The 45832-nt window shown below is 59.0% G+C and carries 26 protein-coding genes (1 of these 26 only partly in view); 11 read left to right on the top strand and 15 right to left on the bottom strand.

Annotated elements, in window-relative coordinates:
* Positions 1–195: 195 nt before the first annotated feature.
* Together PREDE_RS07425 and PREDE_RS07420 are read left to right on the top strand one after the other, a co-directional pair.
* A complete protein-coding gene (locus PREDE_RS07425) occupies positions 196–2142 on the top strand; it encodes a DEAD/DEAH box helicase (protein WP_005845545.1) in 1947 nt (648 codons plus the stop codon).
* Between the two features lie 50 nt (positions 2143–2192).
* Positions 2193–3335, top strand: a complete 1143-nt coding sequence (locus PREDE_RS07420; protein ID WP_005845543.1) for a TlpA disulfide reductase family protein — start codon at positions 2193–2195, stop codon at positions 3333–3335.
* A 110-nt stretch (positions 3336–3445) separates the two neighbouring features.
* Here PREDE_RS07420 and PREDE_RS07415 read toward each other — a convergent pair whose 3' ends face one another.
* Positions 3446–4387, bottom strand: coding sequence for a carbohydrate kinase family protein (locus PREDE_RS07415; protein ID WP_005845541.1), 942 nt, complete (start codon positions 4385–4387; stop codon positions 3446–3448).
* A 181-nt stretch (positions 4388–4568) separates the two neighbouring features.
* Here PREDE_RS07415 and PREDE_RS07410 point away from each other — a divergent pair, with 181 nt between their 5' ends.
* Genes PREDE_RS07410 through PREDE_RS07400 form a run of 3 tightly spaced genes read left to right on the top strand, consistent with a single transcriptional unit; the run spans position 4569 to position 6811 of the window.
* The gene (locus PREDE_RS07410; protein ID WP_005845539.1) at positions 4569–4820 is read left to right on the top strand and encodes a hypothetical protein; all 252 of its coding nucleotides are present in this window, start codon (positions 4569–4571) and stop codon (positions 4818–4820) included.
* 10 nt (positions 4821–4830) lie between these two features.
* Positions 4831–6066, top strand: a complete 1236-nt coding sequence (locus PREDE_RS07405; RefSeq protein ID WP_005845538.1) for a M16 family metallopeptidase — start codon at positions 4831–4833, stop codon at positions 6064–6066.
* 19 nt (positions 6067–6085) lie between these two features.
* Positions 6086–6811 (top strand): nitroreductase family protein, encoded by a 726-nt coding sequence (locus PREDE_RS07400; protein ID WP_005845537.1) that lies wholly within the window; start codon positions 6086–6088, stop codon positions 6809–6811.
* A 110-nt stretch (positions 6812–6921) separates the two neighbouring features.
* Here the strand turns inward: PREDE_RS07400 and PREDE_RS07395 are convergent, their stop codons facing one another.
* The 4 genes from PREDE_RS07395 to dapB all read right to left on the bottom strand — a co-directional run bounded on the left by PREDE_RS07395 (position 6922) and on the right by dapB (position 10714).
* Positions 6922–7596 (bottom strand): WbqC family protein, encoded by a 675-nt coding sequence (locus PREDE_RS07395; RefSeq protein ID WP_005845536.1) that lies wholly within the window; start codon positions 7594–7596, stop codon positions 6922–6924.
* A gap of 308 nt (positions 7597–7904) precedes the next feature.
* Positions 7905–8387: a S26 family signal peptidase gene (locus PREDE_RS07390; protein WP_015298615.1), complete on the bottom strand. Its 483-nt coding sequence runs from the start codon at positions 8385–8387 to the stop codon at positions 7905–7907.
* A gap of 31 nt (positions 8388–8418) precedes the next feature.
* A complete protein-coding gene (locus PREDE_RS07385; protein ID WP_005845534.1) occupies positions 8419–9867 on the bottom strand; it encodes a S26 family signal peptidase in 1449 nt (482 codons plus the stop codon).
* Positions 9868–9958: 91 nt separating this feature from the next.
* Positions 9959–10714: a 4-hydroxy-tetrahydrodipicolinate reductase gene (gene dapB / locus PREDE_RS07380; protein WP_005845532.1), complete on the bottom strand. Its 756-nt coding sequence runs from the start codon at positions 10712–10714 to the stop codon at positions 9959–9961.
* 163 nt (positions 10715–10877) lie between these two features.
* Here dapB and PREDE_RS07375 point away from each other — a divergent pair, with 163 nt between their 5' ends.
* The 3 genes from PREDE_RS07375 (at position 10878) to PREDE_RS07365 (ending at position 14499) form a co-directional block, all read left to right on the top strand.
* Complete coding sequence (locus PREDE_RS07375; protein WP_005845531.1) at positions 10878–12044, top strand: PCMD domain-containing protein; 1167 nt, start codon at positions 10878–10880, stop codon at positions 12042–12044.
* Between the two features lie 64 nt (positions 12045–12108).
* Positions 12109–12861 (top strand): porin family protein, encoded by a 753-nt coding sequence (locus PREDE_RS07370; RefSeq protein WP_005845530.1) that lies wholly within the window; start codon positions 12109–12111, stop codon positions 12859–12861.
* 51 nt (positions 12862–12912) lie between these two features.
* Positions 12913–14499, top strand: coding sequence for a calycin-like domain-containing protein (locus tag PREDE_RS07365; RefSeq protein ID WP_005845529.1), 1587 nt, complete (start codon positions 12913–12915; stop codon positions 14497–14499).
* A gap of 672 nt (positions 14500–15171) precedes the next feature.
* Here the strand turns inward: PREDE_RS07365 and PREDE_RS07360 are convergent.
* The 10 genes from PREDE_RS07360 to PREDE_RS07315 all read right to left on the bottom strand — a co-directional run bounded on the left by PREDE_RS07360 (position 15172) and on the right by PREDE_RS07315 (position 43717).
* A complete protein-coding gene (locus tag PREDE_RS07360) occupies positions 15172–18855 on the bottom strand; it encodes a glycosyl hydrolase (RefSeq protein WP_005845528.1) in 3684 nt (1227 codons plus the stop codon).
* A gap of 19 nt (positions 18856–18874) precedes the next feature.
* Positions 18875–20638 carry a RagB/SusD family nutrient uptake outer membrane protein gene (locus tag PREDE_RS07355; RefSeq protein WP_005845527.1) on the bottom strand — a complete coding sequence of 588 codons (1764 nt, stop codon included), beginning with the start codon at positions 20636–20638 and terminating at the stop codon, positions 18875–18877.
* Between the two features lie 20 nt (positions 20639–20658).
* Complete coding sequence (locus PREDE_RS07350; RefSeq protein WP_005845526.1) at positions 20659–23949, bottom strand: SusC/RagA family TonB-linked outer membrane protein; 3291 nt, start codon at positions 23947–23949, stop codon at positions 20659–20661.
* 30 nt (positions 23950–23979) lie between these two features.
* Positions 23980–25647: a fasciclin domain-containing protein gene (locus PREDE_RS07345; protein WP_005845525.1), complete on the bottom strand. Its 1668-nt coding sequence runs from the start codon at positions 25645–25647 to the stop codon at positions 23980–23982.
* Between the two features lie 47 nt (positions 25648–25694).
* The gene (locus tag PREDE_RS07340; RefSeq protein WP_005845523.1) at positions 25695–27767 is read right to left on the bottom strand and encodes a fasciclin domain-containing protein; all 2073 of its coding nucleotides are present in this window, start codon (positions 27765–27767) and stop codon (positions 25695–25697) included.
* A gap of 30 nt (positions 27768–27797) precedes the next feature.
* Entirely contained in the window at positions 27798–29525 is a 1728-nt protein-coding gene (locus PREDE_RS07335; protein WP_005845522.1) for a RagB/SusD family nutrient uptake outer membrane protein, read from the bottom strand.
* Positions 29526–29543: 18 nt separating this feature from the next.
* Positions 29544–32903, bottom strand: a complete 3360-nt coding sequence (locus PREDE_RS07330) for a SusC/RagA family TonB-linked outer membrane protein (RefSeq protein ID WP_005845521.1) — start codon at positions 32901–32903, stop codon at positions 29544–29546.
* 33 nt (positions 32904–32936) lie between these two features.
* The gene (locus tag PREDE_RS07325; protein ID WP_015298613.1) at positions 32937–35651 is read right to left on the bottom strand and encodes a fasciclin domain-containing protein; all 2715 of its coding nucleotides are present in this window, start codon (positions 35649–35651) and stop codon (positions 32937–32939) included.
* A 140-nt stretch (positions 35652–35791) separates the two neighbouring features.
* Complete coding sequence (locus PREDE_RS07320) at positions 35792–40069, bottom strand: alpha-L-arabinofuranosidase C-terminal domain-containing protein (protein ID WP_005845519.1); 4278 nt, start codon at positions 40067–40069, stop codon at positions 35792–35794.
* A 96-nt stretch (positions 40070–40165) separates the two neighbouring features.
* Positions 40166–43717, bottom strand: a complete 3552-nt coding sequence (locus tag PREDE_RS07315) for a hypothetical protein (protein ID WP_005845518.1) — start codon at positions 43715–43717, stop codon at positions 40166–40168.
* Between the two features lie 300 nt (positions 43718–44017).
* Between PREDE_RS07315 and PREDE_RS07310 the strand changes: the two genes are divergently transcribed.
* The 3 genes in view from PREDE_RS07310 to PREDE_RS07300 are tightly spaced (at most 43 nt apart) and all read left to right on the top strand, a layout consistent with a single transcriptional unit that may run on beyond the window.
* A complete protein-coding gene (locus PREDE_RS07310) occupies positions 44018–44215 on the top strand; it encodes a hypothetical protein (RefSeq protein WP_154648452.1) in 198 nt (65 codons plus the stop codon).
* Between the two features lie 43 nt (positions 44216–44258).
* Complete coding sequence (locus PREDE_RS07305; RefSeq protein WP_015298611.1) at positions 44259–45614, top strand: DUF2851 family protein; 1356 nt, start codon at positions 44259–44261, stop codon at positions 45612–45614.
* Positions 45586–45832 carry the 5' portion of an acyl-CoA thioesterase gene (locus tag PREDE_RS07300; RefSeq protein WP_044126837.1) on the top strand. Its footprint extends 182 nt past the window's final position, so only the first 247 of its 429 coding nucleotides appear in the window; it begins with the start codon at positions 45586–45588; its stop codon lies beyond the right edge, outside the window. Before PREDE_RS07305 ends, PREDE_RS07300 begins: the two co-directional genes overlap by 29 nt.

Genomic DNA, 45832 nt, shown 5'->3' with positions numbered 1-45832 from the left:
GTTTAATATGTTGTTCTGTCTAAATCTCCCCGCACCAGCCATCCATTAATTACGTTGTTCTGTCTAAAAAACACGTTTGTTCTGCTTGGGAATCGATATTTTGTCGTACCTTTGCAGCCGAAAAGGAGACTCACACAGAACGGTAGGGCGTTTTGAAGCAGTCCCTACAGTGATATTTATAATACATTTTTATTTTTGAAGACATTTGAAGAATTAGGTGTCAGCGAAGAGATTCGCCGCGCCATTGAGGAGCTGGGCTTTGAACATCCAATGCCCGTGCAGGAAGAAGTTATCCCATTTTTACTTGGTCATGGCAACGATGTCATCGCTCTGGCACAGACCGGAACGGGCAAGACGGCCGCCTACGGCATTCCCGTGCTGCAGCGTACAGACCCCACCAGCAAGGAGACACAGGCCTTGATCCTGAGCCCCACGCGTGAGCTCTGTCTGCAGATTGCCGACGACTTGAACGCCTTTGCCAAGTATATCGACGGCATGCACGTGCTACCCGTCTACGGCGGAGCGTCCATCGAGACGCAGATTCGCTCACTGCGCCACGGCGTGCAGATTATCGTGGCCACCCCGGGCCGCCTCATCGACCTGATGAAGCGCGGCGTGGCCAAGCTCGACAAGGTGGCCAACGTGGTGCTCGACGAGGCCGACGAGATGCTCAACATGGGATTCACCGAGAGCATCAACGCCATCTTCGAGGGTGTTCCCGCCGACCGCAACACCCTGCTCTTCTCGGCCACGATGGGCCGCGAGATAGAGCGCATAGCCAAAAGCTACCTGCACGACTACAAGGAAATCGTGGTGGGCTCGCGCAATGAGGGCGCCGAGAACGTGAATCACATCTATTATATGGTGAACGCCCGCGACAAATACCTGGCGCTCAAACGTGTGGTGGACTTCTATCCGCACATCTACGGCATCGTGTTCTGCCGTACGAAGATAGAGACCCAAGAGATTGCCGACAAGCTGATTAAGGACGGATACAACGCCGACTCCCTGCACGGCGACCTGAGCCAGCAGCAGCGCGACCTCACGATGCAGAAGTTTCGCAACCACTTGATACAGATTCTCGTGGCCACCGACGTGGCCGCACGCGGCCTTGACGTGGACGATCTGACCCACGTCATCAACTACGGGCTGCCCGACGACATCGAGAACTACACCCACCGCTCGGGTCGCACGGGCCGCGCCGGCAAGAAAGGCACGTCGATTTCCATCATCCACTCGCGCGAAAAGTTCAAGGTGCGCAACATCGAGAAGGTGATTGGCAAGGAGTTTATCGACGGCACGCTGCCCGCTCCCGAGGAGATTTGCAAGAAGCAGCTCTATAAAGTGATGGACGACATCATGAAGACCGACGTGGACGAAGAGCTCATTGCACCCTACATGACGGAGATAGACCGGCAGTTTGAATACATCGACAAGGAAGACATCATCAAGAAAATGGTGAGCATCACCTTTGGACGGTTCCTCGACTACTATAAGAACGCACCCGAAATTCTCAAGCCTACCACCAAGCGCAACGCAGAACGTGGCGACAAGGGCACCGACCGCAAGGCCGGACGACCGAGGGGCAAGCGTGAGGCTGAGACCGGATTCCGCCGCCTGTTCATCAATCTGGGCAAGCAAGACGGGTTCTATCCCGGCGAAATCATGCAGTTCATGAACCACCATGTACACGGCCGGCAGGAGGTGGGACACATCGATCTGCTGTCGAAGTTCTGCTACATCGAGGTACCCGAAGCCGATGCCCCGAAAGTGATGCGTGCGCTGAACGGCACCATCTACAAGGGACGCGAGGTGCGTTGCAACGACGCCGACGAGGGCGGACGCGGCAACGACCGCACCACACGGGACGGACGGGCCACACGCGAGGGCCGCGAGAGCCGCAGCCCGCGCGAGGGCCGCAGCTACAAAAGCACCCGCGGCGGAGAGCGTGCCGAGCGCAAGGGCCGTGCCCGCAGCATGCGCGAGGAAGCCGGCAGCACAGCTTTCGCCGGTGAAGACGGCCGCCGCCACAGCCGCGACGACTGGAAGAGCCTGATGCAGAACGCCTCGATGAAGCTGCGGGGAGAGGAGCCCGACTTCTCCGAAGAGGGATGGGCGCGCCGACAACCGAAGAAGCAGTAACGGCTTCCCGGCCCGACACAACAGAAAAGTAACTTATCAACACTGAAAGTATGAAGAATATTCTATTGGGGCTGGCACTCGCGGCTTCGAGCCTTGTGCCCGGCACTGCAGCCGCAGCAGACGGCCTTGTACACATCAAAGGACAACTCAAGGGCTTGACCGACTCGCTCTTCGTCTTTATTCCGCAGGGCGAACACGACCATAAGCAGGATACCGTGCTGGTAAAGGACGGCAAGTTCGACTTCACGGTGAGCGTGGACAGGCCCTCCGTCATCACGGTATGCACACCGGAGTTCCTGCGCCAGGAAGGCGGCGGCAGCTTTCAGATGATTGCCGTGCCGGGCGAGACGGCCGAGCTGTCGGGCGACGTGACATCCAATTACTACCTCACGGGCTCCAAGTTCTACCGTGAGTTCAACGAGGCCGACCGCGCCATGGAGGCCGCCGGCAAGCCTTTCAGCGACTTCTACGCCAGTCTGAACAAGCGGATGGAAGCCGGCGAGAGCCAGGAAACGCTGATGAATGAGTTTCAGGAGAAAGCCCCGGACCTGCGCCAGCAGAAAGCCGACGGCATCATGGCCTTTATCAAACAGCACCCCGACTACGAGGCCAGCGCGGCCATCATTCCCGAACTGGGAGAGCTGGAGCAGATGAAAGCTGCCGTCCTGCTGCTCTCACCTGCCGTGCGCGAGGGCCGCATGAAGCACTTTTACCAAGGCATCATCGACCACATGGAGGCGCAGGAGAAAGCCGAAGCCGAGGCAGCCAAGAAGCAGGCAGCCGGCGTGGAAGCTCCCGACTTCACGCTGAACGACATCGAGGGCAAGCCGCTCACGCTGTCGAGTCTGCGGGGCAAGTATGTCATTCTGGACTTCTGGGGCTCGTGGTGCGGCTGGTGCATCAAGGGATTTCCCGAGATGAAGACCTATTATGAGAAGTACAAGGGCAAGTTTGAGATTCTGGGCATCGACTGCAACGACACCGAAGCCAAGTGGAAAGCCGCTGTAGAGAAGCACGTCCTGCCCTGGCTCCACGTGTACAACCCGCGTGACGGCAAGGTGCTGGCCGACTATGGCATCCAGGGCTTCCCCACGAAGATTATCCTGGACCCCGCCGGCAAGATTGTAAAGACCGTTGTGGGCGAAGACCCCGCCTTCTATACTTTCCTGGACGAGACGTTCGGAAACAAGTAAAAGGATAAAACTGACAAAGGGCAGGGCCGTAGGAACATTTCTGTTCCTACGGCCCTGCCCTTTTGTCTGCCCGCCCCCGATGCCCTGATGCGGGGCGGGGGCATGGCGCCTCACACGCCGAGCTCGGCCCGCTTGCGCGCGCCAAATTCGTGCGACACGTAGTTGAAGATGCTCTTGCAGCAGTCGGCCGAGTATTCCTGGGCGCAGCGAATGATGTTGTCCCACTGGTCGGCCGACAGCCCGCGCTCGATGTCGCTGCGCCGAATGCCGTATTTGAGCAGACCGTAGATCAGGCCCGCATTGAAGTTGTCGCCCGCGCCGATGGTGCTCTCCGCGGCAGTCTGCGGTGTGGGATAGCTGCGTTTGAAGCCGTTCTCGGCCCGCAACTCCACAGGATTACCGCCGTGGGTATAAATGAATTTCTTGCAGTAGAAGGAGATTTCAGCGTTGTAGACCTTGTCGGGGTCCTGTAATTTATAGAGCACCTCGAAGTCCTCGTGCGAGCCCCGCACGATGTCGGCATACTCAAGATTCTCCAAAAGGTTGGGCGTGATCCGCATCACCTCGTCGCGATGAGAGGGCCGATAGTTCACGTCATAATAGACAATGGCGCCGTGACTGCGTGCATAGTCGAGCAGTCCGACCATCTGCGGCCGAATGACCGGGTTGACGGCGTAGAACGATCCGAAGAGCACAATATCGTCGGGCTGCACGTCAGGGTAGATGAAATCGAGCTGGTCGTGGGGATGATCCTTGTAGAAAATGTACTCTGCATCGTTGTGTTCGTCGAGGAACGCCAGCGAAATGGGCGACTTGGAGTCGGGGAACACGTTCACGTTGTCGGCATTCACGCCATTCTCTTTCAGAAAGTCGATGATGTGCCGGCCCACGCGATCGCGGCCGGCCTCACTGATAAAGGTGCTGTTCACCCCCGAACGCCCCAGCGAGATGATGGCATTGAACGAGGAACCACCCGGATAAGCCCCGATGGGTTGCCCGTTTTTAAAGATAATGTCGAGCACGGTCTCTCCTATTCCGATAACTTTGCGCATGATGATAACTGTTAATCCGGCGACAAACTTGGCCTATAATCTTTGCAAAGATAGCAGAAATCGGGTAAAAGGCAAAGCGAAAGAACCGTTTTAATTTGGCCGTAACGCTTTTTTTCGGTACTTTTGCAAGCATCGAATCACCATCTACAGCATCACACTTACCTTTTAAAAAGAGAGACCTATGATTGATACCCGGTCCATGGCCAAGTTTGTGGCTTTTCTGTTCGGCCTGCTGGTCGTGCTGGTCATTTATGAAAGTCACGGCAGCAAGACTGTGTCAGGCGTCAACCACATCGAGGCCGCAGAAGAATTTTCTTACGAAGGTGAGCCCGTGATGGTGGACTATACCGATCCCGACGACCCGGACATGGAGAAGCCACAGACCACGGGAACGGACAATGGCCTGAACAAATTGCGGCTGAAGCGCCGCTGATTTTTCCCCGATGAACTATAACACGGCAGCACTTCCCAACGGCCTTCGCGTCATCCACCTGCCCTCCCCGTCGCCCGTCGTCTATTGCGGCTATCAAATTGCGGTGGGCACACGCAACGAGGCCCCGGGCGAAGAGGGGCTGGCCCACTTCTGCGAACACGTCACTTTCAAGGGCACCGAGCGACGCAAAGCCTGGAACATCATCAATGGTCTGGAGAGTGTCGGCGGCGACCTGAACGCATTCACCAACAAGGAATGCACCACTTTCTATGCCGCCATCCTGAAAGATCACGTGACGCGGGCCATCGATCTGCTGAGCGATATGGTGTTCCACTCCACCTATCCGCAAAGCGAAATAGACAAGGAAGTGGAGGTGATCTGCGACGAAATAGAGAGTTACAACGACTCGCCGGCTGAGCTCATCTACGACGAATTCGAGAATCTGGTCTTTCGAGGACACCCTCTGGGCCACAACATTCTGGGCACGGCCGACCACGTGCGTGGCTTCACCACCTCGGATGCCCTGCGCTTCACGCGGAAATACTACCGTCCCGACAATGCCGTCTTCTTTGTGTACGGCGACGTAACGTTCAAGAAAGTGATGAAGTGCCTCGAGTCCTACACGCCGGTTCCCGGCTCCTTTCTCTGCGATGCACCCGCTCCCTCCCCATCGCTCCCACGTGGAGAGCAAGAGAACAAACGGCTCTTCGTCTCCTCGCGCGGCACACATCAGGCCCACGTCATGCTGGGTGGGCGGGGCTACGACTTCCGCGACGAACGCAGGATGAGCCTCTATCTGCTCTGCAACATGCTGGGCGGACCGGGCATGAATGCCCGTCTCAACATGGTGTTGCGCGAGCATCGGGGACTCGTCTACACCGTGGAGACCACCATGACAAGCTACGGCGACACCGGCATCTGGTCCACTTACTTCGGGTGCGACGCCGGGGACGTGAAGCGATGCCTCCATCTGGTGCGCCGCGAACTCGACCGCTTGAGGCTGCGCCCCGTCACCGCCACGAGGCTGCGGGCCGCCCAAAAGCAACTGAAAGGGCAGATCGGCGTGGCGTGCGACAACCGGGAGAACTTTGCATTGGACTTCGGAAAGAGCTTTCTGTACTATGGATGGGAGCGCGACATCACGTCGCTCTACGCCAGCATAGACCGTATCACGGTCGAGAATCTGCACGCCGTGGCCCACGAAGTTTTCGATCCCGAGCGCATGACGACGCTCATTTACCAATAGACAACCAGAACTTCAGAACATGACATTAAGGGAAATTCTTGAACACAGACGGGCCGTCAGAAGATACGACCCCAACAAACCGCTCGATACCGAGCGTGTGGAAGACTGTCTCCGACAGGCCACGCTGGCCCCAACGAGCTCGAACATGCAGCTGTGGGAGTGCTACCACGTCACCCAGCTCGACACAATGGCCCTGCTCACCAAGGCTTGTCTGAACCAGGGCAGTGCCCGAACCGCCCAGCAGATGGTGGTGTTCGTGACGCGGCAAGACCGCTACCGGCAGCATGCCAAGGCCGTGTTGCAGGCGGGCATCGAGGAGATTCTGCAAAATAGCCCGAAAGACCGCCAGGCGCGGCGCATCCATTTGCAGAAACTCTACTACAACCGACTGATACCCTTGCAGTACAGCCGCTTCTTCGGCATCAAGGGATTGCTGAACAAAGCCTTGGTGCAGTGCATCGGTCTCTTCCGTCCCATCGTGCACCAAGTGAGTGAAAGTGAGGTGCGCACGGTGGTGCACAAGAGCTGTGCACTGGCCGTGCAGACCTTCATGCTGGCCATGAGCGAGCAAGGTTACGACACCTGTCCGCTGGAAGGATTCGACAGCCGACTGGTGAAGAAAGCGTTGCACCTGCCCCACGACTGTGGCATCAACATGGTTATTACCTGTGGCATCCGCTTGCCCGAGGGCGTGCGGGGCGAACGTTTCCGTCTGCCTTTCGATCAAATATACCACAGAATATAAAAAAATACAGGGTTTGGATGGCATGTGCATGGGCAAACGTCCCTGCATGTTCCGCAAACCGACATCACAAGCGGGCATTCCCGGCCAGAGAGGCTCGCCGGGAATGCCCGCTACAAGTACAGCACCGCCTCGTTGCCTTCGTTGAACAGCAGGTCGAGGATGGAGAGATTGGGCTGGAACCCATGCTTCCAGGCATAGACCTGGTAATAGGGACGGGGGTGGAAATCGGCGTCGGGCAAAGGGTGCTTGGGACGAATCGCATCGCGATAGTCTGTCCAATGATTCTCCTCGCCTATCTGCTGGCCGCCTTTACCGCCACCATTCCATCGCTCATCTCCTCTTCCTCCATACACCGTGGTCAGTTCAATGCGGGGCTGGATGTCCAGCAAGTCGCAGACGCAACGGGTGATTTCAAGATTGAAGTCGAAGAGGTAGGTCCACCGCTTCTCGAAGAAAGGACGAATATCATCGGCCAGGAACTCGAAGAACGGGCTTTCACCGTAGGCCGACAACAGGGCATTCCAATGCAGATGCCGCCAGTTGCCGTGGTCGCTGATGCGAATATCTTTCATCTCGCACTTGGGACCCTCATAGCTCTCTACGGGCACGGTGAGGGCTTGCAGTCCGTTTGTCGTGGCAATGACACAGCGGTTGCGGTAGGTTTGCTTGATAAAATGGTCGTGTTGCTCCAACAGACAGCCCCCCGCGCGGTTCAGTTTCTGGTACCACTGCACGGGACCGAAGTAGGTTGAGGAGAGGAAAGGAGTTATCAATTCAAAATTCATAATTCATAATTCAAAATTAACCATGCGGCGATGACACTGCCAACGATGGGCGTTCTGCCGGGCTAATGACAGAAAGGACGGAGGATAATGACGGGAGGACGGAGGCTAATGGCAGGGAGGACGGAGGCTAATGGCAGGGAGGACGGAGGCTATGACGGGGGAAGACAAAGAAGACGATAGAGGAAAAAGGATTCTACGATAGGGAAAGGAGGAAGCATTTATAGAAGAAAACCAAAGCAACGGCGGGGAAAGGTGGGGATGACGGAGTTGAACAAGCGGATTAAGGCCATCCATCTGCGCCGTCTTCCTTAAAATGGGAGATGGAACAGGCGACGGGCTTTGCCCACCACCTGATGCCGGTGTACCAGCAGCTGTCCGTGGCCCGTGTCGACAAGATAGAGCTTGCAGTCGGGACAACCACAACGGCGACAGCAGCGCAGGGGAATCCGATAGCGCACGCCACGCCACGTGATGGTGTCGCCGGGCAGGGCTTCCACCCTACCCACGAGCTCGCAACGGGTGCGCAACAACGGCCATCCATGGCTGCCGCCCGTCCGTCCGCCGCTTTCCGGCCCAACGGCCCGAGGCCCGTCCTGCGGACTGAACACCAGCAAGTCGCCCCGCACAAAACCGGCACGCACCCACTTGTTCACCAGCACACGGTCGCCCGGCACCAGTGTATGGCCTACAGCAACGGGCGCCGTATAGATGGTAAAGGCATAGGCGCGCACGATGAACACGATCACCAGCGCACCAAACAGCGTGAGGAGGGCCTTCAATGCCTGTTTCATGAAAGGAAAGGGGAGCAGACTCGCCCCCGGTTTACTTGATGTTGTCCACCCAACGGAACAGCCGATGCCAGCGCACGCCCGAGAAACCGCGGCGGTCGGGGTCGGAACTGTACCAGATAAAGATGGGCTTGCCCACGACGTGGTCCTCGGGCACGAAGCCCCAGTAGCGTGAGTCGGCCGAGTTGTGACGGTTGTCGCCCATCATCCAGTAGTAGTCCATCTTGAACGTGTAGCTCGTGGCCAGCCGACCGTTGATGTAGATTTGGTTGTTCTTCACCTCCAGCGCGTTGCCCTCGTACACCCGTATGGGCCGTTCGTAAACGGCAATGTTGTCCATCGTGAGCTTCAGCGTGGCTCCCTTTTTCGGTATCCACACAGGACCATAGTTGTCTCGCGTCCATCCCGTCACCATGTCCAGCGGGTAGAGGTCGCCCGTGGTGGCATCGGTATTCAGCCGGATGCTGGCCACCAAGTCCTTGCGCGCGCTGAGCGTCTTCACGGCAGCCTTGGTGAGTGGCATGTATCCGTTCTGGTTCAGACTGGTCAAATCCTCCATCGATATGCCGAGTTCTTTCAGCAAATCGTCGGGCAAGTCGCGCTTCAGCTTCACATAATACGTGTACTGCACGTTGTCGGGCTCCTTGTTGGGCTTGCCGTCCAGGTAGACAATACGGTTTTTAATCTGCAGCGTTTGGCCGGGCAGGCCCACGCAGCGTTTCACGTAGTTCTCGCGGCGGTCGGTGGGCCGATGGTCGATGGAGCCGTATTCATTGGGGTTGTTCAGCACATAGTTGCGCCCAATGCCATAGATCATCTTGAAAAAGTCGAGTTGTTGCTGCCGGTTCAGCGTGGCAGGATCCACGGGGTTGGGGAAGTTCTGCTGGTAAATCTGCTCGCCAAAGCTGTACACCATGCTGTAATAGTCGGCCGCCTGATAGCGTTCTTCGGTCACGATGGTGTCGCCGGCAGGATAGTTGAACACCACGATGTCGTTCAGTTTCACCTTGCCCAGCCCCTTCACGCGCCGGTAGTCCCAATGCGGCCACTCGATATAACTCTTGGTATTGAGGACGGGCAGGGTGTGTTGCGTCAAGGGCACGGTGAGCGGTGTCTGCGGGATGCGAGGGCCGTAGCTCAGCTTCGACACGAAGAGATAGTCGCCCGTAAGCAGACTCTTCTCCAGCGAACTGGAGGGAATGACATAGTTCTGGAAGAAGAACAGGTTGATGAAATACACGGCCACCAAGGCAAACACCAGCGCGTCCACCCAGCTCATGATAAACCTCACGGGGCCCTCGGCCGTCTTCCACCACTGCCATCTGATCTTTTTCGAGATATAGACATCGTAGATGAAAGGCACCACCACGAGTCCCAACCAGCTTTGCAGCCACCAGAGGAACAGCAGATAGAGCACGAGGACGGCCACAAACTTCGCCCACTGCTTCTTCATATTCAGGTTTACTTTTTCCTTGTCAATCATTTGTCTGTTGTTTGTCTATCGTTAATCTGTCATTTTTTGTCATTCGCCGACAGCCCTGCACCACGACGGCCGGGCGGCCGGGCCGCTCCCGTCAGAACCGGAACAGGTCGCTGGTGGTCAGCAGTCCGGTGTGGTCCTTGGTGTATTCGGCCGCCAGCACGGCACCGAGGGCAAAGCCTTTGCGCGAGTGTGCGCTGTGGGTAATCCGGATGAGGTCGGCTTCCGAGTCGTAGGTCACGCTGTGTATGCCCGGCACCTCGTCGTGGCGCACGCAGTTGATGCGCAGGTCGGCCTCGTCACAGTCGGGCGAACCGTCCACGCGCCCGTCGTCCCAGGTCGTCGTACCGAGCTTCCAGCCCTGCTTGCGGTCTATGTCGGCCACGATTTCCTCGGCCAGAGTGATGGCCGTCCCCGACGGTGCGTCGAGCTTGTGCACGTGATGGGTCTCCTCCATCTCCACCCCGTATTGGGGAAATCGGTTCATGATGCGGGCCAGATAGCGATTCACAGCCGAGAAAATGGCCACGCCTATCGAGAAGTTGCTGGCCCAGAAGAGGGTCTGCCGGCCGTCGCGCGTCAGAGCCTCCACGTCGTCCCGGTGCTCTTTCATCCAGCCCGTGGAGCCGCTCACCACCTTCACATGGTGCTTGAAAGCCCGCAGATAGTTGTCGTAGGCTGCCGTGGGATTGGTAAATTCGATGGCCACGTCGGCCGAAGCGAAGGCCGGACTGTCGAAATCCTGCAAATTATCGACGTCAATTTTACAGACAATCTCATGGCCGCGGCCCAGCGCCGTCTGTTCAATCATGCGGCCCATCTTGCCGTAGCCGATCAATGCTATCTTCATCTTTCTTCCGATTTAAAATGTTGTTGCAAAAGTAATTATTTTATGCGAGAGTCGCGGCCTTGCCGGCTTAAATAATCCAAAATCAGGCGATTTAGCCGCCACCGCCCGCCATTTCTGCCACAAAACCTTTGTCAGCCAAAATAAATGCCGTAATTTTGCACCAATGAAAGGATATAGATTGCATACAGGACTGCTTGCCGGATTATTGACATGTACCACGCTTGCCTCGTGTTTCAAGGAGGAGCCGCTCAATGCCGAGTGCGACATTGAGCAGGTGAGTCTGCATCTGGACCATCCGCTGGGCACGTTGTTCAGCCTGGCCGACACGCTGCAGCGCGTGGCCTCGGCCGACAGCCTCATCACTTTCAGCGTGCGCCACAGCCACGAGGCCGACCTTTCCATGCTGCAACCCCGCTTTATCCTCACGCCGGGAGCCACCATCACTCCCACCGGCGGCACGGTGGACGCCCGCCAGGGCGGCCGCCGGCACTATCGCGTCACCTCCGAAAACCAGCTCTGGCACCGCGACTACACCGTGGCTTTCGTGCCCGTAGTGCGCACAGTGAACGACACCGTGGCCTACGACTTCGAGCATTTCGAGCTGGAACCGCGCGAGGGCAAGTACTACATCTGGCACAACCCGCGCGAAGACGGCACGCTGGCCAGCGACTGGGCCAACGGCAATCCGGGCTTCCGCCTGAGCATGGGCTCGGCCCGTGCCGAGGAGTATCCCTCGGCGCCGCTCGCCCAGGGCCGCTCGGGCTACGGCCTGCAGCTCACCACGCGCAGCACGGGACCCTTTGGCGTACTGGCCGGAAAGCGGCTGGCGGCCGGCAATTTCTTCCTCGGCGCGTTCGACGTGACCAACGCCCTGAGCGATGCCCTGCGGGCCACGAGCTTCGGCGTGCCTTTTGACCGCGAGCCACTCGCCCTCACCGGATTCTACAAATATCAGCCCGGCCCCGTCTATCAGGACCGGAACGGCCAGCCCGTCGAGGGCCGCACAGACCAGGCCGCCATCTATGCCGTGCTCTACCGCAACCACGACGACCAGGGGCGCAGCCTCTCCCTGCACGGCGACGACGTAAAGACCAGCCCGCAGATTGTGGCTATTGCCGACATGGGCACCGTGCCGCCCACAGCCGAGTGGACGGCTTTCCGCCTCGACTTCGACTATCGGCAGACCATCGACTACGACCTGCTCACCAACCGCAGCTACAGCCTCGCCATCGTCTTCTCGTCGAGCAACGAGGGCGACCAGTTCGAGGGAGCCGTCGGCTCGCAGCTCTGCATCGACCAGGTGCGCGTCGTCTGCCGCAAGGCCGAGTAGCCGCCGCCGGCAGCCCCAACCCCGTTTCCCGACATCACACCCCACCATTTCCCCCGCATCCATCATGAAAACGATACTCCTCCTGGCCGTCGCCCTCGGGCTGGCCGTCCTCCCCGCCCAGGCCTCGGGCTTCACCGCCGACATGACCCTGCGCGCCCGCCTGGGCTACAGCCTCGGCGGCACGGCTCCCGTGGGGCTGCCTGCCTCCATCCGGGGCCTCAACAGCTACCGCTTGCAGCCCAATCTGAGCTTCGGCCTCGATGCCGTGAAGCCGCTCGCGCCACACTGGGGCGCGCTGCTGGGCCTGCGTTTCGAGAATAAGAGCATGGACGAGGACGCCCGCGTCAAGGACTATCACGAGGACATCGTGCGCGGCGGCGAGTCGCTGACCGGCCGCTTCACGGGCGACGTCACCACCCAGGTGCACCAGTGGATGGTCTCCGTGCCCCTGCAGGCCGTGTGGTCGCCCGCCTCGACGGTGGCCCTGCGCTTCGGCCCCTACGTCTCTGTCCTCGTCGACCGCTCGTTCACGGGCTATGCCCACAACGGCTATCTGCGCGTGGGCGACCCCACAGGAGCCAAGGTAACGCTGGGCGACGACCCGGCCACACGCGGCTCCTACGACTTTTCCGATGACATGCGGCACCTACAGTGGGGCCTCGACATCGGGGCCGACTGGAACCCGCGCGGCCGGCTCGGCCTCTATGCCGACCTGAGCTGGGGCCTCAGCGGCGTGCACCGCAGCAGCTTCAAGACCATCGAGCAGACGCTCTACCCCATTTTCGGCACTTTCGGACTCACCTACCGGCTCCGATAACCGTGCCCCACGACAACCCAACTTAGTATTCACATCAACAAAAAACAACGTATGAACAGACTCTTTACTTCCGTCGCATTCTCACTATGCGTACTCACGGCCTCGGCTACCGACTATACCGACAGCCTCGAAGTCAACGTGAACGGCAGCATCACCACGCAGCCCGCCACCATCTCGCTCAACCAACAGGCCGACGGCCGCTATGCCTTCGCCCTGAAAAACTTCGTCATGGCCATAGGCGGACAGCAGATGGGCATCGGCAACATTGAGGTGAACAACGTGCCGGGTACCACTCAAGACGGTGTCACCACGCTTCTGACCGACCAGACCATCGCCATCCAGCCGGGCGAGGGAGACTCTCCAAGCGGCATCTGGGTGGGCCCGACGCTGCTGGGCCAAGTGCCCGTGAAGCTGATGGCCGAGCAGCGCGGCGACAAGCTCTACGCCGTGATCAACATCGACATGCAGGCGTCGCTCCATCAAACCATCCAGGTAACTTTCGGCAACGGCGGCTACCAGCTGGCCAACCCCGGCTTCGAGCAGTTCCACAAAGCCACGCTTTACGCTCCGGCCGACCCCGACGAACCCGAGGCCGAGCACGAATCCGTGACCAGCGACGAGCCCAATGCCTGGCACTCGTTCATGAGCGCGTCGGGCAATCCCGCGCTGGTCTGGATGGCCGGATACAATCCCCACACATTCATCAGCCATGAAACGCGCCCCGGCTCCACCGGCCGCAACAGCGTGATGCTCACCTCTACAAACATGTTCATCGCCATAGCCAACGGCACCATCACCACGGGCCGCATGAATACAGGCTCTTTCACTCCCGCCGATCCCTCCAACCACGCCGCCCTCGACATGAGCGTGACCGACAAGGACGGCAACGGAGACCCCTTCTACACCGTGCTCAACGGCAAGCCCGACTCGCTCTCGGTGTGGGTGAAGTTCATCCAAGGCACGCCCAACGCCGAGCATCCCTATGCCACGGTGAGCGCAGCCGTGACCGACGGAACCTATTATCAGGACCCGCAGGACAAGGCCTACAGCAACGTACTGGGCCACGCCGTGAACAAAACCATCGCCACACGCGGCGGCGAATGGCAGCATCTCATGATTCCCTTTGAGTATCTGGACAACCCCTCCACGCCGCGGGCCCTGCTCGTCACCATCTCAACCAACGCCGACGCGGGCCAAGGCTCCACCGATACGCTCTATGTGGACGACATCAGCCTCGTCTACAATCAGGACGTGACACTCCGCAAGCTCACCGTGCGCGGCCAGGAAGTGGCCGTGGCCGACACGATGTCGCTGAAATCGATAGCCGCCGTCATCACCACGCCCGACGACATCGTGGCCTACGCCGACGCTCCTAAAATCTTCAAGCAGCTGGAGAGCACGGCCGACGGTGCCGTGGCTCACATCACGCTGGCCTCGGCCGACCTGAAGTCGAGCAAGACATACGTGCTCCTGCTGCCGGGTGCCGTGACGGGCATCGACACGCTGCCCTCGGCCCAGCCCGCCGCCACCTCCACCGCGATCTACAACCTCCAAGGCCAGCGCGTCGGCTCCATGCAGCCCGGACACGCCTACATCGTCGAGCAAGGCGGCAAGCGCATCAAGGTGTTCAAGCGGTAAACGCGACAGATACACCGTCCTGCGCTCCCGTGCGCAGGGCCTCACGACACATCATGATTAGACTCAAGCACGTGGTTCCCCCGTTGGATCCACGTGCTTTTTTTGACAGAACAACGGGAGACATACCGGCTGCGCCATGGTTTTTAGACATAACAACATATTTAACATGTGGCTGGCGCGGTGTTTTTAAAGACATAGTAACAGATTAACAGATGGCTGGCGCGGTGTTTTTTAGACATAACTACATATTCAACAGATGGCTCGCACGGTGAATCATGGGGTGTTGGCGTGCGGGCCAAACCCTACACTCATACCCCGACAACCGTGGCGCAGTCATATGTTCAATATGTTGTTATGTCTAAAAAACATCGCGCCAGCCATCTGTTAATCTGTTACTATGTCTTTAAAAACACCGCGCCAGCCACATGTTAAATATGTTGTTATGTCTAAAACCCACCGCGGACGCGCAACCACGACACCGTAAACGCGATGTGTCTACGCCGCAAACGCCGCGCGATGACGGCTTTGTCGCGACGCCAATAAGGGCTAAACGCGACGCGGGCACCAACGAAGCAGCCTCCGCTGCCGCCTCTCTGTCCCGTTGTCTCCAAGGAAAACAGCGGGAGGGGAGGCGGCAGCGGAGGCTGCACCATGAGGTAATCTATGTCACATTCAGCGGCTGCGCACCACCTTGACGGCCTTGCCGTCTTTCACGCGGATGTACACACCCAAGTGCGAAACGTCGGACACGCGGCGGCCGTCAAGCGTGAAGTAGGTCTCTGCACCGTCGGCCGTCGTCGTGATGCCGCGCACACCCGTGGCCGTGGTGATGGGCAACGACTCGCCCGTCCAGCCCTCAAGCACCGTCATGCCGTCGAGCTTGGTGATGAAAGCTTGGAAGTCGGCCAGGTAAGGACGCTTGTTGCGGTCGGCGTTGTCCTGGTCCACCCATATACCGTTCACCAGCGTGAGGCTGTGTTGCGGGGCGCGGGCCGTGGTCTTGAGCATGCCGCGCAGGTTGTTGTCGCCCGTGCCGGGGCGGGTCACGGCCTGTCCGCTCTCGGTGATGACCACGTCGGGGTGGTCGCTGTGCACCACGCAGGGCACCCCGGCCTCGGTCTCGGCGATGGGCTCCAGGCAGACGCGCGAGGAGTCGGCCGTCAGACCGGCAATGCGATAGAAGCGCACACCCTGCGTGGGCTGTGCCTTATAGGGCAGACAGAGCGTGCTCCAGCCCGAGGCATCCACCGTGGTGTGGTAGACGGGCAGGTGGCAGAGCACGAAGTCGGTGGCCGCCCAGGAGCCCTCGCGACGGTCGCCCGTGGACGTGGCGTTGCCATATTCGCGCCAGGCATAGTCCGTGGCGCCCAGCTTGCTCGAGGCGAATCCCACCGTGAGCGTGTCGCCCTCGGCCACGTAGACGGGCACCGTGGCCAGCGTTTGCCACTTGTCGGCATCGGCCACCATGGGCATGTCGAGCCAGTCGGACGAGAGCTTCGGCGACACCATGCTGTCTGTACGCGTGCGCAGATAGGCGTGCTGGTCGGAGAGCGTGTAGTGCTGGGCAGCGGCCTTGCACGTGAGCATGTAGAGGCCGTGGGGCACGCCGGTGATGCGCTGCCCGATGGCCATGGTCTGGCTGGTGCCCGCACTGGCGGGAACGCCCGTCCACAGCGCGCTCCAGCAGGTCTTTCCGGCCACCGTGGCGGCGGCCTGTGTGCCGCCGGTGTAGGTGCCGGTCTTCACGTCCCAGCCATAGGCCGTCTCGCCGGCGAAGTCGCCCTTGGCTACCCTGTCGGTGGCGACGAAAGACAGACAAGCCTCCACGGCCTGTTTCAGCGCGGCTGTGGCCTGGGCGTAGGCCTCGGCCGACGAGGGCTGTTCGAGGGCTTGCCGTGCGGCGGCTACGGCCTCATGGCCGGGCAACAGCTCGGTCACGGCCACCTGGGCCACGGCCAGCAGCGAGTCGGCCCGGGGCTTGAGGCGCAGGGCGGCCAGCGTCTGACGGGCGGCGGCGGCGATGGCCGCAATGTCTTCGGACGAGGCTTCGGCATGGGCTTGCGCCTCGGCCTTGAGCCACTCGGCCAGCTGCGGCAGGGCCGTGGCACAGGCCTGGGCCACCGCTGCGGCGCGCTGCCGAGTGCAGGCAAGGCCGTCGGCCAAGGCCTCCTGACGGGTGGCATAGAGACGGGAGAGCTGCAGCTGGTCGAACTGCGCCTTGCCGCCCAGACGGCGGAAAGAGAACATGCCCCGCGTGTAGGAGCCCGAGTTGAAGGTGGCAGCCTGCTTGCTCCACGTGGTGGAGGCGGCCAGGCTGAGCGGCACCTGCGCCTCGGTGGTGCCGTCGGCGGTGAGGGCGAAGTGGTTGTAGGTGACGCCGTCGAAACGGGTGGCGGCCGCACAGTAGTAGTCGGCGTTGGGCTCCAGGGTGACAAACGTCTTCACCGCCCCGGCAGTCTCGGTCGCGGTATTGGAGAAGGCCTGCAGATAGGCTCCCTCGTAGCCGCCCATGGGGAACACCTCGAAGTGGGGCTGGCCCAGCTCGTGGCCCTCGCCGTTGGTCCATCCGGCGGTGCCGAGCTCGAAGTCGCCGTTGACAAGCAGGTTGCCGCCCACGTAGCGGGTGGCGCCGTCCACGGTGACGGCATCGCCGGCAGCCAGCTGTGAGGGCACGGCGGCAACGGTCTTGGAGTAGTAGTCCTTGCCATCGGCATAGACCACATGGATGCGCAGCTGGTCGCCGTCGCGGGTGTCGGACAGGGTCTGCGTGTAGTCGGCCCCGTCTTCCTGCAGGGCCACGGTGGCCACGACCTGCCAGCCCTCGCTGCCGCGGCGGCGTTCCACGGTCATGCTCTGGTTGTATTCGCCCGTGGGCTCATGCCAGGCGAGGGCCGCCGTGCCGGTCTGGCTGTTGAACTTGACCTCCAGGTCGCGCGGTGCGCCCTTGCTGGCGGGCAGCCGGGGCACGTAGGCATGGGCACTGTTGTAGGCCAGCCCCGACTCCAGATTGGCATAATACTCGCCGATGGGGGTGAGCGAACCGTTGAGATAGGCGGCGCGGCAGTCCTGCACATGGTTGTAGAAGGCATAGCGTTCCACGTAGCCGGTGCTCTCCAGACCGTCGAGGATGGGGGCCATGTGCTGCTTCTCGATGGCCAGATTGGAAGCGCTGCCCGAGCGGTCGTTGCCGGCGGGCCAGCCCGTCCAGTTGGCGCCGTAGTTCATTTCGGTGATCCAAAGGGGGCGTCCGGTGCGGTTGTGGATGTTGTTGAAGTTCCACAACCAGCTGCCCCAGTCGCTGTACCAGTAGGAGTGGACGGTCACAAAGTCGCACCGCCAGCCGCGGGCGTCGATGCTGTCGAGGAACTGATAGAGCATGTTCAGGTTGCCCGACATGGCCGGGGAGCCGAGGCGCTTGCCGGTGGCCATGAGTTCCGGCCACACGGCGAGCAGGTCTTCTATCTTGGTTACCACCTCGCGGGGGTCGCCGGTGTTGTCGGGTTCGTTCTGCCCGAGGATGTGGGGCGAGGAGCCATTGTTGCCGCAATCGGCCACCGAAGGCCAGGCACCCTCGTACTTTCCGTTCTTGATGCCGGCCTCATGATGGCGCTGTGTGACGAACTCGCGGTCGGCATAGTTGTCGTTTCCGGCGTCCCAGTTGTAGCACCAGGTGGTGTTGAGGGCGGTGTTGACGGTGTTGTCGCGGCCGGCGTATCCCCTCTTGCTGACATCGTTCCACTGCATGACGCGCAGCGAAGAGACGCTGTTGTCGAGTATCGGCGGGAGATTGACGGCGAGATCGGCCCCGTCGGCAATGAAGACGCGGCTGTAGCCCTTGCCGTCGGACTTGGTGGCGAAGGTCACCATATAGCCTCGCTTGAGGCGGAAGCTGCGGATGCGGTTGTTCACCGGCTGGCTGCCGAGCGACTGACGGGAGCCTGCGGCAAACTGCGCGGCATCGCCCGTCTGGTCGAGACCGGTGTAGACCGTGAGGGGTTTCACCGTCTTGGCATAGGGCATGACGATGCTGCCGTTGGCGTAAATCCTGACCTGACAGTTGGTGCCGGCCACGGCTACCTGGCCGCCAATGCGCACATGGGACAGCAGACTGCCGGCCACCGAGGGCTTGACATGCTTGAGAATGAGCACGGCATGCTCGGTGTCGGCAATATTGACCACGGCGCCGGTGGCAAAAGGCGTGGGCGACGTGACCACATAGTCGGTGGGGGAACTCAGGGAGACGGTGCCCGTCACCCGTTCTACCTCCTGCGTGGTGTTGGCCAAGGCCAAGGCCAGAGGAGCAAAAAGAAGGGCTGCCGTCAGCGCCCTCCTCTTGAAATTGTGATGAATAAACATGGGCTTCGTTGTTGATGGGTTAAAGTCCAATCTTTCCCTGCCAGCTGAGGAACCAGTTTTTGGTGTTGAGCAGGTCTTTCTTAATCTCAGACTTCATCTCGCCCGAGCGGTCTGAGCCACGGCGGGCATAGATGCGGTCGGCCAGGAACGACGGGTCGTTGCGGCGCAGGGCCACACGCATGAGGTCGTAGTAGCGGGTGCCCTCAAAGGCACATTCCAAGGCATTCTCATCGACAATCATGCGCTCCACGCGGTCGATCTGATAGTCGCGCAGGGCCTGTCCGGCGAGCGTGGTGTCGTTGGGCATGCGGTAATAGGCATTGTATTGGCTCCAACCAGAACCGCGGGAATGGATGCCGATGGTGTTGTAGTAGAGGTTGGGATTGGCGAGGTCGGGCAGGATGTAGCCGTTGCTGCTGTTCGACGGGAACGAGAACTGGCTCACAAAGGCCGAGTCGGCCGCCGAGGTGCAGTAGGGCAGCACGGTGGCGGCAATGACCCTGTCGTTGACACCCGAGGAGAGTATCTGGTAGGCGAAGTGGGGATAACCGGCACGGTTGAGGGCCTCGGCCAGGCGCAGGTAGAGCATGGCACGGCGGTAGATGTGGACATTGCGCGTGTAATACTTGGTGATGGACTGGGCAGTGATCTGCCGGTTCTTGTAGGTTCCGTTCTCTGTAACCCAAGCAGACAGCAGGCGCAGGTCGCCCGTGCGGTGCATATTGAGGTTGCGAGGTGCATAGAACACGTCGCCGTTACTGTTTACCACACAGTACACCTGGTCCTCGGAGAGCTTCTGGATGGCCTGCGAGGGGGTGAGACTCGCCTCGTAATCGTTTTGGATGTTGCTGTTGAAGATGTTGCGCAGCTGGCTGTAGTTGCCATCGGAGGGGATGGAGTCGCCGGGAATCATGGCGATGAGCTCGCGATCGGTCGAATAGTTCTCACTCCTGAACAGACTGGTCCAGGAATTGCCTAATCCCGCCCAGTTCTGCGTGTCGAACCATTGCACACTGTTGGAACCGATGGGGAAGAACGAATTAGCGCCGTTGGCCGTGGTGATAGCCTTGTAGTAGGCCTGGGCGGCCTCCTTGTAGTTGCCGGCCCAGAGGTTCAGATCGCCCAGCACGACGGCGACGGGGAAGTAGAGCAGACGGGAGTCGGTGCTGCCGATGACGCCCAGGCCCGGCCGCTCCACGTCGGCCAGCGGGGCAATGTCCTTGACCAGCCAGTTGCACACGTCCTGAATGTCCTTGGTCTCGTAGGTGGCCTCGCTCTGCCCCTTGGTGAGGATGGGCTCGGTCACGAAAGGTACGCGGCCATAATTGATGACCAGCTGCAGGTAGGTCCAGGCACGGTAGGCCTTGACGGCGGCATACTCGCGCATGAAGATGCTCTGGCCGCGGTTGTTTTTCAGGGCCGTGTCGGCCTTGGCAATGTAGAGGTTGCAGTTGTTGATGACGGCATAGTAGTCGCGCGGACGGTTGTACATGTTGTCGTCGCCGACGTTGAACAGGGCCACGTCGCGCAGGTCGGAGCTTGCGGCATTGGTCACGTCGACCAGGTCGCCGCGGGCCTCGCCCAGCAGGACAGTGCGGTCGCCCAGCTTTTGCAGCTGCGTCATGATGCCGGTGAGCGAATAAATGGTGTCGGCGGGGTCGTCAAGATGCATCTTGTCGGTAAAGGTGACGTGGTTGGAGTCCTGCTCGAAGAAGTCACTGCAGGACGAGAACACCGTCATGACCGCTACCAGCACACCGCCTAAAATATATTTTGCTTTCATATCTTGTGTACGTTATAGGGTTACAGATTAATCTTCACACCGGCCACGAACGAGCGGCTCTGGGCTATCTGGCCCAGGTCGATGCCCTGGCCGATGACCGATGAGGTCATGGAGAACTCGGGGTCGCTGCCCAGATACTTGCTCAGCGTGAAGACATTGTTGGCCTGAATCCAGAACTGCAGTCCCTGAAGGAACGAGGAACGCAGGGGCATGTCGTAGCTGAGGGTGATGGTCTTCAGGCGGAGATAGGAACCGTCTTCTATCCAGCGGTCGCTGAAGCGGCTGTTGCCCATGGGGTCCTGAAAGGTGATGCGGGGCACGTCGGTCACCTGACCCTCGACCTGCCAGCGCGACAGGAGATGGTTGGTCTGGTTCATGAAGCGACTGCCGCCCTCGAGCTGGGAGCGCATGTAGTTGTACACGTCGCCGCCAAGGCTGTAGTTGAAGCGGACGTCGAGCTTGAAACGCTTGTAGCTCACCGTAGTGAAGAGGTTGCCGTAAAGGTCGGGGTTGGGGTCGCCAATCACCACACGGTCTTTCTCGTTAATCTCGTGGTCGCCGTTGGTATCGACAAAGTGCATGTCGCCGGCACCGAAGTAATTCCTCGTCACGCCGTTGGCGGCCAGCACGTAGAGGCCTGCGGCATTGGCCTGTTCGGTCGTGGCAAAGACGCCGTCGGTCTTGTAGCCGTAGAACAAGTTGGCGGCCCGGCCCACCTGCGAGCGGATGACGCCACCGTAGAGCTCGGTGTCAAAATACTGCTTGCCGTCGGGCAGGCTGGTAATCTTGTTCTTATAGTGGCCCACGCTGGCCCCGAGCTCCCACTGCAGGTCTTTCATGGCAAGCACCTTGACGCTGGCAGCCACATCGAAGCCCACGTTCTCGAGCTTGCCTCCATTGGACCAGTTCTCATCGAGACCGGAGAGGAAGTTCAGGCTTTGCAGGGTGAGCAGGTCGTTGGTGCGGCTCTTGAAGAAGCTGGCATTGAGGTGCACGCGGTTGTTGAGCAGGTTAGACTCCAGGCCCACATTGAAGCGGCTGGTGGTCTCCCACTTGATTTCGGTGTTGCCGATGCCGCTGAGCGAGCGGCCCGCAATGGTGTTGAGGAAGAGCTTGGAGCGCAGGTAGCTGCGGGAAGCGTAGTAGTCGATGTCGTCGTTGCCGCTGATGTCGTAACCGGCCGTGAGGCGCAGGTAGTTGACAAAGCGCGAATGGGCCAGCCAAGGCTCGTTGCTCAACACCCAGGAAGCCTGTGCCGAGGGGAAGACACCCCATGACACGCCGGCGAGTTTCAGGCCGCCGGCCTCCTTACCGAAGCGTGAGGAGCTCTCGACCGTGAGGTTGGCCTGGAGGAAGTAACGGCCCAGATAGTCATAGTTGGCCTGGGCATACCATGCCACGGAGTTCCAGTTGTCGTTGGCACCGGCGGAAGAAGCGTTGCGCAGACTGGAGCTCATGAATGGCGTCTTGTCGCTACCGGTGTTGTAACCGAGCTGTGAATTGAGCGTGTAGTTCTCCCAGTTGACGCGGGCTCCACCGAAGACTTCGATGCCGTGGGCGGCGTAGCGGTTGTGCCAATCCACGCGGGTGTCGCTCATGACCGAGTTCTGCTTGGAGAAGAGCGAGCGCACTTCGTTGGTGCGATAGCCGTTGACGTTCTTGACAAAGTAAGAGGGCACGCCGTTGATGGGGATGTAATACTTCTCGTTGGTGTTGACCAACGTGTAGCTGAAGTGCTCGCTGATGGTGAGGTGCCTGTTGGGCTGGTACTTGGGCATCACCGAAATATTGAGCAGAGAGTTCTCGAAACGGTTCTTATTCTCGGCCTCGGCATACTCGTTGAAAGCTACGGGGTTGGCCAGACGGTAGTTGTAATTGGAATAGCCGGCCAGGGCTTCGTCGAGGTAGCTCTCGGGAGTGATGTCGAACTGGGTGTCTGAAATAACACCGCGACCGTAGGCATACGGACTCAGGAACGGACTCTTGGCATAGCCCAGGAACGAGGGAGCCGTGGGTGTGCCCTCGGTATAGTTCTCGGGTGCCCCGTCGTCGCGGATGTCGCGGGTGAGGTTGGAGAACGAGGCATCGAAGCGCACGGAGAGCTTGTCGATGAGATTGATGTCGGTGTTGAAGCGGATGTTCAGACGGTTCATGTCGTTGCATTCCAACGTGCTGTTGACCTTGGAGTAGCCCACAGAGAGGTTGTAGCTGGCGATGTTGTCGCCACCCTCGACGTTGATGCCGTAGTTCATGGAGAGGGCATCGCGGTAGAGCATGTCCTTCCAGTCGGTGTTGTTGTGGTACTGCTTGTAATAGTAGTAGCCGGGATGCTCGTTGAGGAACTTGAATTCGCGGATGCGGGTGTTCGTTGTCTTCAAGAGCTCGGAGGCATAGCCGCGATACTGGTCGGCGTCCATCATGGAGATGAACTTGGGCAGAAGCGTGACACCGGCCGAAGCACTGGCCGTGATGCGGGTGGCCATGCTCTTGCTGCGGTGTGTCTCGACGAGGATCACGCCGTTAGCACCCTTGGCTCCATAGAGGGCGGTGCCGTTGCGCAGCACGGTAACACGCTCGATGTCGGACGGATTGATGTTGGACAGGATGTCGTTGAAGAATCCGTCGTGAATCATGGTACGGCCGTTCTGCTGGTCGATGAGCACGCCATCGACCACGACGATGGGCTGGGCATTGACATTGAGCGAGTTGAGACCCTGGACAAAGATGTTGCTGCCGATGCCGGGCGTGCCGTTGCGGCCCACGGTGTAGGCATAGGCACCGAGCTGTTTCTGAATCTCCTCCTTGACGTTCACGGCATTGCTGTACTGGAAATCAGAAGCAGTCTTGTCGTTGCGCAGACTGACAGCGTCGTTGTAGTCGGGGGCAAAGGTCTTGGGATAGAGGGTGATGTCTCTCTGCTGCTCGTCCTTGGCCAGACCCATCTGCAGCGCATTGGTGCTGGGATTGGTCACAGTGACGGCATTGACAAAGACGGGAACCTTCAGCTCGTAAGAGCCATCGTCCTTGGTCAGCACACTGTAACCCTCGACACCCGTAGCACTAACCAGTGCGCCCGAGACGGGAGCGTGGCTGCCCGAACTCAGCACACGGCCCTTGATGGTGCGGGTGGGATAGTTCTTCTTCTGCGGTGCCGCCGGCTTGCGAACGGTGGTTTCCACATCGTTGTCGCTCTCGTCGTCCTGGGCCAAGGCATGCGTCGGGAACGCCATCATCCCCATAAGGAGCGCATAGCTTGCAGCCGTGGCCAAGGCAGACAGCTTGTTAGAGAATATGATATTCTTGATTTTCATATGGCTTGATTTTGTGAAAGTGAATTGGGGTTAGTCCTCATGCGGCTTGAAGATGATGCAGTCCAGATACAGGTTGCGGTTGAACGAGCCGTTGCGCACCTCGCTGTTGCTCACGCGGGTGTCGAAAATGATCTTCACCTGCGGTGTGATGTTGCTGCCATAGGAGCAGAAAGGCAACTTGACGTTGGTGCCCACCTTGAAAGTATCGATGGCATCGGGCGTAGTGCGCAGCGTCGATTGCAGGGTGATCCAGTTGCGCGAGTTGAGTGGCCTTCCATTCTCGTCGCTGTGGCTCAGGCGCACACGGAACTTGGTGCCCAGACGGTCGATGGCCGATGCCAGGGTGTCATCGGCCAGAGCCGGGGCAGTAACCACATAGATGTCATAGCCAATGTTGGAGAGAACGCTGGGCACATTGAACACGGCCATGGTGTTGCTGGAGGTGCCGGTCGGCAAAATTTTAGCAAAGGAGTTGCCCGAAAGCTTGCCGTAGAACGGATTGCGCGACTGCACACTGGCGATTCTGAGCGGAGCCTGAGTGGATAGCCTGTCCACGGAGTCGAGGCGATCGGAGTTCTCTCCCTCGGCGTAGATAGTCTGGAAGAAAGTTTGCGTCTTGTCAATGTGCCAGTCGGCGGCTTTCATCACACGACCATTGCTGCACGAAATGTTCTGTGTTCCATCGAACACACCGCCGGGAGCAAAGGGCTTGTCGTACTGATAGTACTTGGCATTGGGCGTACCGTAGTAGGCGAAACGCACGACATAGGGCACGGCATTGACCGACATGGCCGAGTCCCGGATGGCCGATTCGGGGTTGGACGTGCGGCTGAACGCCGTACCGCGAAGGATGGCCATGCCGGCGTTGGCGTCGCAGAGCGAGTCGCGCTTGTTGATGGTCTTGTCGTAATTGAAGTAAGACTTGTACTCGTTGATGAGTTTGCCCCACACTTGATTGGTCGGCGCCACCATCCAATAAGTGCTGTCCTCGGTGTTGAGCAGGCCTATTCTACGGAAGAGTTCGTTCTGTAGGTTGACCACGGAGTCGAGATAGACGGTCTTTCCGTTCACTATATCACCAGGCACACTCGACTTCTCGTCGAACACATACCTGTTATAGGCATAGAGAAAGTTGGCTACAGAGTCGAGCTCGGCATCCTTGCGCAGGTACTCGAAGATGTTGGGGAAATAGTTTACCCTGTGGTTCAGCGTGAAGAGCACGCCGTTGCCGTAGGCCTTGTTGGCCGAGACAATCTGCTCACCGCCGAAGCTATTGGCCTTGAGCTGCACGTACTTGCCGTTGAGCATGACGATGGAATCGTTGCTGCTTCCCGATACAGAGTAGTTGTAGAGGGCGATGTGGTTTTGCAAGAACTCCTTGACGGCCCCATTGTCCTTGTCCTTGATGCCCCGGGCTTTCTCCTGTTGGTAAACGGAAATGACGGAGTCGGCCTCGGCAGAAGTGAAGTTTGCATTGGTGGGAGCGAAGACCGTAAAGATCTGCCGGCCCACAAGCGTGGTGTCGTAACCGCAGGCTTTCACCACGCGGGCAAAGTTGGACAAGTCGTTGTCCGAGGAGATGGCCTCCCAAAGGGTGCCCGTGGCACCGGTCGAGGCATTGTAATGCTCGTTCCACTCATCGGAGCATCCCATGAAAGCCAGGGCGACGACAACCGCGCCCAAGACTTTCTTGTACATATTATAGCATTTCATATTGATTGGTTCTTTTTGAATATCCTTCGTGATTACAGGTCAGACTCCATCTGTCCGGCCGATGTCACGCCATACACGCTCTTGGGAACAATCTCCAGAAAGTCCATCATGAACTCGTTGTTGTTGCCCAGTTTGGCAGACGACGTACAGCGGATGCGCAGGTAGTGGTCGGTCTTGGGGTTGATGTGTACCTGGCAAAGCACCAGTCGATAGGTGCGGGGGTTGTCGACAAACTCGTTGATGACGGAGCCATTGGAGTGGTAACCACCGTAAGGACCGCGGTAGTAACCCAAGTTTTTCAGCATCTTTTGATCCTCGGCTTTCTCGTCGTCGGTCATCTTGGACCAGTTCTTGGTGCCAAACTTGTTACCCAGAATAGACTCGTCAGTGAGCCGCTTGCGCATGTCTACAGGAATGCCTTGGGGCTTTCCATCGAAGTAGACCTGCGCCACGCCACGGGTATTCAGGGCGCAGAAGCCGAGGCGAATCTGGTACTCGCCCTCATAAGGCACGGGCGGCAGACGGAACTCGAAGTCGTAGTCGCCGAAGAGGTTGAACTCGTCGCCCTCGTAAGACCAGAAGTTCCAGTGGGGACGGCGGTAAACGAGCGTGCCGTTGCCTTTCATCGTCACGTGGTCAAGATAGCCATTGGGGAAGTAATAGTTCTTGCCGTTCTTGTAGGTCTGGTCGGCTTTGCTGCTCACATCGTCCTTGGTGGGGTCGCCGTTGAGGCGCATGTTCATGGTCATCACCTCGGGGAAAATGGTGGCGAAGTCCATGCGGATGCGGTCGTTCATCACCTTGTTCTGGGTGTCGTAGTCGAAAGCAACGAGGTCGGTCACGTAGAAATAGCGGCCGTTGGGAGCGTCCTGGGTGTAGGCATCCTCGACGGTGGGCTTCACCATGGCACCCTCGATGGCATAGCGGTCGTCGACGCGGCGGTTGATATAACGCTGGCCGAGCGTTCCGGCACCGAGGTACTGGCGCACGGTGAGCTGTTCGAGCTTCATCATGGTGCGGGGAAGCATGGTTTCATACCAATCGTTGGGGTTCATCTTGTCGGTCTTGATGCCAATGGCGCCATCCACAATACCCTGATGAAGCTCCAGCGGCGTGAGCTTGTTCCATCCAATCACGTCGCGCGTGAGGATGTGATAGGCCACGAACATGTTGAGCGGATTATAGCGGTCGGCTATCTTGCTAAAGTCGCGGGCGGCCTGATAGTCGGCATCATTGCCAAAGACGGGGTCGTAGAGCTGGCAGGCCAGGTCGTAGAGAGCCCTTACTTCGCCCTCGGAAGTGGAGATGCCTCGCTGGGAAAGCTTGGCCCGGAGCAGGCTGTCGGGCTCTACAAACACCGTATAACCATACTTCTTCTCGTCCGGAGCCACGGCAATCTCATGCCAGAAGTCCGACGTATAAGAATAGGTGGAGCGGTTCCTGCCCTCGTAGCTCTCGTCCTTGACCTTGGTCAGGGAGTCGCGGAGACCCGTGGCAACCAGTGCATTGTAGAACATGCTCACCTTGTCGTTGGCCTCCAGAATGTCGGCGATGGAGCTGTTGGAGTTCTCGAGCAGCACGTCGATGGGCTGCACAATGCCGTTCTCCACGGAGTCGTCCTTAAGCGTGAAGATGATACGCGACATGCGGTTGAGCTGCACCACAGAGTTCTGAGCCGAGTCGGTGGTATGGGTAATCTGGATGTAACGCCTGTTCATGTTGGCGGTGTTAAGCGTACCGTCGTTCATGTCGATGGTGGCGTACATGTTGTTCACGAGGTGGCTGCATGCGATGGTGTCGCACTCTGCCACGCTCAATGACTCCACGGAGGCAATGCCTTTCTTCTTGAGATAGGCTCTCACCACGTCGTTGGAGGGCAGGAAACAGGTGTAGTGGCCGTAGGCCGAGAGGATGTCCATCAGGCCAGCCTGCCTCACAATATGCGCGAAGTCGCTGTATTGTGGCCGGTTGGTGATGTAGTCGCTCATCATCTCACCCTTAAAGGTATAATAGTTTTCTGCACCAGGGTCGTCGGAGCAGCCGGTAACACCCAGACTGCCCAGCGCACAGATGGCGCAGAGTATGAAATATTTGAAGCGTTTCATATTGCTGAAGTTATGTTTCTTACGTAAGCCTTATTTTGTCTTGTCGTAGTTGCCGTTCTCGCCACTACCGAAAGCCGGGTTCTGTTTAAGGTTCTTGTTCACCTTGAGCTCGTCCACGTTGTAGGGCCAGAACACGGCGTCCATCTTGGCCAGCTTGTCCTGAATGGCAGAGGTATTGGAGGAGAACTTCTGCAGCACCTGGGTGGACAGGTAGCGGGTGTTGCCGTCGCGGCGCGAGCGGCGCACTAAGTCGTACCAACGTTTACCCTCAAACATGAGCTCGCGGTGGCGCTCTTCCAGCACTAGATTCTCAATGTCGGCCTTGCTGGTGTACTTCTTCGGGTCGAGTGTATCTTTCAGCGTGGCCTGGCAAATCGAGCGCTTGTTCACGGCTGTCACGAGCGAGAAAGCAGCGTTCTTGTAGTTCTGGTCCTCGGTGGAGAGCTCGGCGGCATTGCTCATAAGCTGTGTCAGGGCCTCAGCTTTCAACAACATGATGTCCGTGAGGCGGTAGAGAATCCAGTTGCTCTTGTTCTTTTCCTCGTTGTACATACGCGAAATGGTCACGGTGGGCATGCTGCCGGAGAAGTCGATTCTGGACTCGGCGCACACATACTTGCCAATCATCGTGCCGAGGAGCACGTTCTCGTAGTAGCGTGCATCGTACTTATTGTTGAAAACATTGAAGACTTGCGAGCTCACATCGTCGCCCACGTAGGACGATACCGAGGCAAACCCCAGTGTGGGCAGGCCGTTTTTGTGGAACCCATAGCACCGATTCACAGCGCCATTGCTCGGCATATTGTCACCCGACATGAAGGTAAGCTCCAGAATGCTCTCGGAACTGTTGCCCTCTCCGAAGATGGCATTGTAGGCGCTGCCAAACGTGGTGGACGAGCCATAAGAGCCTTCACTGATGAGGGGATAGCCGCCGAACTTACTGTAATCGGCAACATTGTAGCTGGTCCTCTGCCTCTCCTCAGCCTGCATTTTCTTGGCATTGATGACGAGATCGGCATACTGAATGCACTTCTGATAGTCCTGCTTCCACAGGTACATCTCGCAGAGCATGGCGTGAATGGCCTCCCTGGTGATACGGCTGGTCTGGAAGAGAGCCTCACTCTCAGTGCCGGCGGGATAGGTTTGCACGGCATCGTCCTTCACCTTTTCAAGGTCGGTGATGAGGCTGTCGAGCACGACGTCGAAGCTTGTAGCCGGAAGATCCATCACCTGATCGTCGTCCGTGTAGGCCGTTGTGGAGTAAGGCACGTCACGGAAAGTGCGAATAAGATAGAAGTAGCACAGGTCGCGCAGGGCAGAAACCTCGGCGATGTCGGCCCGCAACTCGCTGTCCGAGAAGCCCGGATCCTTTTTAGCCACGCCGGGCGCGTACTTGATGACATTGTTGCAACGGTTGATGATGTTGTAGAACTGGTCCCAAGTGGTGTAGGCATTCGAGGCCGTGAGGTTCTCCTTGAGCACGTTTTCCAGGCTGGCATCCTTGTCCAGATTCTGTCCGCGACCGATGTTGTCGCTGCGAAACTCGCCCCACACCATCATGCGCATGAGCATATTGTCGGACTGCATGCCCGCGTAACAGCCGAGGATGATGCCGTCCACGTCGGCCTTCTCGTTCCAGAACTTCTCCAAAATGATTTCGTTCTGAGGCTCAACCTGCAGGAAATCACTGCACGAGGAGAAGCCCAACAGCAAGCAGGCCGAAACTATGATGTGATTAAATATATTCTTACGTTTCATAATCGTCTCTATAATGATTTAGAAGTCTACGGTGATACCGAGCGTATAAGACCTCGAGCGCGGTGTCTGCGACCGGTCAATGGCCGGGTCGTAGCCCGAGTTGCTGATGTCAGGATCCACGCCACTGTACTTGGTCAGCACGAACGGGTTGTTGGCGCTCAGGTACAAATTGATGCGGTTCAGGCCAATCCACTTGAGGTGTTTCTTGGTGATGGCATACGACAACTGGGCGTAGCTCATGCGCAGGTAGGAGCCATCCTCGACAAAACGGTCGCTCACGAGCGTGTTATAGTTGGACTGGTTGCCGTACATGGCGCGTGGAATGGTGGTCACGTCGCCCTCCTTGCGCCAGCGGTAGTTCACGGCCTGGCTCATATTGTCGTTTCCGGTCATGGCCTCGGCGTTGAGACGGGCCATGTTCAGAATCTTGTTGCCCACGCGATAAGTGAACTGCGTGTTGAGACGCCAGTCCTTGTAAGAGAACGTAAAGCCGAAGCCACCCGTCAGTTTGGGGAGTGAACTGCCCAGGTAGACAATGTCGAGGGCGTTGATCTGACCGTCATGGTTCACGTCCTCATACATGGCATCGCCGCCCGAGAAAGCATAGTTCTTGCCCGTTCCGTCGTTGGTGTAGTTGTAACGCATGCGGAGCGGATTGCCCTCGGAGTCGAGGATCTGCTGGCCCTGGGCGTTGAAGGCCACGGGAGCAGTCTTGCCCGACGAGATGAATGCGGCCCGATCCTCGGCGCTCATGTCCTTGAAAGTGTCGTAGTTGTACTGGTATACACCCTTGTAGCGGAAGCCATAGATGGCTCCGAAAGGATTGTGCAGCTGCACGCGGCGCAGGAACTCGCCATTGCCGTAGCCAAAGGTCGAGTTGAGCGAAGTAAGCACATACCCGTCCATCTCCAGTATCTCGTTGCGGTTGTTGCCGAAGTTGGCGTTCATGTCGAACACGAACTTGCCCGCCCTCACCAGTTTGTTGGTGTTGATGTGGAACTCCCAACCCGTGTTGCGCATCTTGCCGCTGTTGCGGTAGGGCACGGTCATATATCCTGAGTTGGAGGGGATGCGGTAGTCCTTGAGCAGCATGTCCGAGGTGGTGGAGCGGTAGAACTCCAGCGTCGTTGTGAGCCTGTCGTTCCAGAATCCCAGGTCCATGCCAAGGTTGTAGCTCGATACCAACTCCCACTTCAGGTTGGTGAGGCGGATGTTCTTCGGGTACATCGTGGCCAGTCCGAGGTATTGCGGGCCCGAGCCATACTTACTGGTATAGAGGTAATCCTGGTTGGGCTGTCTGCCCACACGGCCCCAGCTGGGACGGATGGACAGCATGGAGAGCCAGCTGTGGGTGGATTTCATCCAGGGCTCGTCCACCACGTTCCAGCGCAGTGACACGGAGGGGAAGTAGCCCCAACGGTGTCCGGGACCGAACTTGGTGGTGCCGTCGGCACGAACCGAGACGTCGGCCACGTAGCGACCCTTGTAGGCATAGTGGGCCGAGAGGGTGTAGTACATGGAGCGCCACTCCGAGTAGGTGGACTCCAAGCCCGTGTTCACGCCGCCGGCATCAGGGCTCACCACACCGTCGCCGGTGAGGCCTTTAGCACCGTTGGACTGGCCGCTGGACGAGCCCGAGTTGAGTTCGAAGCGGCCCATCATCATGAACGAGTGGTCCTTGTCGGCGAAGTGGGGGATGAAAGTCAACGTCTGCTTGGTGTTGAAGTTCATGCTTTTGGAGCTGGCCGACGAGGCAGTGTTCACGCCGTCGGCCCAGCTCACGGTCTTCAGCTCGGCAGGATAGAACGAGTCGTCGTACTGATTGAATACGCTCATCAGCACGCTGCCCTGCCAGTTGAGCTGTGTATGCTCCTCGTCGAGGCCCAGCAGATGGTAGTTGATGACGAGCTCGGGCACGAGGTCGTAGGTGCGGCGCGTCTTCTTGGCCAGGTTGGCGCTGGCCACGGGGTTCACGTAGGCCTTCTGATTGTCCACTTTACCAGATGTGGGATTGAACACGCTGGAGGCGTTTTGCAGCATCTGGTAGTAGCGGCTGGTGTTCTCACCGGTCACGGGATCCTGCTCGTAGATGCTCATGTTGGGCATCTTCTTCATGGCAATGGCCAGCAGGTCGTCGCTGTTCATGTGGTTCTTGGTGTAGGTCAGCGAGAAGTTGGTCGACACACGGATGCGCTCGCTCACAAAGTAGTCGAGGGCCACGCGGGTGGAGAAGCGGTTGAGCTTCTGCTGAATCATGGTACCCGTCTCGTGGTCGAAACCGCCGCCGATGCGGAACGAGGCTTTCTCACCGCCGCCCGCCACCGACACATAGTGGTTCTGTCGCAGTCCCCACTGGGTCACGGCGTCGCGCCAGTCGGTGTTGTTGTTGTACTGTTCGTACTCCGAGAACGTGGGGTCATAGTTGATTTCACGGATGTTCTGGCTCTGTGTGTCGTTCTGCGTGGGGTTGAAGTAGCTCTCCTTGAGCATCATCGTATAGTCGTCTCCGCTCAGCAGGGCGTAGCCCTTGGGCTGGTGTGTGCCGGTGAGCTTGAGCGAATACGACACCCGGGGTGCGCCGCGCGAGCCGCGCTTGGTGGTGAGCTCGATGACGCCGTTGCCGCCTTGGCTGCCATACACGGCCGTGGCGGCCGCGTCCTTGAGCACGTTGACGCTGGCGATGTCCTCGGGATTGATGTTCAGCAGGTCGGCAAACTGCTCGTTGTTGGCTGAGGCCAGGTCGAAAGTGGTCAGGTCCACGTTGCGTACATTGCCGTCGACCACGATGAGCGGGTTGCCGTTGGTGAGCGTCGAGAGCGAGGAGGCGCCACGCAGGCGCATGGTGGAGCCCGAGCCCAGGTCGCCGGAATTGGAGATGATGTCCAGACCAGCGATGCGTCCCTGCAGGGCCTCGTCGAGTGTGGTGATGCCCAGTCCCTCCAGATCTTTCATGTCGAGTGACTGCGAAGCATAGGAGATTTCGCGGTCGGGGATGGCCAGGTTGTTGCCGTTGCGGCGCTTCTTGGCCACTACGGTCACCTCGTCGAGGTTGGTGTCCGACTTCAGCGTCACGTCGTAGGTGGTCTGGTTGATGGGCATGGTGCGGGTTTTGGAGCCCACATAGCTGAAGCGAATCTTGTTTTTCTCGTCGCGCACGGCCATTGAGAAGTTACCGTTCAGGTCGGTCACGGCCGAGTTGATGATACGGCCGGTGGCGTCGATCTCGCAGACCGTGGCGCCCATCAGCGGTCCCATGTCGTCGGAGACCGTGCCGTGCACCTGCGTAATCTGCGCCAAGGCGAGCTGGCCGCACAAGAGCACAAACGCCAGCAACATGCCGAAACGGCGGGCGGCTTCCGTGTGGAATATAGCCTTCATATGTATTTTGGTGTTATGTCGTGATTCCATAAGTTACTTCCTCCATCTTTTTGCATTGCCGAGCTGTTGTCTCCACGGAGTCTTCTGGCTGGCGCTGTAGAACAGGGCACCGTCGATAAGATGCACCACGGCGTCGGCCGACGTGTACAGCAACTTGTTGAAACCGCTGCCCGAAATCCAGTATTCGCGGCAGATGTTGTTGTACAGGCCGCTGGTCTTGTCCACCCGACGCGTGTCGCCGGTGAGGTCTTTCACCACGAGGTCCTTGCCCTGGATGTCCACCTCCAGCGGATAGTAGCGGTTGGTCTCAGCATTGAGCATCATCGACTCGTAGTTGTTCTTCAGCAACAGACTGCCGTCGGCGTCTTTTTCAGGGGCTCCACCCACGGCCACGGAGTTGTCCTGGATGTGGTAGCGCACGAAATCGAAGATGCGGTTCTTGATGAACTCGCAGGCCTTCAGGGCTGCTTTTTTCTCGGCCTCCGAGGCCGAAGTGCTCTCCGAGAGCCTGAACTGCTCGTCGTAGTCGTCCCAGGTGGGCAGGATGCCGTCGGCCGTGAGCTTCCTGATGGCGGCGTTCGACGGCACGTAGACCGTGTAGTTGTAGGCGCCGAAGAGGCGGATATTGCTGTTGGCCGACGAGTTGAGGCAGTTGTATCTGTTGCCGTTGAGCGTCATGGAGCTCACGAGGAGCTGCTCCTTGGCGTCCACATTCTCCGAGCCGCTGAGCAGCTTGAGGAACTCGGCATACTCGTCGTGGTCTCTGAGTGTCTGGTAGACCGAGCGGCCGGAAGACATGGGCACCTGCTCGTTGAGCCGGTAGGACTTGCCGTTGCCCGTGGCCGACATGTCGTAGATGGAGTCCACGCGTGCTGCCGTGTTGTGTTCCAGCTGCCAGCCGCCCATCACGGTCATGCGGTTGCTCTGGCCGGCATTGGCCACCCTGACCATGGTGCCGTTCTTCGATTTGTAGTAGGTGTAGCCGTCTTCCACGCTTCCCACGATGATGAGCTGGTTCACGAGGTCCTTCAAGCGGTTGCGCACATAGGTCGAGGACACGTTCTCCTGTAGCCTGATACCCTTGGTGACGCGGCCGTCGGACTCGATGGTGCAGGCGTAGCGGCGGGCTTTCACCGTCTTCTCCTGCTCGTCATAGTAGAACTCGAGCAGGCTCTCCTGCGTGTCGCCGTAGTTGCAGGGGTCCACATAGGTGAGCATGGAGGTGTTGGTGGGCAGCAGCAGGCTGTAGTAGGAGTCCATGGAGTTCAGATAGGGAGAGAACTCCAGCTCGTCGATGGCCCAGTAGATGACGCTCATCACGTCCTGATGGATCAGGGCGGGGAACGACACACTGGAGTAGGCCATGGGGCTGAACACGCGGTTGGTCATGTAGACCACGCCGTTGCAGCCCACGAAGCAGCTGTCCACGTCGGTCGTCTTGACGCCCATCGACACCTTGCTGTCGTTGATGATGTTGCCAAACTTCGAGGGGATGGCGTCGGTAAACGTGCCAATCATGTTCACGTTGAGCAGCTTGGAAAGCACCAGGTCGGGCACGTTGTCCCACGTCTGGTACTTGTCCTGCAGCACCTTGCCGTCGGCATTCCACCAAGCCTGCAAGGCCGCATTGGTGGGCACGAGCATGGCCCCAGCGTCGTAGTGCAGGTCGTAGCCGCTGGTATTCTCGTACATGTACTGGTTCCATCCCGGGTCGAAGGCCAGCGTGGCAGCCACTTTCTGGGGCACGGGGTTGCCGGCCGTCATGGGATAGTACTGGGCGCTCGACCCGTCGCGGCGCGTGTCTGAGAAGTAACGCAGGGTGAACACCGAGTCCACGCTCTGGTTGTACAGGCGGTTGTACTCCCGGGTTTTGTTGTAATCGTAGTAGGGGGCGCAGAAACGGTCGATGAGTCTCGACCATATCGACATGTCGGGATGCTCCCTCAGTATCTCGGCCATGTTGGGAGCGGGCTCCAATACCTTGTCCACTTTCTGGATGTAGCCGTTCTTACAAGTGATGTCGCGGTCGGTCACCTTGGCTCCGCTCACCCAGGCATCGTTCACAGAAGTGGCTCCACCGTTGGTGAGCATGGTGATGTCCTGGTCGGTGAACTTGGTCTTCTGCATGAAAGCAGGGAGGAAATGAATCATCGGGGCCGAGAGATTGGACGTGGTGCCGCCGTACATCCCCCAGCCGTCCCTGAAGAGCACGATGTCCTTGTTGTTCTGCTTGTACCACTTCCAGGCCGGCAGGTTGCCATTCATATCGGCGGCCTTCATCACGTACACCGAGTCGAACACGCTGGCGGCCGTGGTGCGGCGCATGGCCAGTCCGCGCTCGGGTGGGTCGCCGCTCACGTTGGTGAGCAGCTCGATGAGGTAGGCGTTGTTCACTATGGCATTGTTGAGCAGCATTTTCTTCTGGGCCGTGGACAGGCCCTCGTAGCTTCTCACGCCCCACTTGTTGGTTTTGAACCACTCTCCATACGTGTCATCGTTGGCCACGAAGATGGTCAGAGAGCCTGTCTTGCTCATCTGGTCGTGATAGCCCAAATCGTCGATGAGCTTCAGCGTGACGGTGTACTTCCCGTCTTTCTGCAACTCCTCGTAGATTGAATTACCCAACCACGACGGCTGTCCCGTCAGGGTATCGTCCGAGCACGACTGCAAGGCGCCGACGCATCCCAGCATCAAGCCTACAGCAAATACGGGTCTGACGACACCACGTTTCATTTGTCTGCAATTCATATATAGGTTGTTGTGTTTAAATATTCCTTGTCATAGGTTTGCGGCGGCGGTTTCTTCGCGTTGCGATTGCGCCGCCATCGCGGGGCGATTACGGCGTTTTCGCGCTGCGTTTACGCCGTCGTCGCGATGCGTCTGCACGTTTATCGCACGGTCTTGCGGCCGTTCTGTATGTACACGCCGTGGGGCAGCCGACCGGCGGCCATGCGCTGGCCGCTCAGGTTGTAGACGGCGGTGGAGCTGTCTGTGCGGGCTGCGGGCAGCACGGAGACACCCGTGGACTGGCCGAGATACCTGAGCGTGAAGTTGTCGAAGCAGCACCAGTCGCGCACGTACTCCTGCGTCTTGCGCAGCCCCAGGGTGATGCTGCCGGCCTCGGGCAGCGTCAGCCGCAGCGTGTTGCGGTAGAGCCCGAAGCCGTTGAAGGCCTGGTTGGCCTGCGAAACGTTGTCGGGAAAGGTGTAGGGACTGATGCCATACTGCGTGATGGCATCGTCGTAGAGGCTCATCACCGGGGTCTCCGCGTCGTTGGCAAAGAGCACGGCGAGGAGCTGCTCGCTGCCATCGTCGTGGGCCGTGACGGCCGGCGCGATGTCGCCCTGGCGGTAGAAGGCCTGCACGGTGACCTCATAGTCGCCCTTGGGCATGTTGTCGAGCGTCTGGCTCATGATGAACGGCGTGTTCCAGAACTCGGCCACCTGGCCGTTGGCCTGGGTGAACGAGGGCCATGTGGCCCAGCCCGTGCGGCCGGCGCTGAAGTCGGCGTTCTGCACCAAGGGGGTCAGGTCGGCGGCCTTACCCTCCTCGGCCAGCCGCTGCAGGTAGGCCTCGTACAAGGACTTGGCGCCCTGCAGGGCGGTGAGGGCGGCATTCATGGCCTCGATGTTCTGGGCCAGCGTGCCGGCCGAGGCGTCGAGGGTGGCCGTGGCCTGCTCCACAATGTCGCCCAGGGCGGCCTCCTGCGAGGCCCGGTAATAGCCCTCGACGGCAGGCAGCAGGGTCTTCACCTGCTCCCAGGTCTTGAGATAATCGTATTCCTCGGCCGTGATCTTGAGGATGCTGCCGTGCTGTGCGGCCACGTTGCCGCTGATGCGGGTGGGGGAACCCACGTTGAGACCGTGCTCGTCCATGTCGCGCATCTTGTAGCCGTAGCCCCCGCCGTAGTTGATGTAGGCCAGTTTCCAGCGGGTGCTGCCGATGGGCCGCCACTGGGTGGGGGCCTCAATGGCCTGGTTGTTCTCGTTCACGTGGAAGCCGGCGGTCTGCGTCCACTGGCAGGTGCCGGTGGTCTCGCCGGAGCGGGGCACCAGATGGGTGGCCGTGGCACGGTAGAAGCCGGAGCCTTGCTCGCTCTTGTAGAGCATGACGTACTGGCGGTCCACGTCGTTCCACACGATGTCGGCGTCGATAATGTCGTAGCCCGGATCGAAGTAGAGCGCGGGGCGGGTGAGGATGTTCAGCTCGCTGTCCACCTGTTGGTAGTAGATGCGGTGGCGGTCGGGGAAGCCCACGCTGTAGTACACCACGTAGCTGTCGGTCTCGCGGTCGTAGATAATCTGCGGGGCCCACGCGGCCTTCATGTCGTCGGCCGTGATGCCGCCGAGGGCTTCAAGGTTTTCCGGGGTCTCGAGATCTATCTTTACGTTCTTGGTCCAGTGCACCAGGTCGGGCGAAAGCATCAGCTCCATGATGTGGTTGCTCGTCCAGCCGAGCCGCGAAGTCATGTCGGTGCCGGCCAACATGAAGCGTCCGTCCTGCGTGCGGCACACGTAGGCGTCGCGCATGCCGCCGGTCACGGTGGCGGCCTTGGTATCGAACACCTCGCCGCCACCCAGCAGGTCGTCCCAGGTCTGGCCGGTGCGGCTCAGGGCATAGCAGGTGTGTTCCTGGCTCTGGTGCATGTGGGCGAAGAGGTATGCCGACTTGCCGGCGTCCTCCTGCTCGTAGGCTGGGTAGGCCTCGGGCACCTCGGCGCCAATCTGCGACACGGGCAGACGGTAGACGCTGAGCGAATAGGCCGGCACGTCGAAGCGGGCATGCGTGCCGTCGGTCACGGTGGCCGCCTCCTCGGCGGGCTCCACGTTGCGGGGCTCGTCCATGGTGTTCTCGGCACTGCCGTGGGCGGCCGCCAGGCGCACCACGCGGCCATTGGCCATGGTCATGTTCTTCACGTTCAGCTGCAACTGCTGGGACGTGGCGTTGGGATTGACCACCTTGAGCAGCAACTCGCCCCGTTCTTCGTCGATCTGCACGCTCTGGTAGAGCGCCTTGGCCGCCGTCGCGGGAAGCGTGAAGCGGCTCACCGTCTCGCCGTCGAGCTTGCAGCTGACGCTGGAGCCCTGCACATCGACCTCGATGTCGTACCAACGGTCGTTCTCGATGCTGCCGGAGGCCGAGGCCAGCGTGGTCTTCGAGCCGCCCACGCAGTGTTCCACGCCATGCTTGGTATTGCTCCAGCCGCCCAAGTTCCACCACGTGTAGTTGTCGGCATCCTGATAATTGAAGATGATGAGGAAGCCCTCGTTGCCTCCTGTCTTCCTCGCGCGTACCTTATATATATAGCTGTCTCCCCCGACGGGCACCTGCAACAGGGCCGTGCAGTTCTGGGCCACGGCGCCCTGGGCCAGCTCTCCGCCGGCGGCCGTCCACGAGCCTCTGTTGAATGTCCAGTCGGTGGCACCGGCAGAAAAGTCGTCGGTGGCCAGCGTGCGGCCGTCGGCGGCGGTGAGCTGCACGTCGTCGTAGGCCACTTGCGTGTTCCACGCGCCCACGCCCACCAGCTGCGAGGCGGGGTCGGTCTGGGTGGCGTTGCCGCTCTCGGTCCACTTCAGGTTCTGCTTGCCCAGCCCGTTGCCCAGCATCCGCTGCACATGGTAGGAGGGAGTGACGAAGTGGTCGGAGGCGTTGAAGTGGATCATGTCGTAGGCCCAGAGGGGATCGGACTCATGGGTAAAGATGGGCGCAAAGGAGGCCATGCGGCACACGTCGCTGTTGCGCTCCATGCCCAGCATATAGATGGCCTCGCCCAGTGCGCTGTTCATGTTGCCGTAGCGGCCGTAGCTGCCGCCGTTGGCGGCATACTCGCCGTTGTAGACACCGATAGAGCGCGGGTAGTTGTCGTATTTGTTATAGTTGGCCCGCATCCATTCGTGGCTGCGATAGTAGTGCTCGTCCACCAGTTCCACGGGATAATCGTTGCGCCACGAGGGGTTGTCCGTGCCCCAGGCCTCAACGTTGCCGATGGTCGTGATGTCGGGATATTTGGCTTTGATGGCCGTGTAGAACATGTTGTAGCGTTCGGCATACTGGTCGCTCTGCTGGTCGCTGGCGGCCTGATAGTTCTCGTTGCCTATCTCGACGAACTTCAAGTGGTAGGGTTCGGGGTGCCCGTTGGCCACGCGTCTGGCGCCCCACTCGGTCGTGGCGTCGCCGTTGGCATACTCAATGGCGTCGAGGGCGTCCTGCACCAGGGTCTGGGTTTCGTCCAGCGTGAGGGTGTATCCGTGGCCCAAGCCCACGTTGACCACGAACAATGGGGCAGCCCCGAGGTCTTCGCAGAGCTGCAGATATTCGTCGAAACCGAGTCCGTCGCTGGAGAAATAGCGCCAGTTACGGTTGTAGTGGCCGGGCCGCCGCTCGATGGGCCCGATGGTTTTCTTCCATTGAAAGGCGTTGTCGTAGCTGCCCTCGCCCTCCACATAGCATCCGCCGGGGAAGCGGAGAAAGCTGGGACGGGTGTCGGCCAGCAGCTGCGCCAGGTCGGGGCGCAGACCGTTTTTTCTGTTTTTCCACGTATAGGGGAACATCGACACCATGTCGACGCTCAGCTGTCCGCCCACGTCGGCCAGCAGCACGAGCTGTCCGCGCTTGTCGGTGGCGGTGGCCACGATGGTGGCCGAGAGCTTGTTCCAGCCCCCGTTGCCGACGGTTCCTTCGAGCGTGGCCTCGCCAAGAACCACCGTTCCGTCTTCGGAACGGAGCTGGGCTTTCAGATGTTGGTTGAAAATGGACGGTGCCTTGACCCACAAACTGAGGGTATAGGTGGAGTCCTTGGTGATGCCCATGCCCCAAAAACCTGCATTGCAGACGCCCTTGGGCTGCGTGGACGAAGCACCGGCAGTGTTGACGGCCAGCGCCTGCTTCTGGATGTCGTTCATCAAATCGTCGGTCTGGAGCTCGACGGTGGCGCCTCCGAAAGCCGCCCAGCCGTCCATGCCCTGCTCGAACGATCGGTTCTTCACCAGCTCGGCATAGAGCCCGCCCTCGCCCGCGTGGTTGATTTCCTCGAAGAAAAGCCCGTACTGATAGTTGCTGATGACGGGGCCCCGCTGCGTGGCGTCAAGGTTCATCACGGTCTGTGCAGACGTGGAGAGTGTGGCTGCGCCGAGAAGGGCAGTCCAGATGATGCTGCGCTGTAACATACAGAAGTATAGTATGATTTGATCAATTGCTGAAAGAAAGGGAATCCGGAGGCGGGTCGGGCCCGCCTCCGGTCTCCTATAGAAGAGGGTTTGGGGTTACTTAACCACCACCTTGGTTACTTTCACAGTGCCGTCGGCCATCGTGGTCTTCACGATGTTGATGCCTCTGGTGAGGGCGTTCTTCTTCACGCCGTTGATGCTGAACACCTCGGTCTTGGCCACTTCGCTCACCTGAGCCTCGTCGATGCTGGTCGTGGGCTTGGTGCTGTTGGGGCCGAAGTAGGTGAGTTTCCAGTTGTCCAGAATCACCCAGTCGTTGTCAACGTTCTTGTCCTGCTTGATACCGATGGTGAGTTTGCCGTCGGTCACCTTCACCGTGATGCTGTTCTTGTAAACGCCATCACCGAAGTAAGACTTAGCCGAAATCATGTCGTTGGGCACGAAGAGCTCGGTATCGGCAATCTTGGTAGAGCCTGTATAGCCCTTGTCCTCGGAAGCGCCGGAAGCCAGCAGCCTCACTGCCGTGCGAACGGTATCGCCTACAACGGCATAGAGATAGGCGTTGCCCTCGGTGTTGTTGTCGGCCGTGTACTTCTTGTAGTCTTCAGCTGTCGAGCCGAAGCGGTAGAAAGCGTCCACCGTCACCGTGTAGGTACCGTTGGGAAGTCCCTCGATGGTCTGGTTCAGGTCGAACTTCGTGTGGAAGAATTCCAGCAGCAGGGCGCTCTTCTGGGCGTCGCTGTTGCCGAAGCTGTAGCCGTCGGCGTTCCAGCCCTCCACGGAGTTGGCACCGTCTTTCTCGAAGCCCGGGGTCTTGATGGCCATGGTCAGGTCGACGGGGTTGTCGTCCGACGCAGAAGCAGCTTCGGCCGGAATGGCCAGCTTGCTCACCATGACGCCCACCTTATTAATATAGTCAGAGGCCTGGGCATTCTCCATTGTCCTGGAGTCGAGGCCGTTCTCGATGGCCTCGAGCAGCCTGGCAGCCTCGTCCTTGGTGGCCTGGACGGCCGTCGAAGAAACGTAGGCAGCGTTGAGTTCCTCCTTCTTGGCCTGCAGTTGCTTGAAGAGAGCCACGGAAGCAGCGATGGAATCGCTGTTCTCAAGCAGGCTGGTCAGTGCGGCGAACATGGTCTTGCCGTCGCCGCCGGCCAGCTTCGTGTTGGCATCGGCTATGGCTGCATTGGCATTCTCGAGCACGCTCTTGCCCATCGGGTCAGTGGTCTCGGCCTCAGCTTTCGTGACTGCAATCTGCTGCTCGAGCAGCGGTTTCACCACCTCGGCCTTGGTGCCCTGGAACACCATCTGGAAGTTATCCCAGATAGCCCAGCTGTCTTTCAACTGGTCGGTGCTGCCCTTCACGCCCACGCGGAGCACGTCACCGGCCTTGGCAACCACGCCGAACGAAGATACCTTGTAGAGACCATTGCGGAAAGCAGTGGCGGCAACGGCCATGTCGTTGGGATACCAGTAGGTGCTGTCCGGGTTGATGTAGGGAGGATTGCCGCCCTCGTACTTGTAGAGCTCGCCGGTCTTGTTGCCGGAGTAGGGCACATGCTCGTCGAATACGCTCTTGAAGTGGGTGGCGTTGTTGTTCACATAGATGTCGACCACGTCGTTGTTGGCCGTGCCTTCCGTATAGGCCTTGTAGGCGTTGTCGCCGCGGCCATAGCGGTAGAAGCCCTGCAACGAGAGCTCGTACACGCCCACAGGGGCACCTTTCACCTCCTGATAGATGTCGAAGTCTTTGTTGTTCCAGGCCTCGAAGCAGTGGTTGTCGGAGTTGCCGCCATAGGCCACGTTGCCATCGCTGGCTTTCTTCACGATCCAACCATTGGTCTTCTCGAAGTTGGCATTCACGAGATACTTGTCGCTTACGTCCGTTCCTTCCTTGATTCCGTTCTTGATGGCATTGTCGATCATAGTGAGCACTTTCTGCGTCTCGGCGCGTACTTCCTCGGTCGTCAGCGTGGCTTCGCCCAGGATTTCACCGGCCGTCAGGTCGCAGTAGTCGCCCAGATCGTCCTTGTCGCTGCCTGTGATATTTTCATCTGCAGCGATGACCTTACCTCTATCGACAGCCTCCTGATAGGCCGTCCAGGCAATCATGTTGGAGTCGATGGCCAGGCTTTCGGTCTCGATGAGCTTGATGGCGTCGAGCACATCCTGCTTGTTTGAAGCAGAATTCAGGGCAGCTATCTTGGCGTTGTAGGCGTCGATCATGCCTTGGGTCACCAGCTTGTCGGCAGAAAGCGAGGAATAATCCTTGGCCGACTTCTTGGCCTCGTTGAGCCACATGGTGTAGGCATCGGTGCCGTTGCCATAGTAGGTGAGCTTCCAATCGTCGAAGAGCGTCCAGTCAGCTCCCACTTTGGTGCTCTTCTTGAGGCCGATGCGCATGGCGCCGTCCTCGGTCGAGAAGAACAGTTTGTTGCCGGCATAGAGGCCGTCGTTGCAATAAGCTGCGGCCGTCTCCATGTTGTTCGGTATATAATAGGTAATACCATCTTCGGTCGCACTGCTTTCGCCCATGCCCTTGGGCGAGGTCAGGGCCTCGGCGAACGGGTTCAGAATGCTCACGTTCAGGCTGTCCTCGCCTACCTTGGCATAGAGCTTGGCATTCTGATTGGTCTGGTTCTTGAAATTGGTAAACGAAGCACTGGAATTGCCGGCACGGTAGAACGCGCTCAGGCTCACGGCATACACACCCTTGGGAGCATCATTGATGTCCTGGTAATAGTTATAGTTCATGTCGTAGAACTCGGCATTTGTGTAGCTCTGGAATTTAGGAGCGTCGCCCTTCCAGCCGTCGTTCTTGTTGGCTTCGTAGCTGGGATTGACAATCAGCGAGGTCTTGTCCATCGGATTTGCAGCCGATGCAGTCTGCTCGTCAGCCTTGGCCATGGCTTCCTTGACGACTCTCGTGGCAGCCTCAAGCTCGTCCTTGGCAGCGGCTTCGTTCAGATAAACCGCCTCCTGGGCAGCCACGTCCACACCCTTGGCCTTGGCCTCGTCGATGGCAGACTTCAGTATTTGGGCCGTTGCGTACAACTCATAGGCCGCATTGTAGGCCGCACCGTCGGCCTCGCTCACGAAATACCAGTCCACAAAGTTGTCGGCAGCCTCCAGATTCCAGTACAGGCGGGTGTTGCTGGCAGCCTCTGCGCCCTTGATGCCGAGGTAGACATCGGGGAACTTCTCGGCACTGAAGTTGACATTGCCGGCACCTACCGTGAGACGATAGATGTCGTCGGCCTGTGCCTGTACGGCCCACAACGTGTCGGCCTGGTCTTTCCAGTCCACCCACAAGTCACCGTTGGCGGCAGCCCAGGTCATCTTGATGGCCTTCTGGTTCTCCACAGAATCCTTGATGATAACCGACTGATTGTCCCATGCGCCACCCTCGTCGAGATGCTGGGTGACCCATACCTTGTAGCCAATTTCACCCACACTGCCGCGGGTGTCGTAGTCATTGGCTCCCTTGAAGAACTGCTTTGTGCCAATGTTGTACAGGTACATCGGCTTCCCGAACTGCAGGGCAGATTTCTGCGGAACCGGCTTCTGTCGTACACCATCGACCACCATGGCAGTTGCACCAGTGCTTGCAGCAAACACGGTACCCACGAAAAGTAGTTGTGTAAACTTCATAAAACGGAATTAAAAGTTAATAAAAAGTATGATATAAGTTGGTTGTATTTATCTTATTTTCAGGTTTTGAATGCTTTTTAAAGCACCGCGGGTACAAATATAATACTTTTTAGGTGTAGCTTCAACAAATTTTCGCCGTTTTTTTTTAATTGGGTCGGCAAAGGGTGTAAATTTAACTCTTTTAGCCCGAAAAGCGGCTGCAACAGGTCCCACGATTGAGTTGACGAGCCTCCATTTGCAGAAAACGGATGCCGGAGGACACGGCCGCACGAGTGTCAGACAATCGGAAAAAACAAAAGATTGAGCCCAAGAGAAAAATCGAAGAGACGAAAAGAAAAGGAATGGGACGGAAAGAGAGCACTGCCAAACGGCACCGACCGCATTTTCTCCAAACAATGGACGAAAACAAAGAAAAAAGCGGCGGCAACGCGCCGGCCATGCGGTATTTTTGCTATCTTTGCCCGTAATAACGGTGAAAACGCCCTTGCAAACGGGTGAAAACATCCTTGCAAACGGGCAAAAACCACATGCCATCAGCCTTATGGAGCAATTGCTACACTACTGCTGGAAGCACAAACTATTCCCACTACACCCCCTCCGCACGACCGACGGCCGGCCGGTAGAGGTTGTCGACCCAGGCCTGCACAACCGAGATGCGGGCCCAGACTTCTTCAACGCCAAGGTACGTATCGACGGTACCATGTGGGTGGGCAACGTAGAGATACACGACCGGTCGTCGGACTGGTACCTACACGGGCACGACCACGATGCCCACTACGACAATGTGGTGCTCCATGTGGTGGGCACGGCCGACCGCGAGGTGCAGACCTCACAGGGGATCGCCCCGCCCCAACTGCAACTTGACGTGCCGGCCACAGTGTCCGACAACTACGAGGCCTTGTTGCACGAGGACAGTTACCCACCCTGTTACAAAATCATCCCCACCCTGCCCCGCCTCATGGTGCACGGCTGGATGAGCGCGTTGGAGACCGAGCGGCTGGAGCAGAAGACAGAAGCCATCCGCCGTCGGGTGGAGCAATGCGGCGGCTCCTGGGAGTCGGCCTACTTCGTGACGCTGGCACGCAACTACGGATTCGGCATCAACGGCAGCGCTTTCGAGCAGTGGGCGCAGGGCATTCCCCTGCATGCAGTGGATCATCACCGCGACGATCTGTTCCAAATAGAGGCCATCTTCATGGGACAAGCAGGGCTGCTGGAGCCCACTTCCCTGCCCGACCGCTACCGGGCGGCGGCCAGTCAGGACGACTATTTCGTGCGAATGCGCAAGGAATATCTCTATCTGGCCCACAAGTTCGCCCTGCAGCCCATGGACGCCCACCAGTGGCGATTCCTCCGGCTACGGCCGCAAAACTTCCCGCATATCCGCATTGCGCAGCTGGCCCACCTTTATTATCAGCACCGGGCCGGGCTGAGCCGGCTTATGGCCTGCCCGAACATCAGGCAGACCCGCGAGCTGCTGCGCACCACGGTGACTCCTTACTGGGAGACGCACCATCTGTTCGGCGCACCGGGCAAACGCCAGACGAAGACCATCTCGACAACCTCGCTCAACCTGCTGCTCGTCAACACGGCGGTGCCCATGCTCTTTGCTTACGGCCGCTACAAGCAGGACGAGACGCTCTGCGACCGGGCCTTCGACTTTCTGGAACAGCTCAAGGGCGAGGACAACCACATTGTACGGATGTGGAAACGCTGCGGACTGACCGTGGAGACAGCCGGAGATGCACAGGCCCTTATCCAGCTCAAGAACGAATATTGCGACCGCAAGGACTGCCTGCGCTGCCGCATCGGCTACGAATATCTCAAGGCGGGACACACCGCCGACACCCAACAGACCCAACCTGAATATGAAAACAAACAAAAAGTACATGTATGAAACGCGCATGGAAGTGCGCGACTACGAGTGTGACATCGAGGGCATCGTCAACAATGCCAACTATCTGCACTACACGGAACACACGCGCCACCGCTTCCTGCGGTCGCTGGGACTGAGTTTTGCCGCCCTGCACGAGCAGGGTGTGGATGCCGTGGTGGCCCGCATGCAACTGAAGTTCAGGGTGCCGCTGAAGTGCGACGACGAGTTCATCTCGCGGC

The sequence above is a fragment of the Prevotella dentalis DSM 3688 genome, from assembly GCF_000242335.1.
Classification (GTDB): Bacteria; Bacteroidota; Bacteroidia; order Bacteroidales; family Bacteroidaceae; genus Prevotella; species Prevotella seregens.
This window is presented reverse-complemented; position numbering and strand designations above follow the sequence as displayed.

Bases quoted from the DNA above. Each gene is read 5' to 3' on its own strand.
- PREDE_RS07420 (WP_005845543.1), top strand. From the start codon at position 2,193: ATGAAGAATATTCTATTGGGGCTGGCACTCGCGGCTTCGAGCCTTGTG.
- PREDE_RS07415 (WP_005845541.1), bottom strand. From the start codon at position 4,387: ATGCGCAAAGTTATCGGAATAGGAGAGACCGTGCTCGACATTATCTTT.
- PREDE_RS07410 (WP_005845539.1), top strand. From the start codon at position 4,569: ATGATTGATACCCGGTCCATGGCCAAGTTTGTGGCTTTTCTGTTCGGC.
- PREDE_RS07405 (WP_005845538.1), top strand. From the start codon at position 4,831: ATGAACTATAACACGGCAGCACTTCCCAACGGCCTTCGCGTCATCCAC.
- PREDE_RS07400 (WP_005845537.1), top strand. From the start codon at position 6,086: ATGACATTAAGGGAAATTCTTGAACACAGACGGGCCGTCAGAAGATAC.
- PREDE_RS07395 (WP_005845536.1), bottom strand. From the start codon at position 7,596: ATGAATTTTGAATTGATAACTCCTTTCCTCTCCTCAACCTACTTCGGT.
- PREDE_RS07390 (WP_015298615.1), bottom strand. From the start codon at position 8,387: ATGAAACAGGCATTGAAGGCCCTCCTCACGCTGTTTGGTGCGCTGGTG.
- PREDE_RS07385 (WP_005845534.1), bottom strand. From the start codon at position 9,867: ATGATTGACAAGGAAAAAGTAAACCTGAATATGAAGAAGCAGTGGGCG.
- dapB (WP_005845532.1), bottom strand. From the start codon at position 10,714: ATGAAGATAGCATTGATCGGCTACGGCAAGATGGGCCGCATGATTGAA.
- PREDE_RS07375 (WP_005845531.1), top strand. From the start codon at position 10,878: ATGAAAGGATATAGATTGCATACAGGACTGCTTGCCGGATTATTGACA.
- PREDE_RS07370 (WP_005845530.1), top strand. From the start codon at position 12,109: ATGAAAACGATACTCCTCCTGGCCGTCGCCCTCGGGCTGGCCGTCCTC.
- PREDE_RS07365 (WP_005845529.1), top strand. From the start codon at position 12,913: ATGAACAGACTCTTTACTTCCGTCGCATTCTCACTATGCGTACTCACG.
- PREDE_RS07360 (WP_005845528.1), bottom strand. From the start codon at position 18,855: ATGTTTATTCATCACAATTTCAAGAGGAGGGCGCTGACGGCAGCCCTT.
- PREDE_RS07355 (WP_005845527.1), bottom strand. From the start codon at position 20,638: ATGAAAGCAAAATATATTTTAGGCGGTGTGCTGGTAGCGGTCATGACG.
- PREDE_RS07350 (WP_005845526.1), bottom strand. From the start codon at position 23,949: ATGAAAATCAAGAATATCATATTCTCTAACAAGCTGTCTGCCTTGGCC.
- PREDE_RS07345 (WP_005845525.1), bottom strand. From the start codon at position 25,647: ATGTACAAGAAAGTCTTGGGCGCGGTTGTCGTCGCCCTGGCTTTCATG.
- PREDE_RS07340 (WP_005845523.1), bottom strand. From the start codon at position 27,767: ATGAAACGCTTCAAATATTTCATACTCTGCGCCATCTGTGCGCTGGGC.
- PREDE_RS07335 (WP_005845522.1), bottom strand. From the start codon at position 29,525: ATGAAACGTAAGAATATATTTAATCACATCATAGTTTCGGCCTGCTTG.
- PREDE_RS07330 (WP_005845521.1), bottom strand. From the start codon at position 32,903: ATGAAGGCTATATTCCACACGGAAGCCGCCCGCCGTTTCGGCATGTTG.
- PREDE_RS07325 (WP_015298613.1), bottom strand. From the start codon at position 35,651: ATGAATTGCAGACAAATGAAACGTGGTGTCGTCAGACCCGTATTTGCT.
- PREDE_RS07320 (WP_005845519.1), bottom strand. From the start codon at position 40,069: ATGTTACAGCGCAGCATCATCTGGACTGCCCTTCTCGGCGCAGCCACA.
- PREDE_RS07315 (WP_005845518.1), bottom strand. From the start codon at position 43,717: ATGAAGTTTACACAACTACTTTTCGTGGGTACCGTGTTTGCTGCAAGC.
- PREDE_RS07305 (WP_015298611.1), top strand. From the start codon at position 44,259: ATGGAGCAATTGCTACACTACTGCTGGAAGCACAAACTATTCCCACTA.